The organism is Desulfacinum infernum DSM 9756 (assembly GCF_900129305.1).
GTDB classification, from domain to species: Bacteria; Desulfobacterota; Syntrophobacteria; order Syntrophobacterales; family DSM-9756; genus Desulfacinum; species Desulfacinum infernum.
Genome location: NZ_FQVB01000008.1, coordinates 115,344 through 160,653, shown reverse-complemented (window position 1 = coordinate 160,653; position 45,310 = coordinate 115,344). Strand labels below are relative to the sequence as shown.

General features: G+C 62.8%; 36 protein-coding genes (1 of these 36 running past the window's edge). 18 read left to right on the top strand and 18 right to left on the bottom strand.

Going from position 1 to position 45,310, the window contains the following annotated elements; genetic code table 11:
- Positions 1-364: 364 nt before the first annotated feature.
- The 9 genes from BUB04_RS05255 to BUB04_RS05215 all read right to left on the bottom strand — a co-directional run bounded on the left by BUB04_RS05255 (position 365) and on the right by BUB04_RS05215 (position 9,254).
- Complete coding sequence (locus tag BUB04_RS05255) at positions 365-1,354, bottom strand: TAXI family TRAP transporter solute-binding subunit (protein ID WP_084076205.1); 990 nt, start codon at positions 1,352-1,354, stop codon at positions 365-367.
- Positions 1,355-1,402: 48 nt separating this feature from the next.
- Positions 1,403-1,840, bottom strand: a complete 438-nt coding sequence (locus tag BUB04_RS05250; RefSeq protein WP_073037630.1) for a hypothetical protein — start codon at positions 1,838-1,840, stop codon at positions 1,403-1,405.
- A 506-nt stretch (positions 1,841-2,346) separates the two neighbouring features.
- Positions 2,347-3,903, bottom strand: a complete 1,557-nt coding sequence (locus BUB04_RS05245) for an acyl-CoA carboxylase subunit beta (RefSeq protein WP_073037629.1) — start codon at positions 3,901-3,903, stop codon at positions 2,347-2,349.
- A gap of 291 nt (positions 3,904-4,194) precedes the next feature.
- Positions 4,195-5,352, bottom strand: coding sequence for a glutaryl-CoA dehydrogenase Acd (gene acd / locus BUB04_RS05240; RefSeq protein ID WP_073037627.1), 1,158 nt, complete (start codon positions 5,350-5,352; stop codon positions 4,195-4,197).
- A gap of 17 nt (positions 5,353-5,369) precedes the next feature.
- Positions 5,370-5,585, bottom strand: coding sequence for a biotin/lipoyl-containing protein (locus BUB04_RS05235; RefSeq protein WP_073037625.1), 216 nt, complete (start codon positions 5,583-5,585; stop codon positions 5,370-5,372).
- Positions 5,586-5,632: 47 nt separating this feature from the next.
- Positions 5,633-6,751 (bottom strand): sodium ion-translocating decarboxylase subunit beta, encoded by a 1,119-nt coding sequence (locus BUB04_RS05230; protein WP_073037624.1) that lies wholly within the window; start codon positions 6,749-6,751, stop codon positions 5,633-5,635.
- Positions 6,748-6,876 (bottom strand): OadG family protein, encoded by a 129-nt coding sequence (locus BUB04_RS18970; protein WP_143156359.1) that lies wholly within the window; start codon positions 6,874-6,876, stop codon positions 6,748-6,750. The genes BUB04_RS05230 and BUB04_RS18970 overlap by 4 nt, the downstream gene beginning before the upstream one ends.
- A gap of 172 nt (positions 6,877-7,048) precedes the next feature.
- Positions 7,049-8,251, bottom strand: coding sequence for a CaiB/BaiF CoA transferase family protein (locus BUB04_RS05220; RefSeq protein WP_073037622.1), 1,203 nt, complete (start codon positions 8,249-8,251; stop codon positions 7,049-7,051).
- Between the two features lie 208 nt (positions 8,252-8,459).
- Positions 8,460-9,254 (bottom strand): IclR family transcriptional regulator, encoded by a 795-nt coding sequence (locus BUB04_RS05215; RefSeq protein WP_073037620.1) that lies wholly within the window; start codon positions 9,252-9,254, stop codon positions 8,460-8,462.
- 228 nt (positions 9,255-9,482) lie between these two features.
- On the opposite strand from BUB04_RS05215, the gene BUB04_RS05210 reads away from it, so the two are divergent.
- The 4 genes from BUB04_RS05210 (at position 9,483) to bcp (ending at position 15,606) form a co-directional block, all read left to right on the top strand.
- Positions 9,483-10,919 (top strand): thioredoxin domain-containing protein, encoded by a 1,437-nt coding sequence (locus tag BUB04_RS05210; RefSeq protein ID WP_073037618.1) that lies wholly within the window; start codon positions 9,483-9,485, stop codon positions 10,917-10,919.
- Positions 10,920-11,133: 214 nt separating this feature from the next.
- Positions 11,134-13,653, top strand: coding sequence for a preprotein translocase subunit SecA (gene secA, locus BUB04_RS05205; protein ID WP_073037617.1), 2,520 nt, complete (start codon positions 11,134-11,136; stop codon positions 13,651-13,653).
- Between the two features lie 227 nt (positions 13,654-13,880).
- On the top strand, positions 13,881-15,107 hold the full coding sequence (gene argJ / locus BUB04_RS05200) for a bifunctional glutamate N-acetyltransferase/amino-acid acetyltransferase ArgJ (protein WP_073037615.1): 1,227 nt from the start codon (positions 13,881-13,883) through the stop codon (positions 15,105-15,107).
- Between the two features lie 19 nt (positions 15,108-15,126).
- Positions 15,127-15,606 (top strand): thioredoxin-dependent thiol peroxidase, encoded by a 480-nt coding sequence (bcp, locus tag BUB04_RS19785; RefSeq protein WP_084076204.1) that lies wholly within the window; start codon positions 15,127-15,129, stop codon positions 15,604-15,606.
- A gap of 854 nt (positions 15,607-16,460) precedes the next feature.
- On the opposite strand, the gene glgP is transcribed toward bcp, so the two are convergent.
- Entirely contained in the window at positions 16,461-18,077 is a 1,617-nt protein-coding gene (gene glgP, locus BUB04_RS05185) for an alpha-glucan family phosphorylase (RefSeq protein WP_073037611.1), read from the bottom strand.
- Between the two features lie 329 nt (positions 18,078-18,406).
- Between glgP and BUB04_RS05180 the strand changes: the two genes are divergently transcribed.
- The 6 genes from BUB04_RS05180 to BUB04_RS05155 all read left to right on the top strand — a co-directional run bounded on the left by BUB04_RS05180 (position 18,407) and on the right by BUB04_RS05155 (position 28,268).
- Positions 18,407-20,998: a molybdopterin-dependent oxidoreductase gene (locus BUB04_RS05180; protein WP_073037610.1), complete on the top strand. Its 2,592-nt coding sequence runs from the start codon at positions 18,407-18,409 to the stop codon at positions 20,996-20,998.
- Positions 20,999-21,000: 2 nt separating this feature from the next.
- Entirely contained in the window at positions 21,001-21,846 is an 846-nt protein-coding gene (locus BUB04_RS05175; RefSeq protein WP_073037607.1) for a sulfide/dihydroorotate dehydrogenase-like FAD/NAD-binding protein, read from the top strand.
- A gap of 17 nt (positions 21,847-21,863) precedes the next feature.
- Positions 21,864-23,333: an NADPH-dependent glutamate synthase gene (gltA, locus tag BUB04_RS05170; protein WP_084076203.1), complete on the top strand. Its 1,470-nt coding sequence runs from the start codon at positions 21,864-21,866 to the stop codon at positions 23,331-23,333.
- A gap of 280 nt (positions 23,334-23,613) precedes the next feature.
- Positions 23,614-26,670 carry an FAD-dependent oxidoreductase gene (locus BUB04_RS05165; protein ID WP_178371909.1) on the top strand — a complete coding sequence of 1,019 codons (3,057 nt, stop codon included), beginning with the start codon at positions 23,614-23,616 and terminating at the stop codon, positions 26,668-26,670.
- Between the two features lie 238 nt (positions 26,671-26,908).
- Positions 26,909-27,349: a hydrogenase iron-sulfur subunit gene (locus BUB04_RS05160; protein WP_073037606.1), complete on the top strand. Its 441-nt coding sequence runs from the start codon at positions 26,909-26,911 to the stop codon at positions 27,347-27,349.
- A 127-nt stretch (positions 27,350-27,476) separates the two neighbouring features.
- A complete protein-coding gene (locus BUB04_RS05155; RefSeq protein ID WP_245795129.1) occupies positions 27,477-28,268 on the top strand; it encodes a 4Fe-4S dicluster domain-containing protein in 792 nt (263 codons plus the stop codon).
- An 84-nt stretch (positions 28,269-28,352) separates the two neighbouring features.
- Here BUB04_RS05155 and BUB04_RS20245 read toward each other — a convergent pair whose 3' ends face one another.
- Entirely contained in the window at positions 28,353-28,448 is a 96-nt protein-coding gene (locus tag BUB04_RS20245; protein ID WP_245795131.1) for an entericidin A/B family lipoprotein, read from the bottom strand.
- A 194-nt stretch (positions 28,449-28,642) separates the two neighbouring features.
- On the opposite strand from BUB04_RS20245, the gene BUB04_RS05145 reads away from it, so the two are divergent.
- Entirely contained in the window at positions 28,643-30,019 is a 1,377-nt protein-coding gene (locus BUB04_RS05145; protein ID WP_073037600.1) for an NAD(P)/FAD-dependent oxidoreductase, read from the top strand.
- On the opposite strand, the gene BUB04_RS05140 is transcribed toward BUB04_RS05145, so the two are convergent.
- Positions 30,016-30,570 (bottom strand): hypothetical protein, encoded by a 555-nt coding sequence (locus tag BUB04_RS05140; RefSeq protein WP_073037598.1) that lies wholly within the window; start codon positions 30,568-30,570, stop codon positions 30,016-30,018. The genes BUB04_RS05145 and BUB04_RS05140 overlap by 4 nt on opposite strands.
- A gap of 415 nt (positions 30,571-30,985) precedes the next feature.
- Here BUB04_RS05140 and rpmB point away from each other — a divergent pair, with 415 nt between their 5' ends.
- Complete coding sequence (rpmB, locus tag BUB04_RS05135) at positions 30,986-31,180, top strand: 50S ribosomal protein L28 (protein WP_073037595.1); 195 nt, start codon at positions 30,986-30,988, stop codon at positions 31,178-31,180.
- A gap of 137 nt (positions 31,181-31,317) precedes the next feature.
- On the opposite strand, the gene BUB04_RS05130 is transcribed toward rpmB, so the two are convergent.
- Entirely contained in the window at positions 31,318-33,462 is a 2,145-nt protein-coding gene (locus tag BUB04_RS05130; protein WP_073037594.1) for a RelA/SpoT family protein, read from the bottom strand.
- Positions 33,463-33,481: 19 nt separating this feature from the next.
- On the bottom strand, positions 33,482-34,567 hold the full coding sequence (gene ispG, locus BUB04_RS05125) for a flavodoxin-dependent (E)-4-hydroxy-3-methylbut-2-enyl-diphosphate synthase (RefSeq protein ID WP_073037657.1): 1,086 nt from the start codon (positions 34,565-34,567) through the stop codon (positions 33,482-33,484).
- Positions 34,568-34,805: 238 nt separating this feature from the next.
- Between ispG and BUB04_RS05120 the strand changes: the two genes are divergently transcribed.
- From BUB04_RS05120 to BUB04_RS05095, 6 genes are all read left to right on the top strand, one after another.
- Positions 34,806-35,789, top strand: coding sequence for a TAXI family TRAP transporter solute-binding subunit (locus BUB04_RS05120; protein ID WP_073037592.1), 984 nt, complete (start codon positions 34,806-34,808; stop codon positions 35,787-35,789).
- Positions 35,790-35,856: 67 nt separating this feature from the next.
- Positions 35,857-37,626, top strand: coding sequence for an ExeA family protein (locus BUB04_RS05115; protein WP_073037590.1), 1,770 nt, complete (start codon positions 35,857-35,859; stop codon positions 37,624-37,626).
- A gap of 124 nt (positions 37,627-37,750) precedes the next feature.
- Positions 37,751-38,464, top strand: a complete 714-nt coding sequence (locus BUB04_RS05110) for an N-acyl homoserine lactonase family protein (RefSeq protein ID WP_073037589.1) — start codon at positions 37,751-37,753, stop codon at positions 38,462-38,464.
- A 246-nt stretch (positions 38,465-38,710) separates the two neighbouring features.
- Positions 38,711-38,974, top strand: coding sequence for a hypothetical protein (locus BUB04_RS05105; protein ID WP_218588368.1), 264 nt, complete (start codon positions 38,711-38,713; stop codon positions 38,972-38,974).
- A gap of 108 nt (positions 38,975-39,082) precedes the next feature.
- Positions 39,083-40,816 carry an FAD-dependent oxidoreductase gene (locus BUB04_RS05100; protein ID WP_073037587.1) on the top strand — a complete coding sequence of 578 codons (1,734 nt, stop codon included), beginning with the start codon at positions 39,083-39,085 and terminating at the stop codon, positions 40,814-40,816.
- Positions 40,817-40,991: 175 nt separating this feature from the next.
- The gene (locus BUB04_RS05095) at positions 40,992-42,293 is read left to right on the top strand and encodes a BPL-N domain-containing protein (protein ID WP_073037585.1); all 1,302 of its coding nucleotides are present in this window, start codon (positions 40,992-40,994) and stop codon (positions 42,291-42,293) included.
- Here BUB04_RS05095 and BUB04_RS05090 read toward each other — a convergent pair.
- The 4 genes from BUB04_RS05090 to trpB all read right to left on the bottom strand — a co-directional run.
- Positions 42,283-42,750 (bottom strand): ribonuclease toxin HepT-like protein, encoded by a 468-nt coding sequence (locus BUB04_RS05090; protein WP_084076200.1) that lies wholly within the window; start codon positions 42,748-42,750, stop codon positions 42,283-42,285. The two genes, BUB04_RS05095 and BUB04_RS05090, sit on opposite strands and share 11 nt — an antisense overlap.
- The gene (locus tag BUB04_RS05085) at positions 42,723-43,067 is read right to left on the bottom strand and encodes a nucleotidyltransferase family protein (RefSeq protein ID WP_073037584.1); all 345 of its coding nucleotides are present in this window, start codon (positions 43,065-43,067) and stop codon (positions 42,723-42,725) included. The genes BUB04_RS05090 and BUB04_RS05085 overlap by 28 nt, the downstream gene beginning before the upstream one ends.
- A 231-nt stretch (positions 43,068-43,298) precedes the next feature.
- Complete coding sequence (gene trpA / locus BUB04_RS05080) at positions 43,299-44,105, bottom strand: tryptophan synthase subunit alpha (RefSeq protein WP_073037582.1); 807 nt, start codon at positions 44,103-44,105, stop codon at positions 43,299-43,301.
- A 308-nt stretch (positions 44,106-44,413) separates the two neighbouring features.
- Positions 44,414-45,310, bottom strand: partial view of a tryptophan synthase subunit beta gene (trpB, locus tag BUB04_RS05075; RefSeq protein WP_245795128.1) — the 3' portion only. The gene runs 303 nt beyond the window's last position; 897 of the gene's 1,200 nt are visible here — the last part of the coding sequence; its start codon lies off the right edge, out of view; its stop codon occupies positions 44,414-44,416.

The following is a 45,310-nucleotide window of genomic DNA, read 5'->3' as shown; positions in this document are numbered from 1 at the left end:
GTCATCCCCGCGAAGCTTGTCCCCGGCTTGAACGGGGAGCGGGGATCCAGAATTTCCAGTAAGTTATGGACTCCCGCTTGCGCGGGAGTGACGGGTGGCGGAGTTTTCGGACAGCCTCGAGGAGCCTGTCTGAGAACGCCGCGGGCGACCTCTTTTCTCGTAGCGCAGCCCTTTAGGGCTGCGGAGGAATCCCCGGCCGTTGGATAAGCCATCGGCTATTTCCGGTCGCTTCATGGACTTACGATGACCCTTTCCGCGGGGCTAAAGCCCCGCGGCTACGAAGAGGACCAAAATTCTTCGACCTTGTAAGTCGGAGAGCCATTGTCAGACAGCCTCTAGGCGGCGGTTTTTTGGAACTTCCCCGTCACTTGGCGATCTTGTCTTCGGGAACTTCCAGGCCGATCTCCTTGAAGTACTTCACCGCACCCGGATGGAACGGAATGGGCGAATACTTCACAGCGTTTTCCGCCGTGGTGTATTTGGCGCCGGGATAGACCTTCAGGAGGTAGTCCTGGTGCTCGAAGGTGGCTTTGACCAGGTTGTAGACCATATCTTCCGGCAGATCGCGGGTGCAGATGGCCACGTTCCACACGGAGACCGTGGGGACATCCTCGTCCACCCCCTTGTACATACCGGCGGGAACGACGGAGGGCGCATAGTACTTCACCTTCTCGGTGACCTTCTTGATGTCCTCGTCACTGAAGGGCACGATCATGATGTCGTGGGTCGTGGCCAGGTCCATGATGGACGAGGTGGGAGGGCCCACGCACCAGATGCCCACATCGATGGTGTGATCCCTCAGGGCGTTGGCGTTTTCCACGAACGAAAGCCGCCGCACCTCAAAGGAATCGTAGGGCACGCCCACCGCATGCAGGACCAGATTGCTCATGTATTCCGTTCCGCTTCCCGGGGATCCCACCGACACGCGCTTGCCCTTGAGGTCCTGCAGCGTCTTGATGCCGGATCCCTTCAAAGCCACCACATGGTAAACGTTGGGGTACATCATGAACATGGCGGCGATCTTCTGGGGCTTGCCTTCGAAACGGCCCAGGCCGTGGTAGGCCTCATAGGCCACGTCGCCCATGATCAGCCCCACCACCGTTTCTCCCTTGTGGGCCAGCTTCACGTTTTCCACGGACGCTCCCGTCACCTCCGCCACGGCCTGCACGTCCTTCACGTGCCGGGTCCAGATCTCCGCCAGGGCGCCCCCATAGGGATAGTACACGCCGCCGGTTCCCCCGGTACCGATGGAGATGAACTGCTTTCGGGCATCAACCTTTTCCGTGGCCCCCAGACCCAATACCAGGGCCAACGCCAGAACCACCATCAGGGACAAGTGAAATGGTCTACGCATCGTTTCCTCCTTCATTTGCTTAAGGTTAGGCAAACCCAGGCACGTCATTCAGTCTTCCAAGGCCCGAACAATCACCTCCAGTTCGGCTGGAATCTCCGTGTAGCCGGACACGGGATAGCTGAACTTCTCCTTGGCTCCAGGCTGAACGACGGGGGGTTTCCCCTTCACCGGGAGCAGCCCCCCCACGGATTTTCCTTCGGGGTTCAGGACCATGACCCGGTATCGCAAAGGCCGGTCCGACACGTTCTGCAGCTCCACCGTGTATTGCAAGGTCGGCTTCCCCTTGATCTCCTCCACGGAGCAAACAAATTGAGTGAGCGTGACCGAATCCGCCAGATCCCACGAGATCTTGGCGGGACATTGCACCACCTCCGGTGAGGGCCCCTTGGCCATGAGTCCGGCGCAGCCTCCCACCACCACGGCCAAGCACCCCAAGAAGGCAAACAATACCAACTGGTTCCAACCTTTTCCTTTCCGCATCGTCATTCCATGTCCTCCTTTCTGATCATCCATTACATGCAACCCGAGTCTTCCACCCCGCTGACAACAGCCTCCAATTCAAGGCACCGATCCAGCGGCGGCCCATGGCAAAAGCCGTAAAGTCCGGCAGAGCCTGCCGGATACGCAATGCTGGAGAAGATTCGATCTTCAGCTGCTGGAGGAGGAACGGGAGTGCTGCGGGAGAACGAACAGGAGAAGTTGAGCAAAAGGAGAGTCGCAAAGGAGCATCAGCAACGATTCATGAGATCAGCGCCACATCCAGCGGAACACCTCCCAAACGCTTGTCTGTAAACAGGTTTTGGGCAGCAGCCGTGGAGAACTCCCCCCTTCCTACCCCAAGGGCTGCCCAATGAAGAAGGCCGGTTGATCTTTCCGACCGGATACCGGGCGTGCCCGGGAACCGCAGGGGCCCATGATCCTTCGCCCCTACGGCCCGCGTGCATGGAAGGGACACCCTCACGCTCCCGACCAACGCGCTTGAGGACAAGGGCCTACACCGGCATGATGCCGTGCTTGCGGTCGGGAGCTTCTTCGTCCTTGTCCAGGGTCATCTCCAGGGCCCGGATAAGACGCCTGCGCAGCTCGCCGGGCATGATGATGTCGTCCACGTGTTGCAGTCCGGCGGCGTACGTGGGATTCACGTACTTTTCCATGAATTCCGCCTCGCGTTGGGCTCGCGTTTCCTCGGGATTCTCCGAAGAGGCGATCTCCTTTCGGAACAGGATGTTCACGGCCCCCTGGGGCCCCATGAGGCAGATCTCCGCCGTGGGAAGTGCGAAGACCACGTCGGCGCCCAGGTCCTTGCTGCACATGGCCAGGTAGCCGCCCGCGTAGGCCTTTCGGAGCACGCAGGTGATCTTGGGTACCGTGGCCTCGGCGTAGGCGTAGAGCATCTTGGCGCCGTGGCGGATGATGGCGTTGTGTTCCGATCGGGTCCCGATGAGAAATCCCGGCACATCCTGGAGGTTGATGAGCGGGATGTTGAAGGCGTTGCAGAAGCGGATGAAGCGGGACCCCTTGTCCGCCGCGTTGTAGTCGAGGGCCCCATTATACTTCACCGGGTTGTTGGCCACAACCCCCACCACATGACCGTTCAGGCGGGCCAGGCCGATGATGAGGTTCTGGGCGAATTCCTTCTTGAGCTCGAAGAAGGATCCCCGGTCGAAGACGCATTCGATGACCTTGCGCATGTTGTAAAGGCGCTTCTGATCCGTGGGGATGATCTCTTCCAGTTCGACGGTCTCCCGGTCGGGGGAGTCCTCCGGGGCCTCATAGGGCGGCAGATCCTTGTTGTTCAGGGGAAGGTAGCTCAAGAGTCTCCGGGTTTGCTCCAGGCACTGGCGGTCGTCGGCCATGGTGCCGTCGGAAACCCCCGTGATCCGACCGTGCACCTTGGGGCCACCCAGGGACTGCTCGTCCGTCTTTTCGTACACCACGGCTTCCACCAGGGGCGGCCCGGCGATGAACATGGCGCTCGTCTTTTCCACCATGAAGATGAAGTCCATGAGGGCCGGGGAATAGGCCTGGCCGCCGGCCACCGGGCCCATGATGAGCGCGATCTGGGGCACCACGCCGGATGCCGCCACGTGCCGGTAGAAGAGTTGCCCGTACTGGGACAAGGCTCCCATTTGTTCCGTCACCCGGGCGCCGCCCGAATCGTTGATGCCCACCACGGGAAAGCCGTACTTTCGGGCCATGTCGATGATCTTGCAGATCTTCCGCCCGTGGCGCTCGCCGAAGGTCCCCGCAATTACGGTAAAATCCTCGGCATAGACCATGCACCCGCGACCGTTCACTTCCCCGTAGCCGATGATGACCCCGTCGGCGGGCACCTCCTTCTTATCCAGGCCGTAGTCGCGCCCGATGTGCTTGGCAAAAAGATCGATCTCCTCGAAGGTCCCCGGGTCAAACAAAAGATCGATCCGCTCCCGGGCCGTCAGTTTGCCCTTGGCGTGTTCCTTTTCCTGGAGGGCCGGACCGCCGCCGGCGCGCAGCCGCACCCGTTCGGCCTCCAGTTTTTCCTTCAGTTCCTTCCAATCCGCGGCCATGAAGACCTCCTGTGGGAATGAGCTGTCAGCTGTCAGCTATCAGTTCTCGGTTCTCAGTTCTCGGTTCTCGGTTCTCGGATTACGGTTCTCGGAAAATCCCTGCCGGCCCCCCTTTTGGAAAGGGGGGAGGGACGGACCACCCATCACCCATCACCCATCACCCATCACTCGTCACGGATTACGGATCACGGATCACGGATCACGGATCACGGATCACGAATTTTGGTTGAGTTCTCAGACAGGCTCCTAGCCCTTAATCCTTCAATCCTTAATCCTCAATCCTCATGCCCCTTACCGGTTGGGCTGGTGGCCGCAGGTGATTCCGGCGATGATCATCTTCTGAACGTTGCTGGTGCCCTCCACGATCTGGTAGGACTTGGCGTCCCGATAGAACCGCTCGATGGGATACTCCGTGGAAAAGCCGTAGGATCCGAAGATCTTCATGGCCTCGTTGGCCGCCCGCACCGCCGCCTCCGACGCGTAGTACTTGGCGATGGACGTCTGGAGCTGGTTGGGCTTGCCCTGATCCTTCAGGTACGCGGCATGGTAGACCAGCCACTTGGCCGCTTCGTGTTCGGCGGCCATCTCGGCGATCTGGGCCTGGATCATCTGGTAGGTGGAGATGGGTTTGCCGAACTGGGTGCGTTCATTGGCATATTTCACCGCCAGATCCAGGCACGCCCCGGAAACCCCCAGGGCCCCGGCGGCGCAGCTGATGCGGGTGTTGTTGAGCATCCACATGCAGATCTTGAACCCGTCGCCCACCTGGCCCAGGACCGCGTCCTTGGGAATCTTGGCCCCGTCGAAGATGATCTCGCCCGTGGGCGAACAGTGCAGGCCCAGCTTGCTTTCGATGGCCCTCGTCACGATGTTGGGATTGCCCGCCACATCCACGATGAAGCAGGTCATGCCCTTGTACTTCTTTTCCTTGTCCGTATAGGCATAGACCAGACCCACATCGGCAATGGGAGCGTTGCTGATCCACATCTTCTGGCCGTTCAGTTCCCAGTGGTCGCCCATGTCCTTGGCGGTGGTGCGCATCCCGGCCACGTCCGAGCCGGCGTTGGGTTCGGTGATGGCGAAGAAACCCACCTTCTCGCCCGAAACCCAACCCGGGATGTAGGCCCGCTTCTGTTCCTCCGTGCCGAACTGGTTGACGGTGATCGCCGGACCGATGTTTTGCATGTTGAAGGGCACACGCCAGGATGGGGACACCTTGGCGATCTGCTCGGTCATGAGCACCGATTCCACGAAGCCCATGCCGTTTCCTCCGTACTCCTCCGGGATAGCGCAGCCGAAAAAGCCCAGTTCGCCCATCTTGCGGAGGCGCTCCCGGTTGAACACATGGCCCTTCTCTTCCTCTTCCAGCGTGGGCAGGATCTCGTTTTCGGCAAAGCGCCGGGCCTGTTCCTGAACGATCTTTTGTTCTTCGGTCAGTTCAAACTGCATGGCCGCCCCCTTTCGTCCTACTCGATGATGGCCAGAAGATCGTCTTCTTCCACGCGATCGCCTTCGGCCACCTTGATTTCCTTCACCACCCCGTCACAGGGGGCATGGATGCCGGTCTCCAGCTTCATGGATTCCATGACCATGATCTCGTCGTCTTCCTTGACCGCATCCCCGGGCTTCACCTTGATCTTCAGGATCTTCCCCACCATGGGTGCCAACAATTCTTCCGCCATTGGTCGCCTCCTTTGTGTCCTTGGAATTGGATGGAATCTCGCCATCACTATTGAAGAATGGAAAGAAAAATCCCCGCCGCCAGGATGGTGCCGATGACGCCCGCGATGTTGGGCCCCATGGCGAACATGAGCAGGTAGTTCTTGCGGTTGGCTTCGCTGCCCACCTGGTGCACCACCCGCGCCGCCATGGGCACGGCGGAAACGCCGGCCGCCCCCAGCAGCGGGTTGATCTTGTCCTTGAGAAAGAGGTTCATGATCTTGGCAAAGAGCACCCCCGAGGCCGTACTCACCATGAAGGCCACGAGCCCCAGGATGAAGATGAAGATCACCTTGGGCTGCAGAAAGGTTTCGGCGTTCATGGTGGCTCCCACCGAAAGGCCGAGAAAGATGGTCACGATGTTCATGAGCTCGTTCTGGGCCGCCCCGGCCAGGCGCTCCACCACGCCCGATTCCCGAAAGAGGTTCCCCAGCATGAACATGGCCATGAGCGGCGCTGAAGCGGGAACGATGAGGATCGTCACCAGGGCGGCTACGATGGGAAAGAGGATCTTTTCCCGCTTGGGCACCTTGCGGGACTTCTTCATGGTGATCCTGCGCTCCGCCTCCGTGGTGAGAAGCCTCATCACGGGCGGCTGGATGATGGGCACCAGGGCCATGTAGGAATAGGCCGCCACGGCACAGCTTCCCAGCATGTGGGGCGCCAAGCGCGTGGCCAGATAGATGGTGGTGGGGCCGTCCGCGCCGCCGATGATGCCCACCGTGGCCGCTTCCGGGAGCGTGAACCCCATGAAGCGGGCCGCGAAAAAGGTGACGTAGACGCCCACCTGGGCCCCCGCCCCCAGGAAGATGAGGGACGGCCGGGCCAGCATGGGCCCGAAATCGGTGAGCGCCCCCAGCCCCAGGAAGATCACGGGCGGGATCACCTCCCACTGGATGCCGTAGTGATAGAAACGCCAGAGGAGGCCTTCGCCGGGTTCCATGAGGCCCGTGAGCGGGAGATTGGCCAGCAGAATGCCGAAGCCGATGGGGAGCAGCAGGAGCGGCTCGAACCGGCGGGCGATGGCAAGATAGATCAGGACGAAAGAGACCGCCCACATGAAGACCATGCCCGGGGTGAGGGCCGTCAGGCCGAGATGGGCAAGGAAGGCCGCGCCGGAACCGGTCATTTGGCCTCCTCCTTCTCCATAAGCCCCACCACCAAGCTCATGAGCTTGATGGCGCCGTAGAGCACCGCCATGCCCACAAAGACACCGCTCACACCATTCAGGAAGACCAGAAGAGATTCGCGCATGGGTTTAAACTCCGAGGAAGAAGCTGTCAGCTGTCAGTTGTCAGCTGTCAGTTGTCAGTTGTCAGTTGTCAGTTGTCAGTTGTCAATTTTCAGTTATCGGTTAACGGTTTACGGTTCTCGGGCATCTCCTCCTTTAATCCTTCAATCCTTTAATCCTCTAATCCTTCACTCCTCATCCCACCACGCCCAGTTCCCGCAGCCGGGCGATCTCCTCGTCGCCGTAGCCCAGCTCTGCGTGAAGCACCTCGTCGGTGTGTTCGCCCAGAAGCGGCGGATGCCGGTCGATACCGCACGGCGTTTCGGAAAACTTCATGGGACTCGCCACCAGCTTCACCGATCCGGCCGTGGGGTGCGGCACTTCCGCCACCATCTCCCGCGCCTTCACCTGGGGATCGGAAAAGACCCGGTCCAGGGTGTTGATGGGACCGCAGGGGATCTTGAGCTTGTCCAGCTCCTCCAGCCACTGGTCGGCCGTCTTCTTCAGCATGGCCTCGGCCACCAGGGGGATGAGCTCGTCGCGGTGGATCACCCTCTGGGGATTGGTGGCGAATCGGGGATCGTGGGCCAGATGGTCCAGGCCCGCCAAACGGCAGAAATCCTGCCACTGCCGGTCGTTTCCCACGGCCAGGGCGATATAGGTTCCGTCTCTCGTCTTGAAGGGTTCGTAGGGAACGATGTTGGGATGGGCGTTGCCGTACCGTCGGGGAAGTTCGCCGGAAACCAGGTAGTTGCTGCCCACGTTGGCAAGCCAGGCCACCACGGCGTCCAGGAGCGCGATGTCGATGTACTGGCCCCGCCCGGTGCGGTCCCGGTGGCGCAGGGCCGCCAGGATGGCGCTGCAGGCAAAAAGCCCCGCCGTGATGTCCACGATGGCCACGCCCACCTTCATGGGCGGCCCGTCGGGATCGCCCGTGATGCTCATGACCCCGCCCATGCCCTGGATCATGAAGTCGTAGCCGGGCTTGTCCTTGTAGGGGCCGTTCTGGCCGAACCCCGTGATGGAACAGTAGATGAGGCGGGGATTGAGCTTTTTCAGGTCCACGTAGCCCAGGCCCATCTTGGGCAGGGTGCCCACCTTGTAGTTTTCGATGAGGATGTCGCTTTGGGCCGCCAGGCGCCGGATGATCTCCCGGCCCTCTTCCTTCTTCAGATCGACGGTGATGCTGCGCTTGTTCCGATTGACGCACAGGTAGTAGGCCGCTTCGCCGCCCGCTTCCGGCGGCCCCCAGTGGCGGGTGTCGTCCCCCGCCCCGGGCCGCTCCACCTTGATCACGTCCGCCCCCATGTCTCCCAGCATCATGGAGCAATAAGGGCCCGCCAGCACCCGGGATAGATCCAGCACCTTGACATCGCTCAACGGCTTGTCGCCCGCCATGACCGCCTCCTTGTCCCCCGTTTTCCCATCCTCTCCGCTTGCACCGCCTCAACAGCGCGATCTTTTCGTCTGGTTTTTGCTCTTTCCGCACGCTCGGCGGGCGGGGATAAACCCCGCCCCTACTCGGGATGTTCCGCTCTTGTAGGCGAGGGTTCCGACCGCCCCAGCCGGATGCTTGCGCGGCACAGCTCGTCAAAACCCTTGCGGGTCAAACTCCTGCCGGGGGATAGGGCCCCGTGTGCCCAACCCTGCGGGACAGCTCAACACCGGCTGATTGGAGCAGTTCCAGGCACCGGGCCTTGTGGGCCGGGTCCCGATAGCGGAGTTCCGGAATGGCCAGACTGAGGGCCCCCAGCAGGTTGCCCCCGTGGCCGAGAACGGGAACGCTCAGAGAACCCAGTCCCGGGGTTCGTTCGGCCAGACTCTCCGCATAACCCTTCTTCCGAATCGCCGCCAGCTCCTGGCGCAAGGCCGCCACGGTCCCGGGGGTGTTGGGAGTCAACGCCTTCAGATCCTCCTCCGCCAAGTAGGATTCCACGAAGGTGTCCGGACAGAAGGCCAGCAGGCACTTGGACGACGCCCCCGCATAGAGCGGGGACCTGTTTCCGATGGGCATGCCGGCCTTGAGGGCCTGCGGCGATTCCACGCTGTCGATGCACACCCGCTCCCGCCCGTCGATGACGTTCAGGTGCACCGTCTCCCCCGTGTCGTAGCTCAACCGCCTCATGATGGGCGCCGCTTCCCGGGTCACCGGGTACTGGGCCTGGAGCACCTCCAGGAACCGGAAGTAGACATGGCCGAGGCGGTACTGGCGGGTTTCGGGATCCTGCTCCACGAAGTGGTAGGCCTTGAGGCTCTTGAGGAGGCGCTGGACGGTGGCGGGACTGAACCCCAGATGGGCGGCCAGTTCCCTCACCCCCCACGCGGCGCGCTGGGACTGGAAGGCCAGGAGCAGCTCCAGGGCCTTTTCGATGGCGTTGGGGCGATCTTTTTGTTCTGTCATGTGAGACACCGTTTTTTTATTTGGATCAATACCAGAGCCCCGCCGCCGTGTCAAGACAGCCGTGAGTCGTGAGTCGTGAGTCGTGAGTCGTGAATCGTGAACTGAAAACTGAGAGCTGATAGCTGAGAGCTCCCACCAAAAACACTCAAGAAATCCGCCGAAAATGCCGAAGAGATGGATGACCCGCTCTGCTCGTAATTCACCGCAAAAGCACACAGAAGGGCGCACATGCTTTCCTTGGGGAAGAATCGCTGGGTCCCGTTCGGATTTCTCTTGGCCGCCTTCGCCACGGCCCTGGCGGCGGCCCTGGAGTTGGAAGTGCCGTGCTGGCAGGCGTCGGCATGCCGGGACGCCATGGATTACCGCTTGTGGAATCTGCCGGTGGCCGTCTGGGGATGCCTTTTCGATGCCGCCCTTCTTTTCTTGTGGGCCTGCAGACGACGTTTCTTCCTGTGCGCCCTGAGCGCAGGCATGGGCATCGAAGTCTATCTCCTGCACACTCTCCACCGCGCCGGTCTTTTCTGCCCTCTTTGCATCCTTCACGCGATCCTGCTGGCGGTCGTCTTCCTGGGCCTTGTTCAATGGAACAGCGGGCTCCCAAACGCCGCCACCGCCCTCGCCGCCTCCACCCTCTTTCTCCTTGCAGACCCCTTGGGGTCTTCCCCACCGGTTCTCTACGCAGCCGCCGACTCCTCCTCTCCGACGGTCGCCGTGGCGGCTGGTGTACCCATCACGCTTTCCCAGCTGGACGGTGCCGTCGCGGGAGACATCTTCCGCTTGGAACGACAGATCCACGACCTTCGACGCCGGAAACTGGACGAGATCATCGAAGGCATCGTGGTGGCGAAGGAAGCCAAAAAACGCGACGTCTCGCCGGAAGACCTTTACCGCACGGCGGTGAGGGACGTGTCCCCGACCCAGGAGGAACTGGACTTTTACGTGGCCGCCAACAGGGACTACTGGGACGGGCCGTACCGGGATGAGGAGGAACTGAGGAACAAGCTTCGGCTTCAGCTCGTCCTGGAAAAGCGGGAGCAAGCCTGGAAAGAGTTTGTGCGATCCTTGTACGACAAGTACGGAGTCTCCATCTCCCTCCCCGACCCGTCCTCCCCCACGGTGGTGGTGGACACCCGGGAAGGCATCGCCGTGGGTCCGCCCAACGCACCGGTGACCGTGGTGGAGTTTTCCGACTACCAGTGTCCCGTGTGTCGGGAAGCCCATAAGGCCGTCGAGGAGCTGATGGAAGAAACACGGGGCGAGGTACGGTGGGTCTTCATGGACTATCCGCTCCGACGCCACAAACAGGCCCGGAAAGCGGCCGAAGCCGCCCGGTGCGCCGCAGACCAGGGCCGGTTTCCGGACTACCGGAACGCCCTCTATGCGGCCGCGGGTCCGGACGCTCTGACCCCCAAGGGCCTCCTGGACGTTGCCGCGTCCTTGGGCCTGAACACCACCGATTTTCGCCGCTGCCTGGAATCGGGCCGCCATGCCCAGGCGGTGGAGGAAAACCTTCAGGAAGCCCGCGCCCGGGGCATCGACGCCATTCCCGCCTTCGTCGTAAACGGCCGACTCTTGTTGGGTTTTCCGGGAAAGGAAACCCTCGCCGCCGAAATCGCCAAGGCCCGGTCGGCCAGCGCCACCCGCATCGCCCGGGCATCCCGGTGAGCGGGCAGCTGTCAGCTATCAGTTTTCAGCTCTCAGTTCACGATCCACGATTCACGGATCACGGATCACGGTTTCACCCATCACCCATCACTCACCACTCATCACTCACCACTCACCATCTCCCGCCTTTCATTGAAAAAAGAGACCCGGTGCGTTATAGAAGCCATGGCCCGCATCCGGACGGGCAACCCCACATTCAAGGAGAATCCACACCATGATTGGTGCTCTGCTCAAGAAGATCTTCGGCACCCAAAACGAAAGAAACCTGAAGCGGATCGCTCCGCTGGTGGACGAGATCAACCGGCTGGAACCCTCCATTCGGGCCCTGAGCGACGCGGCCCTCAGGGCCAAGACGGGCGAGTTCCGCCAGCGGCTGGAAAAGGGCGAGCCCCTGGACGACCTGCTGCCCGAAGCCTTCGCCGTGGTGCGCGAGGCCGCCGTCCGTACCGTGGGCATGCGGCCCTACGACGTGCAGATGATCGGCGGTATTGTGCTCCACCAGGGAAAGATCGCCGAGATGAAGACCGGTGAAGGAAAAACCCTGGTGGCCACCATGCCGGTCTATCTCAACGCCCTCACCGGCAAGGGCGTGCACGTGGTCACGGTGAACGACTACCTGGCCAAGCGCGACAGCGAATGGATGGGAGAGGTCTACCGGTTTCTCGGCCTTTCGGTGGGCTGTATCGTCCACGGTCTGGACGACCGCGAGCGCAAGGAAGCCTACCAGTGCGACGTCACCTACGGGACCAACAACGAGTTCGGCTTCGACTACCTTCGGGACAACATGAAGTTCCGTCTCGAAGACATGGTCCAGCGGGAACTGCACTACGCCATCGTGGATGAGGTGGACAGCATCCTGATCGACGAGGCCCGAACCCCTCTCATCATCTCCGGGCCCGCCGAGAAGTCCACCCAACTCTATGTGCGCGTCAACCGCATCATCCCTCACCTGAAGGCCGACATCCACTACACCAAGGACGAAAAGAGCCGCACCGTCACCCTGACTGAAGAGGGCGTGGCGGCGGCCGAATCGCTCCTGGGCGTGGAAAACCTTTACGACCCGCGCAACATGGACCTCCTGCACCACGTGCAGCAGGCCCTGCGCGCCCACACCCTCTTCCAGAAGGACGTGGACTACATCGTCAAGGGCGGCAAGGTGATCATCGTGGATGAGTTCACCGGTCGGCTCATGCCCGGCCGCCGCTACAGCGACGGCCTGCACCAGGCCCTGGAAGCCAAGGAAGGGGTGCAGATCGAAAACGAGAACCAGACGCTTGCCACCATCACCTTCCAGAACTATTTCCGCATGTACGACAAGCTGGCGGGCATGACCGGTACGGCGGACACGGAAGCCGAGGAATTCGCCAAGATCTACAATCTGGAAGTGGTGATCATCCCCACCCACAAGAAGATGATCCGGGTGGATCATCCGGATTGCATCTACCGGACGGAAAGGGAAAAGTTCCAGGCCGTGGTGGAGGAGATCAAGGAGCTTCACGCCATGGGCCGCCCGGTGCTGGTGGGCACGGTGAGCATCGACAAGTCCGAAAGGCTCAGCAAGATGCTCAAGCGCGAAGGGATCCCCCACCAGGTACTGAACGCCAAACACCACGAGAAGGAAGCGGAAATCGTGGCCAAGGCGGGCCAGAGGGGCGCCGTCACCATCTCCACCAACATGGCCGGGCGCGGTACCGACATCGTGCTGGGCCCCGGCGTGGCGGAACTGGGCGGGCTCCACATCCTGGGCACCGAGCGCCATGAATCCCGACGGATCGACAACCAGCTTCGGGGCCGTGCCGGCCGCCAGGGCGATCCGGGATCCTCCCGGTTCTACCTCAGCCTGGAAGATGACCTCATGCGGATCTTCGCCGCCGACCGCATCTCGGGGCTCATGCAGCGGGTGGGCATGGAGGAAGGAGAACCCATTGAGCACCGGCTGGTGAGCAAGGCCATCGAAAACGCCCAGAGCCGCGTGGAGGCCCAGAACTTCAGCATCCGCAAGCATCTGTTGGAATACGACGATGTGATGAACATGCAGCGCGAGGTCATCTACCGGCAGAGGCGCGAAGCCCTGAGCGGCGGGAACCTCAAGGCCACCATCCTGGACATGGCCGAAGAGCTGCTGGACGAGATCATTGACGCCACCACGGACGAAAAGACCTATCCGGAAGACTGGGATCTGGAAACCCTGGGGAACGAAATCCAGCGCCTCTTCGGCCCCGGCCTCCTGCCCTCTTCCGAGGAAATGGAGGACATGACCCAGGCGGGGCTTCGCGAGACACTCCGGGAGCGGATGCTCGCCCGGTACGACGCCCGGGAAAAGGACTTCGGCGAACCGCTGCTGCGGGACCTGGAAAACTACGTCCTGCTCCAGACCCTGGACAGCCTCTGGAAGGACCACCTTCTCAACATGGACCACCTGAAGGAGGGTATCGGCCTCCGGGGCTACGCCCAGCAGGACCCGCTGGTGGTCTACAAGAAGGAGGCCCACGAGCTCTTCGACGACATGATCCACCGGCTCAAGGAAGAGACCGTGCGGATCCTCTTTCATATCCAGATCCAGCGAGAGGAAGAGGTCCAGGAGCTTCGCCGGGAGCAGGAGGAGCAGCCCATGTTCTACGGGCCTCCCGAAGGCGCCAAGCCCAAAACGGTGGTGAAAAAGGAGAAGGTGGGCCGAAACGCCCCCTGCCCCTGCGGCAGCGGCAAGAAGTACAAGAAGTGCTGCGGCCGGTGATTTCGTGAGTCGTGAGTCGTGAGTCGTGAGTCGTGAGTCGTGAGTCGTGAGTCGTGAGTCGTGAGTCGTGAAGTCGTGAAGTCGTGTTGGGGGTTCCTCCGGGCGTTTTTCCACCTTTCCAAAGGCGAGCCGGGAGAAATTACCCCCACCCCAAAACCGACAACAGACAACTGATAACCGATAACTGACAGCTGATAGCTGACAGCTGACCACCCCGAAAGGATCCCATGCCCGTGACCATCCAGGTTCATCGAGGAGGCTTTCAGGTACCGGGTTTCCGAGTGGCCGCAGCCCGGAGCGGCATGCGCTACAAGGATCGCCTGGACTGCGCTCTCATGGTGAGCGATGTTCCGGCTTCCGCCGCCGGCATCTTCACCCGAAACCGGTTTTGTGCCGCTCCGGTGATGGTGTGCCGGGAGCACTTGGCGGCGAGCGCCGGCACGGCCCGGGCCGTTTTGGTGAACGCCGGCATTGCCAACGCCTGCACGGGAGATGAAGGCCTGGAGAGGGCCCGCCGTTCCGCCCGGGCCGTGGCCCGACGGCTGGGAGTGGATCCCGCCCGGGTTCTGGTGGCGTCCACGGGAGTCATCGGCCCGCAGATTCGCGAGGAACTCCTGGAAGCCGTCCTGCCCGATCTGGCGGAACACCTGGCGCCCGAAGGGTGGGAAGACGCCGCCCGGGCCATCATGACCACGGACACCGTCCCCAAGACGGCCTGGGCTAAAGGAATCCTGGGAGGGAAAGAGGTGACCGTGGGCGGTATCGCCAAGGGTTCCGGCATGATCGCTCCCGACATGGCCACCATGCTCGCCTTCGTGGCCACCGACGCCGCCGTCTCCCCGGACGTCCTCCAGGCCCTCCTGAAAGAGGTTTCGGACCGGACCTTCAACCGCATCACCGTGGACGGGGACACCAGCACCAACGACACGGTGCTCGTGCTGGCGAGCGGCGCCGCCGGAAATCCTTCCATCCAAGACCCCCATGGTCCCGACGCGCACGACTTTTTGAATCTTCTGGAAGCCGTCTGCGCGGACTTGGCCCGGCAGATCGTTCGGGACGGAGAAGGAGCCACCAAGTTCGTGACCGTCCGGGTTCGGGGGGCACGCACGCGGGACCGGGCCGCCCGGGTGGCCCGCACGGTGGCCAACTCGCCTCTCGTGAAGACCGCCCTCTTCGGACAGGACGCCAACTGGGGCCGGGTGGTGGCCGCCGCCGGTCGCGCCGGCGTGGATTTCGCCCCCGACCGGGTGAGTCTCCGTTTCGGCGATGTCACCGTCTTCGAAAACGGCCGGCCGCTCAGCGGACCCGAGCTGGAAGAAAAGGCATCTGCCGTTCTGCGTCCTAAAGAGGTTGAGATCGCGCTGGACCTGGGGGAAGGCGAAGAGGAAGACACCTACTACACCTGTGATTTTTCCTACGATTATGTGAAGATCAACGCCGACTACAGGTCCTAAACCGCAAAGGAGTCCCCCCATGGCCGCTTCACCCAAGACCCAAGCCCTGCAACCCGGAAGTCCCGTCCCCGCCTTCTCCCTGCTGGACCAGGACGGCGAGGTGGTCCGCCCCGAAGATTTTCAGGGGTCCAAGCTCTTTGTCTTCTTCTACCCCAAAGCCAACACGGGGGGCTGAACCACCCAGGCCGTCTCCGTGCGGGACGCCCTGGACACTCTGGCGAAAAAGAACGTGAAGGTGGTGGGCATCAGCCCCGACGCCCCCGGAACACAGAAGAAGTTTGCGGAAAAACACGACCTGCCCTTCCCGCTCCTTTCCGACGACGATCACGAGGTGGCCGAGGCCTTCGGCGTGTGGGCGGAAAAGACGGTGCGCGGCAAGACCTCCCTGGGCATCGTGCGCTCGGCCTTTCTCTTCGATGAAGACGGCCGCCTCTTGCACGCCTGGTACGGGATCAGCCCCAAGGACACCGTGCCCAGGCTCCTGGCGGCCCTTGGATAGCCCCTGCCTGACGGTCATGGCGAGGCTCGCCACCCCGCATGGATGAAAGAACAGGCTAGTCTCTCCTAAACTGAGCGATTTTTTCTTCGGGTGTCTTTTACACCGCGTGATTAGCGGGCGGGGATAAACCCCGCCCCTACCCAATGGGTCCGTGCCCTTTTGTAGGGGCGGGCTTTACGCCCGCCCTTCAGAACCTGTCCATGAGAAAGAATCGTCCAATTCAGGTCTCTGAAAATGCTGGGGGTGACCTCTTTTTTCGTAGCGCAGCCCTTCAGGGCTGCGGAAGAGCGCCGGGCGTCGGATGGGGCATCGGCTATTGCCCGACACTTCATGGGGTTGCGATGGCCGTTTCCCGCGGGGCTGAAGCCCCGCGGCTACAAAGGGAACCGAAATCTCAGGCATCTTGAGCCGGAGAGCCATTGCCGGGCAAGCTCCTTGGAGCTTGTCCGAAAACGATTGATTTGCGCCGTTCAGCGGCCCTTCGTCATCCCCGCGGAAGCGGGGATTTAGAATTTTCAGTAAGTTATGGACTCCCGCTTGCGCGGGAGTCACGGTTGGGGGAGTTCTCGGAAAGGCTCCTTGGCAAGGACTCTCTGCGAAAGCACCGCAAGGCGCGATTTCCCTTGCGGGACCGCGCGGTTGTTGGATGGCCGGGGCCCATCATCGCGGCTTGCGCCGCCCCCACACATTCCGACTCGGGCTTATGGCGTTTTTTCGCACGAATTGGACGATTTTCTCCTGTCGTGCTGACCGGAAGGGCGGGCGTAAAGCCCGCCCCTACAGGAACGCATTGACCACCCTCCCCCCTTTCCCCTTTAACCTTTCGCCTTTAACCTTTTACCTTTCCCCTTCCCCTACACATAATACTTGTGCAGATACTCCAGCACCATCCGGTGGGTGTTGTAGACGGGGGCCACGTCGGCCATGGAGTTCTTCATGATCTGGGTCCAGTGCCGGGGGCTGGCGTAGAAGGTGGTCACCATGTCGTCGATGTCGTTGTAGAGGTCCGCGGCGGCCTCCTCGTCGCTCTGGTCCTCGTCGTCTCCCACGGCCCAGCCGTTCATGCGGTCCCGGCACGCCTCGCGCCACCACCCGTCCAGCACGCTCATGTTCACCCCGCCGTTGAAGCAGACCTTCATGCCGGACGTGCCGCAGGCTTCCCGGGGCCGCCTGGGGGTGTTCAGCCACACGTCGGCCCCCTGGGTCATGAGCGCCCCCAGCCAGATGTTGTAGTTGGGGATGTAGATGATCCGGAGCTTGTCCTCGTACTGCTTGCCGATGTGGACGATCTGCTTGATGAGTTCCTTGCCTGCGTTGTCCTGGGGATGGGCCTTGCCGGCGAAGATGTACTGGACCCGGTCGTGGGAGAGATTGATGAGGTATTCCAGGTCGGTGAGGATGAGGGTGGCGCGTTTGTAGGCCGCGGCGCGGCGGGCGAAGCACACGGTGAGGAGCTCCTCGCTGAAGCCCGCCCCGGAGATGGCGTTCACGTAGCTGATGAGGCGCCTCTTGGCCTGCCTTTTGGCGTTGCGCACCTCCTCGTCGGGAATCTCCCGGGCCTGGGCCAGCATCTGGGGCTGTTCTCTCCAGCCGGGAATGTGTTTGTCGAAAAGGGCCTGGAATTCGGGCCCGGTCCAGCTCAGGTGGTGCACCCCGTTGGTGATGTGGCCGATGTCGTAGCCGGGAAACATCTGCCGGGACACCTCCCCGTGCAGCTCGCTCACCCCGTTGCTCGCCCGCGAAAGGTTCAGGGCCAGCAGGGTGGTGTTCAGGGCGTCCGGGCCCGCCAGGTCCCGGATGTTGCCCGGCAGGTAGTCGCCCAGGACGGACTGGGCCATGGCGTAGTCGAAGATGTCGTGGCCGGCCGGAACGGGCGTGTGGGTGGTGAAGACGCACTGCTCCCGCACCTTTTCCACGTTTCCGCCCAGGTCCTTGAGGAGCGCCAGGGTGAGGAAGACCGCATGGCCTTCGTTCATGTGGTACGTGGTGATGCCGGGCTCCAGTTTCTTGAGCACCATGTAGCCCCCGATCCCCAGCACCGCCTCCTGGCAGATGCGGGTGTGCTTGTCCCCTCCGTAGAGGTAGTGGGTGATCATGCGGTCTTCCGGGCGGTTGGTGGGAAGATCCGTGTCCAGGAAATAGACGGGCACCCGACCGTGCTGGCCCGTCTGGTTGTACTTCCACACCCCCACGTGCACGTCCCGGCCCTCGATGGGCACCGTCACCTTGAAGGGCAAAGGTTCCATGAAGGCCCGGGGATCGAAATAGGGGTAGAGTTCTTCTTGTTCTCCCAGGGCGTTGATCTGCTGGATGAAGTAGCCCCGCTTGTAGAGGAGGGTCACCGCCACCAAGGGGATGTTGAGATCCGCCGAGGACTTGATGTGGTCCCCGGCGAGAATGCCCAGACCGCCGCTGTAGGTGGGGATGTGCTCGCTCAAACCCACTTCCATGCTGAAATAGGCCACCTTCATGGACGCCTCCGTCGTTCTTGAAAGTCGTATCGGTCGCGGCACCGGACGTTGACGGGCCGGTCGGACCGGCTGGGTGCGTGCATGCCGCCCGAGGACTTCTATAGCATAGTGAGCTCGGCCCGTCAGGTTCTTAGTCGCACAAACCACATGCACAAAAGGTGTGCAAGTTGTTGACAAGATTTTTGTCTCCATTTATCTAATAGGGGCTTTTGAAGCGCAGGCCGTTTTTCCCGGGGGGAGGAGAAGACGTCCTATTTTTTTGTCCCCCAATGTGATTTTTTTCTCTTGAAAGCGATCCCTTACCAACGGAACCGAAACCAGAGGTCACGATGAGCGACGTCAACATCTGGATCAACGACCAACAAGTGAAGGCGAAGGCGGGCCAGACGATCCTGGAGGCAGCGGATGCCGCCGGCATCTTCATCCCCCGGCTCTGCTTTCATCCGGCCTTGGAACCCAGCGGATCCTGCCGCCTGTGCGCCGTGGAGATCGACGGCCAGCGCGGCCTTCCCGCCGCCTGCACCACGCCGGTGTCCGAAGGGCTTCGGGTGAACACCCAGTCGGCCAAGCTACTGGACTTCCGCCGTGAGATGCTCCAGCTGATTCTGCGCGATCACCCGCGCCACTGCCTGGGCTGCCCCCGGAACGGCACCTGCGAGCTGCAGCAGCTGGTGACGGTGGTGGGCATCGACTTTCCCTACCCGCCTCCCGACAAGGAACGCCCCGAACCGCTCCCGGGCGGCGCTTACTTTGAGCGGGACTACAGCTTGTGCGTGCGGTGCGGGCGCTGCGTGCGGGTGTGCCACGAAGTCCGCGGGGCGCGCGCCATTGTCTTCCGCGAATCCAAGGACGGCCGCCAGGAAGTGGGAACACCCTTCGGAAGGCCGCTGGAGGAATCCGGCTGTCAGTTCTGCGGCGCGTGTGTGGACGCCTGCCCCGTGGGGGCGCTCCGGGAGAATCTGAGCGACGTCCACGGAGAACCCACGGCCAAGATGCAGGCCATGTGTGAAGCGCTCACCGCCATCGTGACCGATCTTTACAAGAAGGAACTGGAAACCCAGTGGACCACCACGCTCTGCCCCGTCTGCAGCGCGGGCTGCCGTCTCATGGTGGAAAAGGCCGCCGACGAAACCATCGTCCAGGTGAAACCCAGCCCGGACGGCCCCGCCAACCAGGGCCAGGCCTGCGTGCAGGGCCGGTTCCTCCTGAAGCGGCGCCTGAACCGCCCGGATCGCCTGACGTCCCCCATGATTTATGAAGACGGCCGCTACCGCCCCGCCTCCTGGGACGAGGCGCTGGATCGGGTGGCCGAGAAATTGACAAATATCCCGGCGGACCGGCTGGCCCTTCTCACCGACGGGCGTCTCACCAACGAGGAGCTCTTCCGCCTGGGCAGCCTGGCCCGGGACGGCCTGAAGACGAACCGGCTGGGCCTTGCGATTCCGGCCGGCCAGGTTCTTTTTGAATCGGTCGTGGAAGAGGAGCTGGGCACCGCCGCCGTCACCAACAGCCTGGAAGATTTGGGGACGGCCCCGGCCATCTTCGCCCTCGGTCTCAACCCCGCAGCATCGCAACCCATCGCCGGAACCCGCATCCGCCAGGCGGTCCTCAAGGGAGCCAAGCTGGTAGTGGCCAACCCCTACGATGTGTCCATCGCCCGGTACGCCCACGTACATCTTCGCCCCGTTCCGGGGTCGGAGACGGCGCTGGTTCTGGGACTCCTGCGGGTGATCCTGGACGAAGGCGGCGCGGACCGGGACCTTCCGGCCGATCTGGTGGAAGCCTTCAAGGCGCTCACGGCTCCCTATGACCTGGAAACGGTTTCGCGCCTCACCGGCATCCACGACGAAACCCTGGTGGAAGCGGGCTGCCTCCTGGCGGGTCAGCCCACCATGGCCGTCCTCGCGGGACTGGGCGCCCTGAGCGCTCCGGACGTTCCCGACCTTGCCCGGGCGCTCCTCACGCTGGCCCGGGCCAAGGGCGCCTTCGGCCGTCCCGGCGGCGGCTTCTGGCCCCTTTTCGGGTCGAGCAACCGGCAGGGCGCCCGCGATCTGGGCTGGAGTTCCCGCGTGATGGACGATCTGGCCCAAGGGCGCATCCAGGCCGCCTTGGTGGCCGCGGAAAGCCATGAATCCGGCCTTTGGGACGCTCTGGCCCCTTACGCCGACAAGCTGGAACTGGTGGCGGTCCAAGACGTGGTACCACCCCCTGAGCCCTTCCGCCCCCAGGTGCTCCTTCCCATGGCGTCGGTTCTGGAAAAGGAAGGGTCGCTCACAAGCGGGGAACGGCGGGTGCAATGGACGGAAAAGGCCCTGGAGGGCCCCGACCAGGCCCGTTCCGGCATCTTCCTGGCCCGCGCCCTGGCGTCCCGGCTGAACCTGGACATCCCGGAAGCCACGCCCGGAGACATTCTGGACGAGCTGGCCGCATCCGTGGAAGGCTACGGAGGCATCACCCGGAGCCGGGCCCGATTCGAAGCCGTGCAGGTGCCCTGCCCGGCCAAGGAGCACGGCGGAACCCCCATCCTCTTCCAGGACGGCCCGCCCCCCTGGAAGCCGTGGACTCCCGCCCCACCCGCGCCCGCACCGGAAGAAGAGGCGGCCGCGGAGTTCCCCTTCGCCGTGGCGGCCAAGGAAAGCCTCCTGCCGTCGTACCTGGGAGCCCTGCTGGCCCCCGAGTCGAGAACCGTCATGGCCTTTGACGGCGAGATCGAAATGAATCCGGCCGACGCCTACCGCCTGGGCTGCAACACGGGCGACCAGGTGGCCGTGGTCTTCCCGGGCGGTGAACTCACCGGGCCCCTCGCCCTCAACATCCACCTTCCGCCGCACGTGGTGGCCGTCAAGGCCGAGGCGCTCAAGGCCGCAGGGGCTTCCAACCGACCCGGAGCATCCATTGCCGCAAAAGTGGAGAAGAGATAGCCATGTATCCCATTGTCGATCATGAAGTACTGGCCCCCAGGGTTCACCGGTTGCGCGTCCAGGCCCCCGTGGTGGCCGAAAAGGCCAAGCCCGGACAGTTTGTGATCCTGATCATCGACGAAAAGGGCGAGCGGGTTCCGTTCACCATCAGCGACTGGGACCGGGACGCCGGCACGGTGGACTTCGTCTTCATCGAAGTGGGGAAAACCACGCAGCAGCTGGCCACGCTCCAGCCCGGCGACCGGCTCCTGAGCTTCATCGGCCCTCTGGGACGCGCCGCCGAAGTGGACCGTTACGGCCATGTGGTCACGGTCCTGAGCGGCTACGGGATCGCGGCCACGGTGCCCATCATCCGGGCCCTCAAGGAACACGGCAACACGGTGACCACCATCGTGCAGGCTCCGGACAAGGAGCGGCTGTTCGGCGTCCACCCCCTGGAAGAGCTCAGCGACGACCTGATCCTGGCCCTGGGCACCAAGGGCGACGGCATGATGGAAAGCACCACCGTGGCCATCCGAAAGCTCCTGGACGCCCACCCGAAAAAGCCCGTGGACCGGGTGATCGCCATGTGTTCGCTCTGCCTCATGCGGGTCCTTTCGGAAATGACCCGACCCCTGGGCATCAAGACCATGGTGCATCTCACCCCGGTCATGGTGGACGGTACGGGCATGTGCGGCGCCTGCCGCCTGAGCGTGGGGGGAACGAACCGGTTCGCCTGCGTCCACGGCCCGGAATTCGACGGCCACGAGGTGGACGGCTGGGAAGTGCTCATGGCGCGCCGCTGCACCTACGCCGACGAGAGCATCCTGCAGCAGGGCTTCCAGTGCCGTGGTTGTTCTCAGTGGTAATTTAAGGAGAATCGACAATGACTGAAGCAAAAGAACCCAAGGCCTCCCCCAAGAAGCCCAAGCTGAACCTCAACCGGGTGGAGATGCCCAAGCAGTCGGAACACGAGCGCCGTCACAACTTCGACGAGGTGGCGCTGGGATATACGTGGGAACTGGCCAAGGAGGAAGCGAGCCGCTGCATCCAGTGCAAGAAGCGAAACTGCCAGCAGGGATGCCCGGTCAACATCGACATTCCGGACTTCATCGCCGCCTTGCAGAGGGAAGAGATCGAGGAGGCCTCCCGGATCCTCAAGCGAAAGACATCGCTACCGGGCGTGTGCGGCCGGGTCTGCCCCCAGGAGCTTCAGTGTGAGCAGGCCTGCACCCTGAACAAGAAGGGCGCGCCCATCGCCATCGGCCGCCTGGAGCGGTTCATCGCCGACTGGGAACGCACCCAGGGCGCCCCCACCATGCCGGAGATGGCCCCGTCCACGGGAAAGAAGGTGGCCGTGGTGGGTTCCGGCCCGTCGGGCCTCACGGTGGCTTCCGACCTGGCCATCCTGGGCCATCAGGTGGTGCTCTTCGAAGCGCTCCACGTGGCGGGCGGCGTCTTGATGTACGGCATCCCCGAATTTCGCTTGCCGAAAGAGATCGTACAGCGGGAAGTGCAGTACGTGCAGGCCCTGGGCGTGGACCTTCGACTGAACACCGTGATCGGGATCAACTACAGTCTGGACGAGCTTCTGAACACCGACTACGACGCGGTCTATCTGGCTCCGGGCGCGGGTCTTCCCAAGTTCATGCGGGTGCCGGGAGAAAACCTCAACATGGTCTATTCCGCCAACGAATTCCTCACCCGCACCAACCTCATGAAGGCGTACCTCTACCCGGAATACGCCACGCCCATCAAGATGGGAAAGCGGGTGGCCGTGATCGGCGGCGGCAACGTGGCCATGGACGCCGCCCGCTGCGCCGTGCGCCTGGGCGCCCAGGAAGTCTACGTGATCTACCGGCGCACCCGGGCCGAGATGCCCGCCCGTCTGGAAGAGATCGAAAACGCGGAAGAGGAAGGCATCCAGTTCCACTTTCTCTGCAACCCCACGGGCTTTCTCAGCGACGGCCGAAACAACGTGGCCGCCATGGAACTCATCCGCATGCAGCTCACGGAACCCGATGAGAGCGGCAGACGGCGCCCCGTGCCCATCCCGGGAAGCGAATACATCATGGACGTGGACACGGTGGTGGTGTCCCTGGGCACCTCGCCTAACCCGCTCATCCCCTCCACCACCCCGGACCTGGAAGTGACCCGGTGGGGCACGGTGGTGATCGACGAGCGGGGTCGCACATCCAAGGCCCGGGTCTGGGCCGGAGGCGACATCGTCTCGGGCGGCGCCACCGTCATCAGCGCCATGGGCGAAGGCCGCATCGCCGCCGCCGCCATGCACGAATACCTCACCAACGGGCAGAAGAAGATCATTCCGCCCACACCCGCAAAGGATGAGGATTAGAGGATTAAAGGATTAAGGATTAAAGGATTAAAGGATTAGGCGTACACGATGGGTCGTAAAAGGGTGGGAAGCCCTTCTCCCCCCTTTTCCAATGGGGGGCCGGGAGGATTCCCGATAACCGTAAACCGTGATCCGAGAACCGATAACTGAGAACTGATAACTGATAACTGATAGCTGATAGCTGACAGCTGCCAGCTTCCCCGAACAAGGCCCCGGGCCCGGAGCCCTTCCGCCTTGTTCCATTTGCCTTGTTCCTCAACACCACATGGGAGAGATGACCATGGTCAATGCGACACGCACCGCCTCCTCCAACCCGATCGGCTCCGTGCTGGTGGTCGGCGGGGGCATCGCCGGTGTGCAGGCGGCCCTGGATCTGGCCGACACGGGCTACTTCGTCCATCTCATCGAAAAGACTTCCGCCATCGGTGGGGCCATGAGCATGCTGGACAAGACCTTCCCCACCGATGACTGCGCCATGTGAATTCTGTCGCCCAAACTGGTCGAGGTCGGCCGGCATCTGAACATACAGATTCACACGCTTTCGGAAGTCAAGGACATCACGGGTGAAGCGGGCAGCTTCCAGGCGAAGATCTTCCAGCGGGCCCGCTACATCGACATGGACAAGTGCATCGCGTGCGGCACCTGCGCGGAAAAGTGCCCCCGGAAGGTGACCGACGAGTACAACGCGGGGCTGGGAAAGCGCAAGGCGGCCTACGTGAAGTTCCCGCAGGCGGTGCCGCTCAAATACGTGATCGACAAGGATCACTGCATCTACTTCGAGAAGGGCAAGTGCCGGGCCTGCGAGAAGTTCTGCCCCACCCAGGCCGTGAACTTCGATGACCAGGACCGGGAGTTCACCCTGGAGGTGGGAAGCGTCATCCTGGCGCCGGGCTTTGAACCCTTCGATCCCGGCGTCTACGACACCTACAGCTACAGCCATCCCAACGTGATCACGTCCATGGAATTCGAGCGGATCCTGTCGTCGTCCGGTCCGTTCGAAGGCCACCTGGTGCGGCCCAGCGACCACCAGGAACCCAAGAAGATCGCGTGGCTCCAGTGCGTGGGGTCCCGGGACATCCACCACTGCGACAACGGGTACTGTTCCGGGGTGTGCTGCATGTACGCCATCAAGGAGGCGGCCATCGCCAAGGAGCACGCCGGGGCTGACCTGAACACGGCCATCTTCTTCATGGACATGCGCACGCCGGGAAAGGACTTCGACAAGTACTACGAACGGGCCAAGGCGGAAAAGGGCGTGCGGTTCATCCGTTCGCGCGTCCACAGCATTGAGCCCCTTCCCGGCACCGACGACCTGGCCATCCAGTACGTGACCGAAGACGGCCGGATTACGGAAGAGGTCTTCAACCTGGTGGTGCTGTCGGTGGGCCTCCAGATTTCCAAGGACACCCTGGAGCTGGCCGAAAAGCTGGGGGTGGAGATCGGGGACGGCCGATTCGCCGCCACGTCCCCCTTCCAGCCCGTGCAGACGTCCCGGACGGGGATCTACGTGTGCGGCGTCTTCCAGAGCCCCAAGGACATTCCCCTCTCCGTCATGGAAGCGTCCGCGGCGGCGGCCGAATCGGCCACCCTGCTGGCTCCGGCCAGAAATTCCCTCACCCGCAAGCCGCCGGAACTATCAGAAAAGGACGTGGCGGCCCAGGAACCGCGCGTGGGCGTCTTCGTCTGCCACTGCGGCGTGAACATCGCCGGCGTGGTGGACGTGGAGGCGGTGGCCGACTACGCCGAAACCCTTCCCGGGGTGGCCTACGTGGAGCGCAATCTTTTCACCTGCGCCCAGGACACCCAGGACAAGATGAAGCAGATCATCGAGGAGCACAACCTGAACCGGATCGTGGTGGCGGCCTGTTCGCCGCGCACCCACGAGGCCCTCTTCCAGGAAACCCTCAAGCAGGCGGGTCTCAACAAGTACCTTTTCGAGATGGCCAACATCCGAAACCAGGGATCCTGGGTGCACATGAACGAACCGGAGGCGGCCACGGAAAAGGCCAAGGACCTGGTGCGCATGGCCGTGGCCAAGGTGGCCCTGCAGCAGCCTCTCGGTGAAATGCAGCTGGGGGTCACCAAGTCCGCCCTGGTGGTGGGAGGCGGCATCGCCGGCATGACGGCGGCCCTCACCCTGGCCGACCAGGGATACCCGGTGACCCTCGTGGAACGAAAGGACGTCCTGGGCGGCCACGGCCGGAAGCTCTACTCCACCTGGGACGGCCAACCGGTGGCGCCCTTCCTGGATGAACTCATCAAGCGCGTGGAGGCCCACCCGGAGATCACCGTGCTCACCAAGGCCCGGATCACGGACGTCCAGGGCTTTGTGGGCAATTTCCACACGGTGCTGGACGTGGACGGACAGCGCCGGGAAGTGGACCACGGCGTGGCCGTGATCGCCGTGGGCGCCCATAGCCTGAAGCCGGACGAATACGGCTACGGCAAGAGCGACCGGATCTTTCTCAACCTGGATCTGGACCAGGCCATCGGGGAACGCGACGAACGGATCGTCACGGCCCGGTCCGCCGTCTTCATCCAGTGCGTGGGATCCCGGGAGCCGGATCGTCCCTACTGCAGCCGCGTATGCTGCAGCCACTCCATCGAAAACGCGCTGCGCCTGAAGAAGCTCAATCCCGACATGGACGTCTACGTGCTCTATCGGGACATCCGCACCTTCGGCCTCCGGGAAAACCTCTACAAGGAAGCCCGGGCCCGGGGCGTGCTCTTCATCCGGTTCGACCTGGAAAACAAGCCCGTGGTGCAAGTGGCCTCCGACGGCACCCTCAAGGTGACCGTCAAGGACCACGTGCTGCAGCGGCCTGTGGTGCTCACTCCGGACATCCTGACCCTGGCCGGCGCCATCGTCATGCGGGAATCGGAAGCGGACGAGCTGGCCAAGATGTTCAAGGTGCCCGTGAACGCCGAAGGCTTCTTCCTGGAAGCCCACGCCAAGCTCCGGCCGGTGGATTTCGCCACCGACGGTGTCTTCGTGGCGGGCCTGGCCCATTATCCCAAGCCCACGGAAGAGTGCATCGCCCAGGCCAAGGCGGCGGCGTCCCGGGCGGCCACCGTTCTGGCCAAGGACTCCATCACGGCCGGCGGCGTGGTGGCCGTGGTGAACAAGGATCTGTGCTGCGGATGCCAGGGCTGCGTGCAGTGCTGCCCCTTCGGAGCCATCGACTACCTGGAGCGGGAAGGAAAGTGCGAGGTGAACCAGGCGCTCTGCAAGGGCTGCGGCACCTGCGCCGCCACCTGCCCGTCGGAAGCCATCACGCTCCTGGGCTTCTCGCACCTGCAGCTCTACGCCCAGATCGACGAGGCGCTCTCCGCGTGAGTGGTGAGTGGTGAGTCGTGAGTGGTGAGTCGTAAAGCGTGAGGTGTGAACTGTGGGCGGGCCCCTTGCCCCTTGTGCAAAGAGGGCCGGCCCTGAATGATACTCCCCCTTTGCAGGGGGACGGACCCGAGTGACTCTCCCCCCTTCTCTAAAGGGGGGCCGGGGGGGGATTCCCCGATAACCGATAACCGATAACTGAAAACCGAAAACCAATAACCTGCCATCTCCGGGGGCATTTATGCAAAACCCATTCGAACCCAAGATCCTGGCCTTCCTGTGCAACTGGTGCAGCTACGCCGGCGCGGACCTGGCGGGCGTGAGCCGCCTGCAGTACCCGCCCAACATCCGGGTCGTGCGCGTCATGTGTTCGGGGACCGTCTCGCCCCACCACGTGATCCACGCGTTCCAGAGGGGCGCCGACGGCGTGCTGGTGGCCGGCTGCCACATCGGCGACTGCCACTACCTCAAGGGCAACTACATGACGCTCAAGCGGATGAAGTTCGTTCAGGAGCTCATCCGGTTCGCCGGCTACAATCCGGAGCGGTTCCGGCTGGAATGGATCTCGTCGGCCGAAGGCGTCAAATTCGCCGAAGTGGTGCGGGATTTCACGGAAAAGGTCCGCTCCCTGGGCCCGGCGCCGTCTTTTGAGGCCAGTCCCCGGCTGGCCATGGGCCTCTAGCGACGGCGCGCGGCAGCGGCCTGTAGGAGCGGGCTTGCCCGCGAATTCCGCAGGCAGCAGCCCCCTGATTCCTTGTGGGAGCGGCGCAAGCCGCGACAAAGCGCTCAACCGAGATAGGATGGACTCGATGAAGACCAAGGTGCGACAATTGCTGGAAGAAGGCCGGGTGGACGCCTTCCTGGCCTACAAGACGATCCACGGCGTGCCCTTTCCCACGCTCTTTACCAAGGAAAACGTGGACGAGCTGGAAGAGTGGGCGCCCTTCAAGGCGCGCTATCCCGTGACCAAGATCCTCCTGGCCCAGGCCCGTCAGAATCCGGGAAAGACCTTCGGCGTGCTGGTCCGAGGCTGCGAGGAGCGGTCCCTCTATGAACTCTTCAAGTGGAACCAGCTTTCCCCGGACAAGGTGGTGGTGTTGGGTCAGGCCTGCACGGAGGATCTCGCGCTCTACTGCGAATGCAAGAAGCCCTTCCCGGATCAGCTGGACTACGGCGAGGCTCCGGCTCCCGTACCCAGGAGCCGCCGGCTGGAGGAACTGGAGGCCATGCCGGAGACGGACCGGCTCCAGTGGTGGCTTTCCCACTTCAACCGATGCATCCGCTGCCACGGCTGCCGGGACGTGTGCCCCGTGTGCTTCTGCACCGAATGCAGCCTGGAACACAAGGAACTCATTCCGGCCCGGAAGCTCCCGCCGGACAGCTCCTTCCACTTGGTGCGGGCCGTGCACATGGCGGGCCGGTGCATCGACTGCGGCCTGTGCGAAGAGACCTGCCCGGCAGGCATCCCGCTCCGCGCCCTCTACAAGCGCGTGAACGACCTGGTGGAAAACATCTTCGACTACCAAACCGGCGTTCCCGACGGAAAGTCGCCCTTTTCCATGCTGGGCGACGAAAGCTTCCTTCCCGCAGGCCCCAGGTAAACCTGATCAACTTCCCCTTCCGCCGAGTTGGATCCGCAACGGAAGACCGCTCGGCGCGAAGGGAAGATCTCGTTTCGCAGAAAGCTATTTCCCGGAAGACCTTTCGATCGCACCTCCCAACGATTTCAGATCTTTTCCGATGCCCTTCACCGTATTGCACGCCGAGAAACATCCTGCCATCAGCATCAAAGCCGTACACCAGCCCACGAGCCGCGTCGCGATAGCGCCTGAACGAAAAATGGACCGCACTTTTGTAACCCCCTGTTTCCCCTTTTTTGGCTACTCATCCTGAAGAATTTGCCAACCTTGCAGTTTCAGTGTAGAACGCCGACGTTCCATCTATGTTAAGCAAGATGATGGGGAGTTCGTCAACAATGGACTACAAGGTGGTGATCATCGGGGCGGGGCCGGCGGGCATCTTCGCGGCCCTCACGTTGGCCGAAGGGGGCGTGGGCCCGGTGCTGGTGGTGGAGCAGGGAAAGGACCTGGACGAGAGGCGGAAAGGAGCCAAGGACGTTCTGTGCGGCTGGGGAGGGGCGGGCGCCTTCAGCGACGGAAAGCTCACCCTGTCTCCGGAAGTGGGCGGCTTTCTGGGAGATTTCGTAGGCACACAAGCCCTCGAGGAGCTTCTTCTCGAAGCCGATCGAATCTACGTGCGCTTTGGGGCTCCCGACCGGATCTACGGGGAGATGACCCCGGAGATGGAGGCTCTGGCCGACCGGGCGCGCCTGGCGGATCTGGAGCTCATCCCCATGAGGATCCGCCACATCGGAACGGACAACTGCCTTGTGGTGCTGGACCGACTGAAAAAATTCCTGGAAAAGCGGGTGGAGATCCGCACCAACTGCCGCGCGGTGAAGATCTTCGCCGAAGACGGCGCGGCCCGGGCCGTGGAACTTTCTTCGGGCCAGGTGGTCCGCACCCGGTACGTCATTGCCGCCCCGGGCCGATCGGGAGCCCGGTGGATGAAGGACCAGGCCCGGGCCCTGGGACTGGGAAGCCAGGCGAGCCCCGTGGACATCGGCGTTCGGGTGGAACTCCCCGCCGTGGTCTTCAAGGACATCACCGACATCAGCTACGAATCCAAGCTCATCTACTACTCCAAGACCTTCGACGACAAGGTCCGCACCTTCTGCATGAACCCCTACGGCGAGGTGGTCCAGGAACAGAACGGGGACATGCTCACCGTGAACGGCCACAGCTATGCCGGCAAAAAAACCCAAAACACCAATTTCGCCCTGCTGGTGAGCAGCGCCTTTACCGAGCCCTTCGACGATCCCATCGCCTACGGCCGCTACATTGCCCGGCTGGCCAACCTGCTGGGAAAGGGTGTGATCGTCCAGCGGCTGGGAGACCTCCTGGCCGGGCGGCGAAGCACCCCCGAGCGCATCGCCCGGTGCCTCACCCGCCCCACCCTGCGCCAGGCCGTCCCCGGAGACCTGAGCTACGTCTTTCCCTACCGTCACCTGCTGGGGATCGTGGAAATGCTCCAGGCCCTGGACAAGATCGCTCCCGGCACCGCCTCCCGCCACACCCTCCTCTACGGCGTGGAGGTGAAATTCTACTCCCACCGCATCCAGGTGACTCCCGAACTGGAAACCCAGGTGGGCAACCTCTTCGCCGTGGGCGACGGCGCCGGCATCACCCGCGGGCTGCTCCAGGCGTCGGTGAGCGGCATGCTGGCGGCGCGGGCCATCGTGCATCGTGAGGCGCGAAGCTTAAGGAATGAGGAACAAGGAGTGACGGATTAGGGCCAGAACTTGAGGAGGCCCATGAGGAGGGTGAGGAAGGAAAATCCGATCCCCATGGTCCATTGGAGCGTGAGGAAGCGCTTGTCCATGGCCACAAAGCGTTGGTCCATAGCTTCAAACCGCTGTTCCACGGCCACAAAGCGTTGGTCCATGGCCTCAAAGCGGGCGGCCATCTCCCGCTGGAGCGCTTCGAAGCGCTGGTCCATGGCTTCAAACCGCTTTTCCATGGCCTCAAAGCGTTGGTCCATGGCCTCAAAGCGGGCGGCCATCTCCCGCTGGAGGGCTTCGAAGCGTTGGTCGATCACTTCGAAGCGCTTTTCCGCCGCGTCGAACCGCGCCGCCTCGATCTCTCGAAGGGATTTGAGTTCCTCTTCCACGCGGACGATGCGCTCCATGAGCGAAAGTTCCCTGGAACGGCGTTCGTTTTCCTTAACGAAGGCGGCGATCTTTTCGGCGAAGAGGCCGTCGGCTTCCCTTTGCAGGATCTGCTGCACGATGGCGGCGATCTTTTGCTCCAGAAGGGCGTCGTCTATTTGATGGGATACGGCCATGGGTGCCTCCCGGGAAGACCCGTCCGAAGAGCGATGAACCAGTATTCAAGTCTATAGCATGCACCACAAGTTCCGGCAAGATGATGGGGTCTGGGCAGGGCGGAAGCGTCGGGCGCATCGGGGCTGACAGCGGGCGGGGATAAACCCCGCCCCTACCCAAGAAGGCGATCCTCGCCGCAACCGTTGCAGGACAACTGAAGACTGAAAGCTGACAGCTGATAGCTGATAGCTGATAGCTGACAGCTGATAACTGACAGCTGCCAGCTGCCAGCTCCGACCCGACATCTCAAAAACCCCTTGCGATGGGCCGCGGGGTGTGCTAACAAAAGCGATTCGTTGAGAGCGAATCGCGCCATGCGAAAAAATATTGCATATTCAGCGGGTTATCGAAAAGACTGCGGAAAGGAACACAACCATGAGCCGAAAATGCGAATTCTGTGGGAAGACGCCTCATGTGGGCCATAATGTGAGCCACGCCAACAACAAGACCAAGCGCACCTGGTATCCCAATCTGCAGCGGGTCCGCCATGTGGGCAAGGACGGGACCGTGCGCCGGGTCCGCGCCTGCACGCGCTGCATCCGTTCGGGCATGGTGGTAAAGCCGGCCTGAGGCGCCCTCACCTCGGTGTGTTGAAACAACGAAACCCCTTCCGAATCGGAGGGGTTTTTTTGTTGGTTTGCGGGTGAGGGTTGTCGGTTTTCAGTCCTCGGTTGTGGGCCAATCCCCCCCGCCCCCCTTCACTCCATCTATCCGTCGCTGCTGCGGATCACCTGGAAGACGCTCTTTTCGTTGCGAAGGGCGGTGATCACCCGGCTGAGATGCTCGCTGTCTCGCACCTCGATGCTGAGGCGGCATTGGGCCAGGCCGTTGGGGGTTCGGGTGATCTGGAAGTCGTTTACCGCGGCGTCCATCTGGCCCAGCACGTTGCTGAGCAGGCCGAAGGTGGCCCGGTCGCCGTCGTAGATCACCTTGATGTCCACGGGATAGGTCTGGGCCTCGCCGGTATCCCACTGCACGTCGATGCGCCGCTCGTCGCCTTCTTCGCCCGCATTCCTGCACGATTTTCGATGGATGGTCACGCCGCGGCCCCGGGTGATGTAGCCCACGATGGGTTCTCCGGGGAGCGGATTGCAGCACTTGGCCATGCGGAAGAGCACATCGTCCACGCCCTGGACCCGGATGCCCTCGTCCGGCTTGCTGGGCTTTCGGCGCTCCGGCATCCGCTCCTCATCGGGCGGCTCCTCCGCCTCCGGCAGGGGCAACCGGCCGATGAGCTGCACCGGGGAGACCTTCTTGTAGCCCACGCTGGCCAGGAGATCGTCCACGGTCTTCAGGGAGAACTGGCGGGCCACCTCGGCCAGCTCCGGCGAATTGATGTAGTGGTTGAAGTTGAGACCCCTTTTTTTGAATTCCCGCTCGCATATCTCCCGGCCCATGGCGATGGACCGGTCCCGTTCCTCGGCCTTGATCCAGTGGCGGATGCGGCTCCGGGCCTTGCCGGTCTTGACGAAGTTGAGCCAGTCCTTGCTGGGCTTGTGCTTGGCGGCGGTGATGATCTCCACGCTGTCGCCGTTCTGGAGTTCCGTGCGCAGGGGAACGATCTTTCCGTTCACCCGGGCGCCCACGCACCGGTGCCCTACCTCCGAGTGGATGGCGTAGGCGAAATCGATGGGAGTGGACCCCTTGGGAAGCACCTTGATGTCCCCCTGGGGAGAGAAGACGAAAACCTCGTCCGGATAGAGATCCAGCTCCAGGCCTTCGAAGAAGCTCTTGGGATCCCGCCAGCCCCGTTCGGGTTCCAGAAGCTGCCGAAGCCACGAAAACCGTTCCGTCTCCTGGCTGTCCACGCCTTCCAGGGGTCGGCCTTCCTTGTAGAGCCAGTGGGCCGCGATGCCCTCGTTGGCCACCCGATCCATCTCCTCGGTGCGGATCTGGACCTCCATGCGCTCCCCGTGGGGGCCGACGACCGTGGTGTGCAGAGACTGGTACATGTTGGGTTTGGGCTTGGCGATGTAATCCTTGTAGCGGCCCGGAACGGGTTCCCACGTGGCGTGCACCACCGCCAGGGCCTCATAGCAGGCGGGAACGGTGTCCACAATGATGCGAAAGGCGATGAGATCGTAGATGCGGTCCAGGTCCAGGTTCTGGCTGACCATCTTTTTGTAGATGCTGTAGAGGTGCTTGGGACGCCCGAGGATTCTTCCCGAAAGACCGTTTTCCCGAAGTTTTTCGGTGAGGATCCGGCGCACTTCTTCGATGTATCCCCGGCGTTCCTCCTGGGTCTTGGCCACCTGGCTTTTCAAGCCGGCGAACTCCTCCGGGTAGAGGAACCGAAAGCCGTGATCTTCCAGCTCCACTTTCATCCAGTCGATGCCCAATCGGCTGGCCAGCGGCGCGTAGATCTCCAGGGCTTCGCGGGCGGTGATGCTCCGCCTCTTCTCCGGGAACCGATCCAGCACCCGCACGTCGTGGAGAATGTCCGCCAGGCGGATGAGGATCACCCGCACATCCCGGGTCATGGCGAGAATCATCTTGCGGAGCACTTCCGCCTGTTTTTCCTTGCCATCTTCCAGCCGGAACCGGGAAATCTTTCGGACTCCCGAAACAATGTGGGCCACCTGGGCTCCGAAAAGCTCCCGCACCGCGCTCTCGTCCGCCCGGTCGCCGTCCAGGCAGTCGTGCAGAAAGGCCGCGGCGATGGTCCGGTCGTCCATGTGGAGGCGGGCCATGAGCCCGGCCACTTCCAGGTGGTGTTCCAGGTAGGGCTCCCGGGGAAAGCGGGCCGCGCCCCCGTGCACCTTGGCGCAGAAGGCATAGGCGCGCCTCAGCAGGTCCACATCCGCTTGGGGAAAATAGCCCAACACCCGATCCTCGATCTGGAAGTACTCCACCGTGCCTTCCTCTCCCCCGTCACGACCGGGGCACGGACTCCCCGGTCATGGCCTCGATTTCGTCCAGCAGCGCTTCCAGCAGCCCTTCCTGGGGCAGTTTCCTAACCCGGCGCCCCTTCTTGAAAAGAATGCCGGTACCTCTGCCCCCGGCGATCCCCACGTCCGCTTCCCGGGCTTCCCCGGGGCCGTTGACCACGCAGCCCATGATGGCCACCGTCAGGGGGGTCGCCACCCCGCTCACCAGCTTTTCCACCTTTTGGGTCAAGGGGATCAGGTCCCATTCGGTGCGGCCGCAGGTGGGGCAGCTGATGATCTCCACTCCGCGGCGTCGGAGGCCCAGAGCGCGGAGGATGCCGTAGGCGATGGGCATCTCCTCTTCGGGATCCCCCGTGACCGACACCCGGATGGTGTCGCCGATTCCTTCGGCCAGGAGCAGTCCGATGCCCAGGGCCGACTTGATCGCCCCCTGCACGGGCGTTCCCGCCTCCGTCACCCCCAGGTGGAGCGGCACGTCGGTCTTTTGCGCCAACAGCCGGTAGGCCGAAAGGGTGGTGAGCACATCGGAGGATTTCAGCGACACCTTGATGAGGTCGAAGCCGTGGTCCTGGAGCAGCTCCATGTGGCGCAGGGCGCTTTCCACCATGGCCTCCGCCGTGGGACTTCCGTATCGGGTCAACAGGTCTTTTTCCAGGGATCCGCTGTTGACGCCGATCCGGATGGGCACCTGCCGCGCCTTGGCCTCCTCCGCCACCCGGCGCACCTTGTCCGCACCCCCGATGTTTCCCGGATTGAGACGCAGGCCGTCCACTCCGGCGCGCAGCGCCCCCAGGGCCAGCCGGTAGTCGAAGTGGATGTCCGCCACCAGGGGAACCGACACGGAAGCCTTGATCTCGGCCAGGCGTTCCACCGCTTCCCGGTCCGGGACGGCCACGCGCACCACTTCGCACCCGGCCCGCTCCAGCCGCCGGATCTGGGCGATGGTGGCCCCGGCATCCCGGGTGTCCGTGTTGGTCATGGACTGCACGACGATGGGAGCGCCGCCCCCGATGGGGACGTGGCCGATATGAATCCGGCGGGTCGGTCGTCGGGGCTTGAGCGGTGTCAACAGGACCTCCAGGTTTTTTCCCGAAATTCTAGCCACCCGTCCAAGGATCAGCAAGCACATTTCCCCCCGCCCGAACGTTGCGGGACGCGGCGGTATCTGATAGAAGAGGGGAAAATGCCTCGGCGCCCGGCCGACTATCCTTCGACCCCGGCGTGACCCGTGTCTGCAACGACCTGTTGCCCGAAAGACCTTCCGAAGGTGCCGTCTTGTCCTTCCTGACAAAGAAAGGAGTGCCCACATGAGAAAAAGAGCGTTCTTCCTGGCCATGGCCTTGGTTCTCTGGACCGCAGGAACGGTCCCGCATGCCCACGCGGTGGAGCTGGGCATCGTGACCGGAGGCCCCAAGGGCACCTACTACCAGTTCGGCCTCAACCTGCGCCAGCTCATGCGGTCCCACGGCATCGATCTGAAAGTCTACAACTCCAACGGGTCCGTGGAAAACGTCTACGCCGTCTTCAAGCGACCCGGGGTGCAGCTGGGCATCGTTCAGTCCGATGTGCTCGCCTTCGTGGCCAAGGTCCACACGGACCCGGTCCTCAAGCGCATGGCCCGGAAGATCAAGATGGTCTTTCCGCTCTACAATGAAGAAATCCACCTGGTGGGCCGCTCGGACCTCACTGACTTCGACGACCTGGAAGGCAAACGGGTGGCCATCGGCAAGGAGGGCAGCGGGACCTACCTCACCGCCAAGCTCCTCTTTGAAATCTCCCAGATCAAGCCTTCCCAAACGGTTCCGGTGGGAACGGACGAGGCCCTTCAGAAGATCAAGGACGGGGAACTGGACGCCATGTTCTATGTGGCGGGGTACCCGGTCAAGCTCTTTTCCGAAAACATCGGGGCCGGGGACGACCTGAGGGTGATTCCCATCCGGAACAAGGACATCTTGGAATTCTACCCCAACGCGGTGATCCCCGCCGGCACCTATGTGTGGCAGAAGGAGGACGTTCCCACGGCAGCGGTCAAGGCCGTGCTGGTCACCTTCAACTACCGCCGGGCCAACTGCGGCCATGTGGGCCGATTCGCTCGAATTCTCAAACAGAACATGGACTGGCTCATCCGCACCGGCCATCCCAAGTGGACCCAGGTGGATCTGGACTACCAACTCAAGGGATGGGAGCAATACGACTGCGTGCGCAAGGCCCTGGGGACTTTGCGCCCGGAAGACGTTCCCACGACGGAAGAAAGGAATCCTGTTCTCGAGGCCATCAAACAGCTGCTTTAGAGATCGGCATCTGAGAAGCCTTCACCGCTTCCGATTCGAGACCCGCCACGGCGAAAGGGTTCGTCGCATGTATCTCGATTTCTACGGGCTCCGGGCGGAGCCCTTTCACATCACCCCCGATCCGGACTTCCTCTACCTGAGCCCCAGCCACAAGGAGGCGCTGGCCGCCATCGTCTACGGCGTGGAACAGCGCAAGGGCTTCATCACCATCACCGGGGAGGTGGGCGTGGGAAAAACCACCATCGTCCGCACCTACCTGGAGCGATACGACCCGGAAAAGATCAAGACGGTTCTGGTCTTCAATGCCAACGTCTCCTTCAAGGGGCTCCTCAAGACCATCTACCGCGAGCTGGGCCTGGACCCACCGGACGTGGACACCTATGAGCTGGTACACCACCTGCACCTGGAGCTCATCCAGCAGTACCAGGAAGGCTGGAACGTGGTGCTCATCATCGACGAAGCCCAAAACATGCCGGTGGAGACGCTGGAAAACCTCCGCATGCTCTCCAACCTGGAAAGCACCAAGGACAAGCTGATCCAGATCATCCTGATCGGCCAGCCGGAACTGGAAGGGATCCTCAACCTCCACCAGCTGCGCCAACTCAAGCAGCGTATCGCCATCCGAACCAAGCTGAAGCCTCTCACCCGGGAAGAAAGCCTGGACTACATCCGGCATCGGCTGGCCCTGGTGCAGGTGGAAAAAAGAACCCTTTTCACGGACAAGGCCCTCAAACGGATTGTGAAGGAGGCGGCGGGAATCCCTCGCCGGATCAACATCATCTGCGACAACGCCCTCATCACGGGCTTCGGATACGGCCGAAAGACCATCACCCCGGCCATCATCGGCGAGGTGGTGGACGATCTGGAAGGGCGTGTGCGCAAGAGAAGGCCCTGGACATGGGCGACGGCGGTCCTGGCCTGCGCGGTGCTGGCGGGCGTCTTCTACCTGTGGAATCCAACGGCGCAGCAAAAGATTCTGCTCTGGGCCCGGACGTGGCTTCCGGCTCTCTTTTCCACCGTGGAAGACAACGAGGCGCATACCGCCCCGGCAGCGCCGACCACATCCCGAGACGATTTGCCGTCCGATGCCGATACGCCCCGCCAGCGCATTCTGAAACCCCTGCCCCTGCCGGAAACCGGAGCGGCCCCCGCCGACCCCGGCCGGAAGGAGGCACTCCCCGCCGAGGACGAGCCGCCGCCCTCCACACAAAAGACCGAGCCCCTCTTTCGTTCCCCTGCCTCCCTGAACCGAAGCGCATACCCCTCCCCTCTCCTTTTTCCAGCGGACTTCCGGGGTGTCCCTCCCTCTCCCTCTCCCGTGGAGAAGGCACGCCTGGCGCGACTTCTCACCGTCGCGAAGCCCGAAGGCCTGACCCTTGAGCCCGTGGTCTTGTCGGGGACGGGAGGATCGCCCATATCCAGCAGGGGCCATCCGGTGGAAGAGGATCCCAAGCCCGCCTGGGTGGCGAAAACGCCCCGCGAACCTCCACAAACCGCGCCCGAGGAAAAGAAGAGACTTCCCGATGCCGCTCCAGCCCCACCAGGAGCCACGAAAGACTCCCAGCTCCCGAAGGCCGGTTCCACAGTGGATATCCCTTCCGTTATGGCACGCCAGGCGCCCGCCGGCCCCCAATCCCCCGAGAGCGCCTCCCTGGACGTGGATTTGCGGCCCTCCCCGAGCACAACCGCAGGAAATGCCCCCGCGGGCAGCCCCCCCAGCCCTCCGACCTTTGCCCAGCCCTCAGACCAGGAGGTGCCTCAGCCCGACCCGGGCAAGGTGATCGACTTTCTCCTCAACAAGCGATCCAAGACCCGGCCGACCCCGAGCACTCCATAGCCACCTCGACCGTCATGTTCTGGTGGCAGAACACTTGCCTTTTTACATGACCTGTGACAGGTAGTTTTCAGTCCGATGTAAGGGAATTTCTTGAAGACCGAACACGTGACGGGAGACGACGGACATGCGCGAGTACACCATTCGACCGCTGGTTGTGGGCGCCAATGAGACGGACCAGGGGATCATGACCTACCTCAAGGACTACGGCAAACGGATCTGGATTCCCATCTACGCCTTCGTGATCGAAGGAGGCGACGAAACCATCCTGGTGGATACGGGCCTGGAAGAGTTCATGGTGCCCGATCATGTGGCCGAAACGTACAACCTGGAAATCCTGGAATTCGAAGACGCCTTGGCATCGGCGGGTCTGCGCCCCGAAGATGTGGATGTCATCATCCACACCCATCTCCACAACGACCATTGCGAAAACGACGCCAAGTGCCCCAACGCCGTCATCATCGTCCAGGAAGAGGAGTACGCCTTTTTCCAGAACCCCCATCCCCTGGACCACCGCTACTACCCGGACCTCCTGGACGGACTGAAGGTGGAAACCGTTCGAGGCGATGTCACCTTCCGGGACGGGATCGATCTCATCTTCACACCGGGCCATACGCCGGGAGGCCAGTCGGTGGCGGTGAACACCTCGGCGGGCCGTGCGATCATCACGGGCTTCTGCTGCAACGACAAGAATTTTCCCAACACGGGACCCGCCGTCACCCCGGGTGTCCACACGGATGCCCTGGCCGCCTACGACAGCATCCAGAAGATCCGGAAGATGGCGGACATTCTCATCCCCTTGCACGATCTTCGCATCGGCGCCTTGAAACGGATCCCCTGAGAACAATGGGTGATGAGTGATGAGTGATGGGGATGAGTAAGGGCGAGGGTCGCCGGGGGAGGCGAACCGGGAGGGGTGCGGCCGTTGGGGTTGCGGGGTGGGGGAAAAACCCCTAGAGTGCGACCGCGGTTCATGTTCAAGACGACACGGGGCAAGAACGCAGGGGCGAAGGACCCTTCGCCATTGCATGTCTCCGAAAGATGCGCGTTGTGTTTCAAGAAAATAATTGAGGTCTTTCAAGGCATTATGGAAAAAGATGTACGATTCGATCCGGGCGAGGCGCCCCGATCCGGGGAGGTGAAACGACAGGGAATCCCCCGCAAGCGCCGGCGTCCCGAGCGGTACGTCTGCTCCACGTGCGGAACGGACCAGCCCTTTTGCTGGACCTGCCCGTGCGGGTTCATGATCTGTTCCGATTGCATGGAGGAAAACTTCTGGGGCATGACCTGCAACGGCATCACCTGGACCTGCCCCGACTGCGGATCCATACGCGGTTTCGGCAACCAGTGACGGCACCTCCTTGGCGGCCTTCGCCGCGCCCACATGATGGTCAAGGCCCTTGGTGTTGATTGGCGTTCATTGGCGGTTGTTCAGTTCCTAGGAGCACGGGAGGCAACGATGGCGACGACTCGAGTGGTGATCATCGGAGCGGTGGCGCTGGGGCCCAAGACGGCCTGCCGGATCAAGCGCCTTCGGCCCGATTTCGACGTGATCATGGTGGATCAGGACGAATACATTTCTTACGGCGGCTGCGGCATCCCCTACTACATTTCGGGGGACGTGAGCGACGTGAACGAGCTCATGAGCACCAGCTTCCACATGCTGCGAACCCCCGAATTCTTTGAAAAGGCCAAGGGAGTGAAGGTGCTCACCCGTACGCGGGCCGAGTCCATCGACCGGAAGGCCAAAAGGGTGTGGGTGCGGAACCTCCTGACCGGCCAAGAAAAAGACCTACCCTACGATTACCTGGTCCTGGCCACGGGAAGCATTCCCAACCGACTGCCCATTCCCGGGTTGGATCATCCGCGGGTGACGAGTGTTTCCAACCTCCACGAAGCCATGGCGGTCAAGGAAAAGATCGCCAAGGGGGAAGTGGACAAGGCGGTGATCGTGGGGGCCGGGGCCATCGGATGTGAAATGGCCGAAGCCTTGAGCGACCTGTGGGGCGTGGAAACGACCATCGTGGAAATCGCTCCCCAGGTGCTTCCCGGCGTGCTGGACACGTCCCTCGCGCGCATGGTGCAAAAGCATCTGGAAGAACACGACGTGACGGTCCACCTGGGAGAGACGGTCCGGGAAGTGGCGGAAACGGACGAAGACGGTCCCCTGATGGTTCGAACGGATAAAAGAGAGCTGGAAGCGGATCTGGTGATCACCGCCGTGGGGGTGCGCCCCAACGGGGATCTGGCCCGGGCGGCGGGCCTCGCCGTGTCACCCCGAGGCGGCATCCTGGTGAACCAGCGGCTGCAGACGTCGGACCCGTCCATTTATGCGGGGGGCGACTGCATCGAGGTCCTGCACCAGATCACCGCAAAGCACTTTCATTTTCCTCAGGGGTCCTTGGCAAACCGCCAGGGGCGGATCATCGGAACCAACATCGCGGGAGGGTCCGCCCGTTTTCCGGGATCCGTGGGCACCTTCGCCGTCAAGATCTTCGACATGGCCGTGGCCACGGCGGGCCTCACCCGAAAGGCGGCCGAAGCCGAGGGCTTTGATCCGGTCTTTGTGCTGGTGGTTCAGGCGGACCGGGCCCACTTTTATCCCACCCAGGACCTCATGTACCTTGCCGCTGTGGTGGACCGAAAAACCCGGCGCGTTCTGGGCGTCCAGGGCATGAGCCACAACGGGGACGCTCTGGTGGGGCGCATCAACGCCTTGGCGGCCCTCCTGGCCGCCAAAGGCACGGTGGAAGACCTGTCCAACCTGGAAGTGGCCTACACGCCGCCCTTCGCCTCCGCCATGGACATCGTTAACGCCCTGGGAAACACGGCGGAAAACGTCCTGGACGGCCTCAACCGCACCGTGGATCCGGAAGAATTCGAAGCCCTCTTTTTCCGCGGCAAGGAAGACGACCTCCTCTGCCTGGACGTTCGCGGCCCGCAAAACGCCGCTCCGTTCGTCGCCCGGTTCGGCGACCGCTGGATCAACATCCCTCAGGAAACCCTGGAAGAACGCCTGGACCAGGTCCCCAGGGACAAGAAGCTGGTGGTGGTCTGCAACAGCGGCGTGCGCTCCTATGAAGCCCTCCTCCAGCTTCGAAAGGCGGGGATCACCAACGCGCTGAACCTTCAGGGCGGTGTGGCGGCCGTCAAGAAGTCGGGCATGGTGGACTTGAGCGAAGGGGAATCGTGATCCGTGATCCGCAAGCTGTGATGGGTGACGAGTGATGAGTGATGGGTGATGCGGCGGAAATTTTCTCCCCCCTTTTTCAAAGGGGGGCCGGGGGGGATTGCCCGACAACCGATAACCGACGACTGATAACTGAAAGCTGACAGCTGAGAGCTGACAGCTAAAAAAACGGTGCCCCGTGAACGAAAACCCCAACGCTTCGGCTGCCCTTTTCTGGGACCAATCCCTGGTCTGGGGTCTTCTCTTCGTGGAGACCTTTCGCCAACTGGGCGTTCCGTTTCGGCTCGTCACGGCGTCCCGGATCCGGCAAGGCGTCCTAGACCGGTTTTCCGTCCTGGTGGTTCCCGGGGGATGGGCGTCCCACAAGGCGCAGGCCCTAGGCGGGGAAGGGAGCCTCGCGATCCGACGGTTCGTGGAAGGAGGCGGCACCTACCTGGGGGTTTGCGGCGGCGCCGGCCTGGCCCTGTCCAGCCCGTCGTCCCTAGGGCTCACGCCGATCGCGCGCAAGCCTCTGAAAGAGCGCCTTCCCAACGCCAGCGGGGAAATCTGGATCGAAGGGCGATCCGACCACCCCTGCTGGCACGATCTTCCTCCGCGCATCCCCGTTTCCATCTGGTGGCCGTCCCAGTTCGCGATACCCGCAAACGTTCCGGTGGAAAGGCTGGCCACCTATCAGGGACCGGGACGGGATTTCCGGGTGGCCGATCTTTGCTTTTCGGATGTGCGCGCCCACGGGGGCGACTGGAACGCGTGGGAAGCGGACTACGGCATTCCGCTCAACCCGGAGCGCCTGGCCGGGGAACCCGCCATCCTGATCACCCCGCTGGGACGGGGGCGACTCGTCCTGTCTTATCCGCATTTGGAAACACCCGGATGTGCCTGGGGAAACCGGCTTTTGCTGAACATCCTGGAAGAACCCGGCGCATCCGGCAGTCGGCCGTCTGCAACCGCCCGCCGGTCCTCCGAGGAAGCCCCCCTGGAACACGAAAAGATCCGGAGTCGACCCGGCCGAGAGGCTCTGGAATGTCTCCGGGAAGCCCACCAGGAAGCCCAATCCCTCATCGCCTTCGGAGAGCGGAACCTGTTGTGGCGATGGCGCCGCCCGTGGCTCCTGCAGTGGCAGCGGGGCCTTCGAGGCCTGGAATACGGAACGCTTGCCGTATGCCTGCGATCCCTTCTGGAAGAGTTGGAAGGAAGCCCCCGGGACACTCGGCCGGATCCCGCTTGGGATGTTCCGAGCCGGGAACTTCTGGAAACGGTGCGCCTCTTCTGTCGAAAGGCCAAGCGTCTCTTGCTGGAAGAAAGGGCGGCGGGGCAAAGCCGGTCCCTTGCCAAGCTTCAGTCGGTGAACCCCACCGTGGACGGTCTGCGAAGGGAACTTTTCGGGCGGAACATGAGCCATGAAGGACTCAGCCGGTCCCTTTTCCAGATCCTGGATCGGCTTCTCTACGGAGCCCTTTCAGGATCCCTCAGCCCATGACCTCCAGAAACTCCAGAATCTCCCGCTGGAAGCCCGGGGCCACCGCAAGCAGGATCCCTGCCTGCTCCAAGACCCTCTCGGGATGCAGGTTGTAGTGGTACACATGACGGACCACATGTCGGAAAGAGCGCAACAGATCCAAGGATTCCATGGTCTCCCGGCTGATCACGGCCGGGCGTTCGTTTCCGGGATCCGGGAGGACGGCCCGCTTGAGCAGCATCACATGCCAGTCCTCCCCGCTGGGGACTGAGCCGTCATAGGTCCTCAGGATTTCCTTGAGAATCTTTTCCATGCCCGTATAGGCGGACTGAATGGCCGAAGCAATGGCCCGTATGTAGGAATCGATGTCTTCCGGATCCTGGAGGCGTTTTAGGCGGGAGACTTTCCGCTCCACTGCCGATATCTCCCGATTCAATTCCTCCAGGCGAATCAGGGAATCCCTATGAATTCCTTCCATGCTCTCCCCTTTTGAAGGATGAATTCCCGGCGTTCCTCGGGCAGTGTCTCCAGGTAGATCAAGTCGAACGGCATTCCGGCCAGGATTTCCTCGATCCGCCCTTCCACTCGATACATGTGGATCTCCGGCAGCCCCACCACAACGAAATCCACGTCCGAATGGGGATGAAATTGGTCGGGATGAAGAACGGAGCCGATGACGAACGCATCTGCAGCCCCCAATCCTTTCAGGTAGTCGCAGACCTTCCCGGCCAAGACAAGGGCCAGTCGGCGCCTTTCCTCCGTCTTTCTTGCCAGTGCCGTGCTACGCGGAACCATGGCGTTTCCAAATCCCCCACCGGAAAGAATCGGCCACCATGGGCCGGTACAAACACTTTCGATGTTGCCGCCACCATGATTTTATACGTCGTCGCCGCAAAAGCGGAAACCCCAGACTTCGTGAAACGACCGAATCCCGAACCCCGAAGCATGAATAGCCCCCCGGTCGAACCGGCGTGCCGCCGGTTGGAATCGCGCCTTGTGCCGCTCCCCCGTTAGGGGGAAACAGGGCTACGGCGAGGTTCGGCGGGTGGCGGCCTTGAGTTCCCGGGTGTAGGCGGCGATCAGGTCCGGCAGGTTCTCATTTTCCAGGTTTTCCTCGATGAGGCGCTCGAAGGCGCTTCCCACCACGGCCCCGTCGGCCGTCCGGCAGACCGCCGCCACGTGTTCCGCCTTGGAAATCCCGAATCCCACGCACACCGGCAGGGAGGTCACCTGCTTCAGCCGGCCGGCGGTGGCCTCCACCTCCGTCAGGTCCAGCCCGGCGCTTCCCGTGACTCCCGTCATGGAAACCAGGTAGACGAAACCGGACGCCTCCCGGGTGACGGCCTCCATGCGCTCCGTAGGCGTGGTGGGGGCCACCAGCCGGATGAGGTCCAGATCGTTTCCTTTCCAGGCATCCAGCATCTCCCGGGATTCCTCGGGGGGCAGATCCACCACCAGCACGCCGTCGGCTCCGGCGTCCACGGCCTGGTCGTAAAAGGCGGCGGGCCCCACCGCCAGAATGGGATTGTAATAGCTGAAAATCACCACGGGCACCCGGCTGAACCGGCGGATCTCCCGGCACATGGCCAGGACCTTCTCCAGGGTCATGCCCTGCGCCAGGGCCCGCGCCGACGAACGCTGGATCACCGGGCCGTCCGCGGTGGGATCCGAAAAGGGAACCCCCAGCTCCAAAATGTCCAGACCCGCCCCGAACATGGAACGAATGAGCGCCAAGGACCTATCCGGGGTCGGATCCCCGGCCGTCACAAACCCCACCAGCGCTCCTTCCCCCTTGCGCCTTAACTCCGTGAACACTTCCCGCAATCGACTCATTGGTCCGTCCCTTTCCCGTAAGATCTTTTCCGAAAACGCTATGGATGACCACGTTTCTCGTAGCGCAGCCCTTCAGGGCTGCGGCAGGGGCCCGGGGCATCGGATAGCCGTCAGGCACCTCCCGTCACTTCATGGGTTCACGACGGCCCTTTTCCGCGGGGCTGAAGCCCCGCGGCTACGAAGAGGACACAAGCTGCCCGGCCTCTTGAGCCGGAGAACCATCCTCGAACAGACTCCCAGCGCCTTCCACCTTCCACCTGTCCCCTTCCCCTTTTACCTTTCACCTTTAGCCTTTAGCCTTTCCCCTCTCACCCTCCATCCCGGAAGATGATCCCCAGATCCTTGTCTCCGCGCCCGGAAAGGTTGACGATGAGGATCTCGCCCGGACCCCGCCGGGCGGCCTCCACCATGGCGTAGGCCAAAGCGTGGGCGCTTTCGAGAGCCGGGATGATTCCTTCCAGGGCGGCCAGGCGCCGGAAGGCGTCCAGGGCTTCCTGGTCGGTTACGGAGACGTAGGCGGCCCGGCCCGATTCCTTGAGCCACGCGTGTTCCGGCCCGACGCCCGGATAATCCAGGCCCGCCGAGATGGAATGGGCTTCCCGGATCTGGCCGTGTTCGTCCTGGAGCACGTAGGACTTGGAGCCATGCAGCACCCCCACGGAACCGGCACCCAGGGTGGCTGCGTGCTTTCCCGTGGAAACCCCTTCGCCGGCGGCTTCCACTCCGATCATGGCCACGGGGTCGGCCAGGAAGGGGTGGAAGAGGCCCATGGCGTTGCTGCCGCCCCCCACGCACGCCACCAGCACGTCCGGCAGGCGCCCCTCCCTTTCCAGGATCTGGCATCTCGCCTCGTCTCCGATCACCCGCTGGAAATCCCGCACCATCATGGGATAGGGATGGGGACCGGCGACGGATCCGATCACGTAGAAGGTGTCCCGAACGGCGCCCACCCAGTAGCGCATGGCTTCGTTCATGGCGTCCTTGAGGGTGCCGGTTCCGGACGCCACGGGGACCACTTCCGCCCCGAGGAGTTCCATGCGGCGCACGTTGGGAGCCTGTCGGCGCACGTCTTCCGTTCCCATGAAGACCTTGCACTCCATGCCGAAAAGGGCCGCCGCCGTGGCCGTGGCCACGCCGTGCTGGCCGGCTCCCGTTTCGGCGATCACCTTCCGCTTGCCCATGTACCGGGCCAGAAGGACCTGCCC

What these genes read in the sequence shown, in the direction of transcription:
- BUB04_RS05255 (WP_084076205.1), bottom strand. Translation starts at nt 1,354, where the DNA reads ATGCGTAGACCATTTCACTTGTCCCTGATGGTGGTTCTGGCGTTGGCC.
- BUB04_RS05250 (WP_073037630.1), bottom strand. Translation starts at nt 1,840, where the DNA reads ATGACGATGCGGAAAGGAAAAGGTTGGAACCAGTTGGTATTGTTTGCC.
- BUB04_RS05245 (WP_073037629.1), bottom strand. Translation starts at nt 3,903, where the DNA reads ATGGCCGCGGATTGGAAGGAACTGAAGGAAAAACTGGAGGCCGAACGG.
- acd (WP_073037627.1), bottom strand. Translation starts at nt 5,352, where the DNA reads ATGCAGTTTGAACTGACCGAAGAACAAAAGATCGTTCAGGAACAGGCC.
- BUB04_RS05235 (WP_073037625.1), bottom strand. Translation starts at nt 5,585, where the DNA reads ATGGCGGAAGAATTGTTGGCACCCATGGTGGGGAAGATCCTGAAGATC.
- BUB04_RS05230 (WP_073037624.1), bottom strand. Translation starts at nt 6,751, where the DNA reads ATGACCGGTTCCGGCGCGGCCTTCCTTGCCCATCTCGGCCTGACGGCC.
- BUB04_RS18970 (WP_143156359.1), bottom strand. Translation starts at nt 6,876, where the DNA reads ATGCGCGAATCTCTTCTGGTCTTCCTGAATGGTGTGAGCGGTGTCTTT.
- BUB04_RS05220 (WP_073037622.1), bottom strand. Translation starts at nt 8,251, where the DNA reads ATGGCGGGCGACAAGCCGTTGAGCGATGTCAAGGTGCTGGATCTATCC.
- BUB04_RS05215 (WP_073037620.1), bottom strand. Translation starts at nt 9,254, where the DNA reads ATGACAGAACAAAAAGATCGCCCCAACGCCATCGAAAAGGCCCTGGAG.
- BUB04_RS05210 (WP_073037618.1), top strand. Translation starts at nt 9,483, where the DNA reads ATGCTTTCCTTGGGGAAGAATCGCTGGGTCCCGTTCGGATTTCTCTTG.
- secA (WP_073037617.1), top strand. Translation starts at nt 11,134, where the DNA reads ATGATTGGTGCTCTGCTCAAGAAGATCTTCGGCACCCAAAACGAAAGA.
- argJ (WP_073037615.1), top strand. Translation starts at nt 13,881, where the DNA reads ATGCCCGTGACCATCCAGGTTCATCGAGGAGGCTTTCAGGTACCGGGT.
- glgP (WP_073037611.1), bottom strand. Translation starts at nt 18,077, where the DNA reads ATGAAGGTGGCCTATTTCAGCATGGAAGTGGGTTTGAGCGAGCACATC.
- BUB04_RS05180 (WP_073037610.1), top strand. Translation starts at nt 18,407, where the DNA reads ATGAGCGACGTCAACATCTGGATCAACGACCAACAAGTGAAGGCGAAG.
- BUB04_RS05175 (WP_073037607.1), top strand. Translation starts at nt 21,001, where the DNA reads ATGTATCCCATTGTCGATCATGAAGTACTGGCCCCCAGGGTTCACCGG.
- gltA (WP_084076203.1), top strand. Translation starts at nt 21,864, where the DNA reads ATGACTGAAGCAAAAGAACCCAAGGCCTCCCCCAAGAAGCCCAAGCTG.
- BUB04_RS05160 (WP_073037606.1), top strand. Translation starts at nt 26,909, where the DNA reads ATGCAAAACCCATTCGAACCCAAGATCCTGGCCTTCCTGTGCAACTGG.
- BUB04_RS05155 (WP_245795129.1), top strand. Translation starts at nt 27,477, where the DNA reads ATGAAGACCAAGGTGCGACAATTGCTGGAAGAAGGCCGGGTGGACGCC.
- BUB04_RS20245 (WP_245795131.1), bottom strand. Translation starts at nt 28,448, where the DNA reads ATGGCAGGATGTTTCTCGGCGTGCAATACGGTGAAGGGCATCGGAAAA.
- BUB04_RS05145 (WP_073037600.1), top strand. Translation starts at nt 28,643, where the DNA reads ATGGACTACAAGGTGGTGATCATCGGGGCGGGGCCGGCGGGCATCTTC.
- BUB04_RS05140 (WP_073037598.1), bottom strand. Translation starts at nt 30,570, where the DNA reads ATGGCCGTATCCCATCAAATAGACGACGCCCTTCTGGAGCAAAAGATC.
- rpmB (WP_073037595.1), top strand. Translation starts at nt 30,986, where the DNA reads ATGAGCCGAAAATGCGAATTCTGTGGGAAGACGCCTCATGTGGGCCAT.
- BUB04_RS05120 (WP_073037592.1), top strand. Translation starts at nt 34,806, where the DNA reads ATGAGAAAAAGAGCGTTCTTCCTGGCCATGGCCTTGGTTCTCTGGACC.
- BUB04_RS05115 (WP_073037590.1), top strand. Translation starts at nt 35,857, where the DNA reads ATGTATCTCGATTTCTACGGGCTCCGGGCGGAGCCCTTTCACATCACC.
- BUB04_RS05110 (WP_073037589.1), top strand. Translation starts at nt 37,751, where the DNA reads ATGCGCGAGTACACCATTCGACCGCTGGTTGTGGGCGCCAATGAGACG.
- BUB04_RS05105 (WP_218588368.1), top strand. Translation starts at nt 38,711, where the DNA reads ATGGAAAAAGATGTACGATTCGATCCGGGCGAGGCGCCCCGATCCGGG.
- BUB04_RS05100 (WP_073037587.1), top strand. Translation starts at nt 39,083, where the DNA reads ATGGCGACGACTCGAGTGGTGATCATCGGAGCGGTGGCGCTGGGGCCC.
- BUB04_RS05090 (WP_084076200.1), bottom strand. Translation starts at nt 42,750, where the DNA reads ATGGAAGGAATTCATAGGGATTCCCTGATTCGCCTGGAGGAATTGAAT.
- BUB04_RS05085 (WP_073037584.1), bottom strand. Translation starts at nt 43,067, where the DNA reads ATGGTTCCGCGTAGCACGGCACTGGCAAGAAAGACGGAGGAAAGGCGC.
- trpA (WP_073037582.1), bottom strand. Translation starts at nt 44,105, where the DNA reads ATGAGTCGATTGCGGGAAGTGTTCACGGAGTTAAGGCGCAAGGGGGAA.